Source organism: Vibrio sp. RE88 (genome assembly GCF_013113835.1).
Lineage (GTDB): Bacteria > Pseudomonadota > Gammaproteobacteria > Enterobacterales > Vibrionaceae > Vibrio.
Window position 1 is genome coordinate 689,000 of the sequence record NZ_VTYQ01000003.1, and the last position, 57,671, is coordinate 746,670.

54 protein-coding genes (2 of these 54 running past the window's edge) are annotated in these 57,671 nt (G+C 47.2%); 8 read left to right on the top strand and 46 right to left on the bottom strand.

The genetic code is table 11. From position 1 onward, the window contains the following. A protein-coding gene (gene znuB, locus F0265_RS09130) for a zinc ABC transporter permease subunit ZnuB (RefSeq protein ID WP_171748626.1) crosses the window boundary here: on the top strand, window positions 1-187 show its end. The gene continues 599 nt to the left of window position 1, outside the view; 187 of the gene's 786 nt are visible here — the last part of the coding sequence; the start codon falls outside the window, past its left edge; it ends in the stop codon at window positions 185-187. 115 nt (window positions 188-302) lie between these two features. Here znuB and purF read toward each other — a convergent pair whose 3' ends face one another. The 10 genes from purF to fabB all read right to left on the bottom strand — a co-directional run bounded on the left by purF (window position 303) and on the right by fabB (window position 15,438). Beyond that, window positions 303-1,817 (bottom strand): amidophosphoribosyltransferase, encoded by a 1,515-nt coding sequence (purF, locus tag F0265_RS09135; RefSeq protein WP_065740520.1) that lies wholly within the window; start codon window positions 1,815-1,817, stop codon window positions 303-305. A 33-nt stretch (window positions 1,818-1,850) separates the two neighbouring features. Further along, window positions 1,851-2,342 carry a CvpA family protein gene (locus F0265_RS09140; RefSeq protein WP_006959459.1) on the bottom strand — a complete coding sequence of 164 codons (492 nt, stop codon included), beginning with the start codon at window positions 2,340-2,342 and terminating at the stop codon, window positions 1,851-1,853. A 62-nt stretch (window positions 2,343-2,404) separates the two neighbouring features. Next, window positions 2,405-2,959 (bottom strand): SPOR domain-containing protein, encoded by a 555-nt coding sequence (locus F0265_RS09145; protein WP_095560715.1) that lies wholly within the window; start codon window positions 2,957-2,959, stop codon window positions 2,405-2,407. After that, window positions 2,960-4,225 (bottom strand): bifunctional tetrahydrofolate synthase/dihydrofolate synthase, encoded by a 1,266-nt coding sequence (gene folC, locus F0265_RS09150; protein WP_171748627.1) that lies wholly within the window; start codon window positions 4,223-4,225, stop codon window positions 2,960-2,962. 44 nt (window positions 4,226-4,269) lie between these two features. Beyond that, window positions 4,270-5,196: an acetyl-CoA carboxylase, carboxyltransferase subunit beta gene (accD, locus tag F0265_RS09155; protein ID WP_171748628.1), complete on the bottom strand. Its 927-nt coding sequence runs from the start codon at window positions 5,194-5,196 to the stop codon at window positions 4,270-4,272. Window positions 5,197-5,372: 176 nt separating this feature from the next. Beyond that, on the bottom strand, window positions 5,373-6,167 hold the full coding sequence (gene truA / locus F0265_RS09160; RefSeq protein WP_171748629.1) for a tRNA pseudouridine(38-40) synthase TruA: 795 nt from the start codon (window positions 6,165-6,167) through the stop codon (window positions 5,373-5,375). A gap of 92 nt (window positions 6,168-6,259) precedes the next feature. Next, window positions 6,260-11,650, bottom strand: coding sequence for a FimV/HubP family polar landmark protein (locus F0265_RS09165; protein ID WP_171748630.1), 5,391 nt, complete (start codon window positions 11,648-11,650; stop codon window positions 6,260-6,262). 201 nt (window positions 11,651-11,851) lie between these two features. Beyond that, complete coding sequence (locus tag F0265_RS09170) at window positions 11,852-12,865, bottom strand: aspartate-semialdehyde dehydrogenase (RefSeq protein ID WP_006959466.1); 1,014 nt, start codon at window positions 12,863-12,865, stop codon at window positions 11,852-11,854. Then, entirely contained in the window at window positions 12,862-13,995 is a 1,134-nt protein-coding gene (locus F0265_RS09175; RefSeq protein ID WP_171748631.1) for a 4-phosphoerythronate dehydrogenase, read from the bottom strand. The genes F0265_RS09170 and F0265_RS09175 overlap by 4 nt, the downstream gene beginning before the upstream one ends. A 231-nt stretch (window positions 13,996-14,226) precedes the next feature. Further along, window positions 14,227-15,438, bottom strand: coding sequence for a beta-ketoacyl-ACP synthase I (gene fabB, locus F0265_RS09180; protein ID WP_006959468.1), 1,212 nt, complete (start codon window positions 15,436-15,438; stop codon window positions 14,227-14,229). 128 nt (window positions 15,439-15,566) lie between these two features. Between fabB and mnmC the strand changes: the two genes are divergently transcribed. Next, window positions 15,567-17,585: a bifunctional tRNA (5-methylaminomethyl-2-thiouridine)(34)-methyltransferase MnmD/FAD-dependent 5-carboxymethylaminomethyl-2-thiouridine(34) oxidoreductase MnmC gene (mnmC, locus tag F0265_RS09185; RefSeq protein ID WP_171748775.1), complete on the top strand. Its 2,019-nt coding sequence runs from the start codon at window positions 15,567-15,569 to the stop codon at window positions 17,583-17,585. Window positions 17,586-17,656: 71 nt separating this feature from the next. Here mnmC and F0265_RS09190 read toward each other — a convergent pair whose 3' ends face one another. Together F0265_RS09190 and F0265_RS09195 are read right to left on the bottom strand one after the other, a co-directional pair. After that, complete coding sequence (locus tag F0265_RS09190; protein WP_171748632.1) at window positions 17,657-18,181, bottom strand: NAD(P)H-dependent oxidoreductase; 525 nt, start codon at window positions 18,179-18,181, stop codon at window positions 17,657-17,659. 138 nt (window positions 18,182-18,319) lie between these two features. After that, window positions 18,320-18,583, bottom strand: coding sequence for a YfcL family protein (locus F0265_RS09195; RefSeq protein WP_006959471.1), 264 nt, complete (start codon window positions 18,581-18,583; stop codon window positions 18,320-18,322). Between the two features lie 158 nt (window positions 18,584-18,741). Between F0265_RS09195 and F0265_RS09200 the strand changes: the two genes are divergently transcribed. Together F0265_RS09200 and F0265_RS09205 are read left to right on the top strand one after the other, a co-directional pair. Further along, window positions 18,742-20,880: an LruC domain-containing protein gene (locus F0265_RS09200; RefSeq protein WP_171748633.1), complete on the top strand. Its 2,139-nt coding sequence runs from the start codon at window positions 18,742-18,744 to the stop codon at window positions 20,878-20,880. A 13-nt stretch (window positions 20,881-20,893) separates the two neighbouring features. Further along, window positions 20,894-21,370 carry a hypothetical protein gene (locus F0265_RS09205; RefSeq protein ID WP_171748634.1) on the top strand — a complete coding sequence of 159 codons (477 nt, stop codon included), beginning with the start codon at window positions 20,894-20,896 and terminating at the stop codon, window positions 21,368-21,370. Window positions 21,371-21,404: 34 nt separating this feature from the next. On the opposite strand, the gene F0265_RS09210 is transcribed toward F0265_RS09205, so the two are convergent. Beyond that, window positions 21,405-21,935, bottom strand: a complete 531-nt coding sequence (locus F0265_RS09210; protein WP_171748635.1) for an elongation factor P hydroxylase — start codon at window positions 21,933-21,935, stop codon at window positions 21,405-21,407. Window positions 21,936-22,157: 222 nt separating this feature from the next. Here F0265_RS09210 and F0265_RS09215 point away from each other — a divergent pair, with 222 nt between their 5' ends. Both F0265_RS09215 and F0265_RS09220 read left to right on the top strand, forming a co-directional pair. Further along, window positions 22,158-22,781, top strand: a complete 624-nt coding sequence (locus F0265_RS09215; RefSeq protein ID WP_006959475.1) for a trimeric intracellular cation channel family protein — start codon at window positions 22,158-22,160, stop codon at window positions 22,779-22,781. A 430-nt stretch (window positions 22,782-23,211) separates the two neighbouring features. Further along, window positions 23,212-25,227 carry a DUF885 domain-containing protein gene (locus F0265_RS09220; protein ID WP_171748636.1) on the top strand — a complete coding sequence of 672 codons (2,016 nt, stop codon included), beginning with the start codon at window positions 23,212-23,214 and terminating at the stop codon, window positions 25,225-25,227. 38 nt (window positions 25,228-25,265) lie between these two features. On the opposite strand, the gene aroC is transcribed toward F0265_RS09220, so the two are convergent. Beyond that, complete coding sequence (gene aroC / locus F0265_RS09225; RefSeq protein WP_171341328.1) at window positions 25,266-26,351, bottom strand: chorismate synthase; 1,086 nt, start codon at window positions 26,349-26,351, stop codon at window positions 25,266-25,268. A gap of 186 nt (window positions 26,352-26,537) precedes the next feature. Continuing rightward, window positions 26,538-27,470, bottom strand: coding sequence for a 50S ribosomal protein L3 N(5)-glutamine methyltransferase (prmB, locus tag F0265_RS09230; RefSeq protein WP_019274562.1), 933 nt, complete (start codon window positions 27,468-27,470; stop codon window positions 26,538-26,540). Window positions 27,471-27,532: 62 nt separating this feature from the next. Here prmB and smrB point away from each other — a divergent pair, with 62 nt between their 5' ends. Next, on the top strand, window positions 27,533-28,063 hold the full coding sequence (smrB, locus tag F0265_RS09235) for an endonuclease SmrB (RefSeq protein WP_021457332.1): 531 nt from the start codon (window positions 27,533-27,535) through the stop codon (window positions 28,061-28,063). A 28-nt stretch (window positions 28,064-28,091) separates the two neighbouring features. Here smrB and flhB read toward each other — a convergent pair whose 3' ends face one another. The 23 genes from flhB to F0265_RS09350 all read right to left on the bottom strand — a co-directional run bounded on the left by flhB (window position 28,092) and on the right by F0265_RS09350 (window position 50,350). Next, entirely contained in the window at window positions 28,092-29,222 is a 1,131-nt protein-coding gene (gene flhB, locus F0265_RS09240) for a flagellar biosynthesis protein FlhB (protein ID WP_038513015.1), read from the bottom strand. A 9-nt stretch (window positions 29,223-29,231) separates the two neighbouring features. Continuing rightward, window positions 29,232-30,014: a flagellar biosynthetic protein FliR gene (gene fliR, locus F0265_RS09245; RefSeq protein ID WP_019274560.1), complete on the bottom strand. Its 783-nt coding sequence runs from the start codon at window positions 30,012-30,014 to the stop codon at window positions 29,232-29,234. An 11-nt stretch (window positions 30,015-30,025) separates the two neighbouring features. Continuing rightward, on the bottom strand, window positions 30,026-30,295 hold the full coding sequence (fliQ, locus tag F0265_RS09250; RefSeq protein ID WP_038513020.1) for a flagellar biosynthesis protein FliQ: 270 nt from the start codon (window positions 30,293-30,295) through the stop codon (window positions 30,026-30,028). A 12-nt stretch (window positions 30,296-30,307) separates the two neighbouring features. After that, a complete protein-coding gene (fliP, locus tag F0265_RS09255) occupies window positions 30,308-31,183 on the bottom strand; it encodes a flagellar type III secretion system pore protein FliP (RefSeq protein ID WP_171748637.1) in 876 nt (291 codons plus the stop codon). Further along, the gene (fliO, locus tag F0265_RS09260; RefSeq protein ID WP_006959496.1) at window positions 31,170-31,589 is read right to left on the bottom strand and encodes a flagellar biosynthetic protein FliO; all 420 of its coding nucleotides are present in this window, start codon (window positions 31,587-31,589) and stop codon (window positions 31,170-31,172) included. The genes fliP and fliO overlap by 14 nt, the downstream gene beginning before the upstream one ends. Before the next feature lie 3 nt (window positions 31,590-31,592). Further along, window positions 31,593-32,003, bottom strand: coding sequence for a flagellar motor switch protein FliN (gene fliN / locus F0265_RS09265; RefSeq protein ID WP_006959499.1), 411 nt, complete (start codon window positions 32,001-32,003; stop codon window positions 31,593-31,595). A 24-nt stretch (window positions 32,004-32,027) separates the two neighbouring features. Further along, window positions 32,028-33,083 carry a flagellar motor switch protein FliM gene (gene fliM / locus F0265_RS09270; RefSeq protein WP_171748638.1) on the bottom strand — a complete coding sequence of 352 codons (1,056 nt, stop codon included), beginning with the start codon at window positions 33,081-33,083 and terminating at the stop codon, window positions 32,028-32,030. 7 nt (window positions 33,084-33,090) lie between these two features. Beyond that, complete coding sequence (gene fliL / locus F0265_RS09275; RefSeq protein ID WP_171748639.1) at window positions 33,091-33,588, bottom strand: flagellar basal body-associated protein FliL; 498 nt, start codon at window positions 33,586-33,588, stop codon at window positions 33,091-33,093. A gap of 37 nt (window positions 33,589-33,625) precedes the next feature. After that, window positions 33,626-35,680: a flagellar hook-length control protein FliK gene (locus tag F0265_RS09280; protein WP_171748640.1), complete on the bottom strand. Its 2,055-nt coding sequence runs from the start codon at window positions 35,678-35,680 to the stop codon at window positions 33,626-33,628. Window positions 35,681-35,818: 138 nt separating this feature from the next. Next, entirely contained in the window at window positions 35,819-36,259 is a 441-nt protein-coding gene (fliJ, locus tag F0265_RS09285) for a flagellar export protein FliJ (RefSeq protein WP_171748641.1), read from the bottom strand. Window positions 36,260-36,262: 3 nt separating this feature from the next. Continuing rightward, on the bottom strand, window positions 36,263-37,588 hold the full coding sequence (gene fliI / locus F0265_RS09290; RefSeq protein ID WP_038513031.1) for a flagellar protein export ATPase FliI: 1,326 nt from the start codon (window positions 37,586-37,588) through the stop codon (window positions 36,263-36,265). Next, window positions 37,588-38,388 carry a flagellar assembly protein FliH gene (gene fliH / locus F0265_RS09295; RefSeq protein ID WP_171748642.1) on the bottom strand — a complete coding sequence of 267 codons (801 nt, stop codon included), beginning with the start codon at window positions 38,386-38,388 and terminating at the stop codon, window positions 37,588-37,590. The genes fliI and fliH overlap by 1 nt, the downstream gene beginning before the upstream one ends. 20 nt (window positions 38,389-38,408) lie before the next feature. Further along, on the bottom strand, window positions 38,409-39,467 hold the full coding sequence (fliG, locus tag F0265_RS09300; RefSeq protein ID WP_065740536.1) for a flagellar motor switch protein FliG: 1,059 nt from the start codon (window positions 39,465-39,467) through the stop codon (window positions 38,409-38,411). Continuing rightward, a complete protein-coding gene (gene fliF / locus F0265_RS09305; RefSeq protein ID WP_065740537.1) occupies window positions 39,460-41,208 on the bottom strand; it encodes a flagellar basal-body MS-ring/collar protein FliF in 1,749 nt (582 codons plus the stop codon). The genes fliG and fliF overlap by 8 nt, the downstream gene beginning before the upstream one ends. Before the next feature lie 16 nt (window positions 41,209-41,224). Then, entirely contained in the window at window positions 41,225-41,536 is a 312-nt protein-coding gene (gene fliE / locus F0265_RS09310) for a flagellar hook-basal body complex protein FliE (RefSeq protein WP_171748643.1), read from the bottom strand. 98 nt (window positions 41,537-41,634) lie between these two features. After that, window positions 41,635-43,035, bottom strand: coding sequence for a sigma-54 dependent transcriptional regulator (locus tag F0265_RS09315; RefSeq protein ID WP_171748644.1), 1,401 nt, complete (start codon window positions 43,033-43,035; stop codon window positions 41,635-41,637). Continuing rightward, window positions 43,035-44,096, bottom strand: coding sequence for an ATP-binding protein (locus tag F0265_RS09320; protein ID WP_065740540.1), 1,062 nt, complete (start codon window positions 44,094-44,096; stop codon window positions 43,035-43,037). Before F0265_RS09320 ends, F0265_RS09315 begins: the two co-directional genes overlap by 1 nt. Before the next feature lie 122 nt (window positions 44,097-44,218). Next, on the bottom strand, window positions 44,219-45,685 hold the full coding sequence (locus F0265_RS09325) for a sigma-54 dependent transcriptional regulator (RefSeq protein WP_171748645.1): 1,467 nt from the start codon (window positions 45,683-45,685) through the stop codon (window positions 44,219-44,221). Between the two features lie 257 nt (window positions 45,686-45,942). Next, window positions 45,943-46,353: a flagellar export chaperone FliS gene (gene fliS / locus F0265_RS09330; protein WP_019274549.1), complete on the bottom strand. Its 411-nt coding sequence runs from the start codon at window positions 46,351-46,353 to the stop codon at window positions 45,943-45,945. 11 nt (window positions 46,354-46,364) lie between these two features. Further along, window positions 46,365-46,688 carry a flagellar protein FliT gene (locus F0265_RS09335; RefSeq protein WP_171748646.1) on the bottom strand — a complete coding sequence of 108 codons (324 nt, stop codon included), beginning with the start codon at window positions 46,686-46,688 and terminating at the stop codon, window positions 46,365-46,367. Further along, window positions 46,672-48,696, bottom strand: a complete 2,025-nt coding sequence (fliD, locus tag F0265_RS09340; RefSeq protein WP_171748647.1) for a flagellar filament capping protein FliD — start codon at window positions 48,694-48,696, stop codon at window positions 46,672-46,674. Before fliD ends, F0265_RS09335 begins: the two co-directional genes overlap by 17 nt. A gap of 20 nt (window positions 48,697-48,716) precedes the next feature. After that, on the bottom strand, window positions 48,717-49,145 hold the full coding sequence (gene flaG, locus F0265_RS09345) for a flagellar protein FlaG (RefSeq protein WP_065740544.1): 429 nt from the start codon (window positions 49,143-49,145) through the stop codon (window positions 48,717-48,719). A 71-nt stretch (window positions 49,146-49,216) separates the two neighbouring features. Beyond that, window positions 49,217-50,350 (bottom strand): flagellin, encoded by a 1,134-nt coding sequence (locus F0265_RS09350; protein ID WP_171748648.1) that lies wholly within the window; start codon window positions 50,348-50,350, stop codon window positions 49,217-49,219. On the opposite strand from F0265_RS09350, the gene F0265_RS09355 reads away from it, so the two are divergent. Beyond that, window positions 50,331-50,597 (top strand): hypothetical protein, encoded by a 267-nt coding sequence (locus F0265_RS09355; RefSeq protein WP_171748649.1) that lies wholly within the window; start codon window positions 50,331-50,333, stop codon window positions 50,595-50,597. The genes F0265_RS09350 and F0265_RS09355 overlap by 20 nt on opposite strands. On the opposite strand, the gene F0265_RS09360 is transcribed toward F0265_RS09355, so the two are convergent. The 8 genes from F0265_RS09360 to nrfD form a co-directional block, all read right to left on the bottom strand. Further along, the gene (locus F0265_RS09360) at window positions 50,581-51,714 is read right to left on the bottom strand and encodes a flagellin (RefSeq protein ID WP_064488519.1); all 1,134 of its coding nucleotides are present in this window, start codon (window positions 51,712-51,714) and stop codon (window positions 50,581-50,583) included. The genes F0265_RS09355 and F0265_RS09360 overlap by 17 nt on opposite strands. Before the next feature lie 247 nt (window positions 51,715-51,961). Continuing rightward, complete coding sequence (locus tag F0265_RS09365) at window positions 51,962-53,095, bottom strand: flagellin (protein ID WP_006959528.1); 1,134 nt, start codon at window positions 53,093-53,095, stop codon at window positions 51,962-51,964. Window positions 53,096-53,239: 144 nt separating this feature from the next. Continuing rightward, window positions 53,240-54,142 (bottom strand): Dyp-type peroxidase, encoded by a 903-nt coding sequence (locus tag F0265_RS09370; protein WP_171748650.1) that lies wholly within the window; start codon window positions 54,140-54,142, stop codon window positions 53,240-53,242. 82 nt (window positions 54,143-54,224) lie between these two features. Beyond that, window positions 54,225-54,683: a DUF2919 family protein gene (locus F0265_RS09375; protein ID WP_171748651.1), complete on the bottom strand. Its 459-nt coding sequence runs from the start codon at window positions 54,681-54,683 to the stop codon at window positions 54,225-54,227. A gap of 81 nt (window positions 54,684-54,764) precedes the next feature. After that, the gene (locus F0265_RS09380; protein WP_171748652.1) at window positions 54,765-55,205 is read right to left on the bottom strand and encodes a cytochrome c-type biogenesis protein CcmH; all 441 of its coding nucleotides are present in this window, start codon (window positions 55,203-55,205) and stop codon (window positions 54,765-54,767) included. After that, window positions 55,202-55,738 carry a DsbE family thiol:disulfide interchange protein gene (locus tag F0265_RS09385; RefSeq protein WP_171748653.1) on the bottom strand — a complete coding sequence of 179 codons (537 nt, stop codon included), beginning with the start codon at window positions 55,736-55,738 and terminating at the stop codon, window positions 55,202-55,204. Before F0265_RS09385 ends, F0265_RS09380 begins: the two co-directional genes overlap by 4 nt. After that, the gene (gene nrfE / locus F0265_RS09390; RefSeq protein ID WP_171748654.1) at window positions 55,716-57,623 is read right to left on the bottom strand and encodes a heme lyase NrfEFG subunit NrfE; all 1,908 of its coding nucleotides are present in this window, start codon (window positions 57,621-57,623) and stop codon (window positions 55,716-55,718) included. The genes F0265_RS09385 and nrfE overlap by 23 nt, the downstream gene beginning before the upstream one ends. A gap of 2 nt (window positions 57,624-57,625) precedes the next feature. Next, window positions 57,626-57,671 carry the end of a cytochrome c nitrite reductase subunit NrfD gene (nrfD, locus tag F0265_RS09395; protein WP_064489008.1) on the bottom strand. It continues 926 nt past the right edge of the window, so only the last 46 of its 972 coding nucleotides appear in the window; its start codon lies off the right edge, out of view — the gene reads right to left on this strand; it ends in the stop codon at window positions 57,626-57,628.

Consider the following 57,671-nt stretch of genomic DNA (forward strand, 5'->3'; position numbering starts at 1 on the left):
GGCTACCGCGCGGCGATTCTCTAAAACGCCAGAGCAGATGGCCATAACTGCCTCTTTTATTGGTGCAGTCGCTGTGCTCTTAGGCCTTAGCCTCTCATGGCATTACGATACGCCAGCGGGGCCTTCAGTGGTCATCAGTGCCACCGCGATGTTTATGTTGTCACAGTTATACCGAGTAAAAGCGTAAGCGAGAAGCGAGAAGCGAGAAGCGAGAAGCGAGAAGCGAGAAGCGAGAAGCGAGAATGAAAAAGGGTTGGCGCAAATGCGTCAACCCTTTTTGTTACCTAAACGATAATCGTAGATTAGGCACCTTCATTGTGCAGTTCGAGGTTAGCCAGCTCTTGTTGAATATCGCGCTGTACTTTTGCATCATCACTACGTAATGACTCAAGGAAATCGAGGTACTTCTGGTCGATATCTCCAGTCACATACTCGCCATTAAAGACGGACGTTTCAAACTTAGTGATATCGGTGTTCCCCATGCCTACGGCTGCCACAAGATCATCCAATGTTTGGAAGATTAGCTCATCGGCACCGATTTGCTTACAAATCGCATCGTTATCGCGACCGTGTGCTATCAGCTCATTCGCGCTTGGCATATCAATGCCATAAACGTTCGGGAAACGAATTTCCGGTGCTGCAGAAACCATAAATACCTGTTTCGCGCCAGAGTCACGTGCCATTTCAATGATTTGCTCCGATGTGGTGCCACGAACGATTGAGTCGTCCACCAACAGAACATTTTTATCCTTGAACTCAGAGCGGATAGCATTGAGCTTACGGCGAACCGATTTCTTGCGTTGCTGCTGACCCGGCATGATAAACGTACGGCCCACATAACGGTTCTTAACGAATCCTTGACGGTATGGTTTATCAATAGCTTGAGCAATCTGCAGAGCAATATCGCATGACGTTTCAGGGATCGGGATAACCACATCGATATCTAGATGACTGTAGTCATCGCGAATGCGCTCGCCAAGCTTCTTGCCCATTTCGACACGTGCACTGTAAACAGAAATCTTATCAATGAAGGAATCTGGACGAGAGAAGTAAACAAACTCGAAGATACAAGGGTTTAAGGTAGGGTTGTCCGCACACTGTTTAGTGTGTAGCTGACCATCAAACGTTGCGTATATCGCCTCACCTGGCGCAACGTCACGGATGAAGTCAAAGCCAACGGCATCCAGCGCAACAGATTCAGAAGCCACCATGTATTCAACCGAATCCCCTACTTCACGCTTACCAAGACATAGAGGACGAATACCATTTGGGTCACGGAAAGCAATCATACCGTGACCTATGATCATTGCTGACACAGCGTAAGCACCGCGAATCGTACGATGAACATTAGTCACCGCACGAAATACATCTTCTGCGGCTACATTGCCTTTCACTGTGTCAATTTCGTGGGCAAGAACATTCAGTAATACTTCGGAGTCCGATGTGGTATTGACATGACGACGGTCTTTCTCAAACAATTTTTCACGAACTTCCGCTGCGTTGGTTAGGTTACCATTGTGAGCAAGCGTAATACCGAAAGGAGAATTAACATAGAAGGGTTGAGCTTCAGATGCGCTAGAACTACCCGCTGTTGGGTAGCGAACATGGCCAATACCGACCGTTCCCTGAAGGCGTTGCATGTGCTTTGCTTCAAACACATCTTTAACTAAACCGTTCGCCTTTCTCAGACGAAAACGATTGCTTTCTATGGTACAAATACCCGCGGCATCTTGGCCACGATGCTGCAACACAGTCAGTGCGTCATAGATAGACTGGTTTACAGGCGTTGTACCCACGATTCCAACAATACCACACATGTCCTAACCCTCGATTTGCGACAATGGCTGGCGCTATAACGCGCCAGATAAGAAACTCGATGTTGCTTGTAAGTGCTCGAAGAAAGGGGCAATGATACGGCTAAACTCCGGTACCAGTTGCGAACTTCTCCACCACTCTGAGTCTGGAAACGATGTAAACGCATCCATAAAAAATAGTGCAGCTGAAACAATCAGAACACCTCGTAAGCCACCAAAGACGACTCCTAGTACTCTGTCTGTTCCCGACAAGCCTGTTTTCTGTACTAATTGGGCGATAACGTAATTCACGATCGCACCCACAATCAGTGTCGAAACAAACAGGGCTGCTATCGCTGCTCCGTTTCGAAACATGTCGTCCTGAATATTGGAAAAGTATACCGCCAATTTTGCGTAATACTGGCTGGCGATAAAAAACGCCCCAAACCAAATAACCAGAGACAACGCTTCTTTTGCGAAGCCGCGAATTAAACTGATCACTGCCGACAGGCCGATCACACTTAAAATGACAATATCTAACGAATTCATCTGTTCTTACATCTTAAGTTGGCGCGCATTTTAACAGAAAAAACGCTGACGCAAACGTTTTCTTATGGATTTAGTGGCTTAAATTTGAGCAATCGACCTTTTGAGCCAGTAATTTTTTCCAACTCAGTCACTTGCCGCTCTAGCTTACTCTTGGACACATCTGGGCCAATGATTACACGAGTAAAACCATTTTCGAGTTTTGTGTGGGCTTGATAACCGCGTTTTTGTAGGTCTTTAACAACGTTTTTCGCGTTCTCTGCATTCTTCAACGCCATCAACTGAATAATCCAAGCACTGTCCTGATATTCATTGCGCTCAGGAACCTCTTTAACCGCGACAGGCAAAGGTTCATCATTCACCTTTTCAGCGGAAGCGGGAGCCTCAGGTTCTTGCACAACAACTTCAACTGGTGTTTCAGGGAGGCTTGCAGAATCATCAATGGGCTCCAAAACTTCGAAGCTTTCTACATCGCTATCAAGCTCCGGCTTAATTGGAATGCTGGCGATGTCTTCCTTGTAGTGCGTTTTTTTACCATCAAGGACATCAGGTAATACGATGACGCCGATCGCCACCAAAATGATGGTGCCGACCAGACGATTTTGAAACTTACTTGCCATTTACTCTCCTTGACTCTGCCAGTGTTCGAGCACTTCGCCAACCGTATGGAAAGAACCCACAACCAGAATGACATCTTCCTCTTCAGCCTTTGTCAACGCGGCTTTAAATGCGTCGACAGGGGCTTCGAAGCGATCATTACCATCAGGAAGATACTCACAAAGTTCCGCAGCACTTGCAGCTCTTGGCCCTTGTAATGACGCTGGGTACCAATGACTGGCAACCGGAGCCAATACCTCAAGCGTGGCCTTAATATCTTTGTCGTGTAGCATCGCGACCACAGCGTGGATTTTTTTACCCGAGTACTTCTGTTGAATGCGTTGTACCAAGTATTCAGCAGAATGCGGGTTGTGCGCCACGTCGAGGATGATTGTCGGCTCTGTATTCACCACCTGCATTCTGCCAGGTAGCTTCGCGCTATTGAGGCCTTTAACGATATTGATGTCTGACAAATCGAGATTTGCTGTCGCGAGCGCCATTAAAGCGGTCGCCGCATTTTGTAACGGTAAGCCAGGAATAGGAAGTGCTTCTAACTCGTACGGGCCATGCGTCCAACGCCAAGTATGTTCATCGACGACTTGATAGTCATACTGAATTTCCACTTGATACAATTCTGCACCAATATCATCAGCATGCGCCGCCACAGTAGCAGGCGCTTTGGGCTGACCACAGATTGCAGGCCTGCCACTTCGGTAGATGCCCGCTTTCTCATAGCCGATCACATTAATGTCATCACCGAGCCAGTCAACATGGTCGATAGCGAGGCTAGTAATCACTGAAACATCATGGTCTACAACATTAGTGGCATCCAATCGTCCCCCAAGCCCGACTTCTAGCAATACGACATCCACTTTTTCAGTTTGGAAAAGGCGTAGCGCTGCTAAAGTCCCATATTCAAAAAAGCTTAAGCTAATATCACCACGCTGCTTTTCAATAAAGTCAAACGCTTCGGTGTGCTTCTCATCAGTCAGATCTTGTCCATTAATACGGACACGTTCGTTATAGCGAATTAGGTGGGGGGAACTGTAAACACCAACGGAGTAGCCTGCATCAAGCAATATGGCTTCCATAAGTGCACAAGTAGAACCTTTACCATTGGTCCCCGCGACAGTAATTACGGTAGGAGCAGGTTTAACTAGGTTGGTTTTCTCGGCGACAGCCTGAACACGATCTAGACCGAGATCGATAGCAGAGGTATGTATGTTTGTTAAATAATCAAGCCACATCGTAAGAGGGGATGTGGCTTGAGGAATTTGGGTTTGACTCATCTAACTCTAACCAAGTAATTGTGGTTGTTTGTTAGTGTGTTACTTTACCCTTTTTCGTCCGCTTCTGGTACAGAATAAGCAGCTTCATTTTGTGAATCGTTCACAGAAACCACTAGAGGCGAAGGTTGGTTAGTCATTTTCGCAATCAGACTACCGACACGCTGACGCATTTCGCGGCGGTCAACGATCATATCGATAGCACCATGCTCAAGCAGGAACTCGCTGCGCTGGAAACCTTCTGGAAGATCTTCACGTACCGTCTGTTCGATAACACGGCGGCCAGCGAAACCGATCAATGCTTTAGGCTCACCAATATTGACATCACCTAACATTGCCAAACTTGCAGAAACACCACCCATCGTCGGATCGGTCATTACTGAAATAAACGGCAGACCTTTCTGAGACAAGCGCTCAAGTGCAGCACTGGTTTTCGCCATTTGCATCAGAGACATTAAAGCCTCTTGCATACGTGCACCACCACTTGCAGAGAAACAAACAAGGCCTGTGTTGTTCTCGATAGCCGCTTCTACAGCACGGACAAAACGAGCGCCAACTACAGAGCCCATTGAACCGCCCATGAAAGAGAATTCAAATGCACACGCAACGATAGGAAGGCCCAATAGCTCACCTTTCATCACAATAAGGGCATCTTTCTCTCCGCTGCTCTTTTGTGCAGCTGAGATACGGTCTTTGTATTTCTTTGAATCTTTAAACTTAAGCTTGTCTTGTGGCTCAAGCTCGTCCGCAAGTTCTACGCGGTTATTTTCATCCAAAAATGTTTCCAGACGACGACGCGCCTTCATACGCATGTGATGATCACATTTTGGACATACTTCTAGGTTACGCTCTAGTTCAGCGTGATAAAGCACCTGTTCACAAGATGTACACTTGGTCCATACACCTTCAGGGATGGACGCTTTACGTGAACTAACAATGTTGCTTTTTTCTAAAATCTTTTCAAGCCAACTCATGGAAGACCTTTTTCTCTCATCGCCTCCGCACTTTGCGAAGGACAAAAATTCTGAATTTACGCGAGAGGATTAAAGCATATAAAATGCCAAGTGTAGACAAAAAACTGGTTGTACCTATTTCTTACACTAATGTCTCACGCCCTAAAGAACTGATTAGTTGGACAATTTATCACGAATTAGTTCAAATTGTCTGGCAAAAATAGTGGCCCAATTGGCACTCTTGGCAATTCAAATTCTGCTGGATAATCAACATCAACCAGATAGAGGCCTGCTGCCTTCGCCGTTGCACCCGCAAGCTTGCGATCTTTCACTTCGAGCAACCACTTTATCCATTCAGGTTTCTGCTCCCCACGGCCTACACAGATAAGGCTTCCGGTAATATTACGCACCATATGATGAACAAAGGCATTCGCCTTGATATCAATCACTACGTATTGTCCGTGACGAGTCACATCCAAATGCATAATGTTACGCCAAGGGCTACGGGACTGGCAGTGTACCGCTCTGAACGACGTGAAGTCGTTCTCACCTAACAAATATTGACCAGCTTGGTGCATCTTCTCTGCATCTAACTCACCGTGATAGTGGCTAACGCCGGAGGACATAATACCTGGTCGTAACGCGCTATTGAAAATGATGTATCGATAGCGACGTGCTGTAGCGGAAAAACGAGCGTGAAACTCTTCAGGTACCTCTTTTGCCCAACGAACCGCAATATCACTCGGAAGATTGGCATTGACACCCATTGTCCACGCAACCATTTTTCGGCTGGCGGTGGTGTCAAAATGGACCACTTGACCCGTTCCATGAACGCCCGCATCAGTGCGCCCTGCACACTGTACTTCTACAGGATGGTTTGCAACGATACTTAACGCACGCTCAAGTTTCTCTTGCACGCTTTTCACTTCTTTTTGTCGCTGCCAACCAAAGTAATGAGTACCGTTATACTCAATACCTAACGCAATTCTCATCAGGGTGTTCTCATCGAAAATGGGGCGGGAAGTATAAACATTTTTGTCCAAAAAGATAAGGGGGCTCAACGCCCCCTATATGGATTACTCATTCATCGACCGTTGATCGCATCGATTAAGTTTTTCGCTTCTCGGCGGATCTCGTCGCTACCATCCACAATGGCTTCTTCAAGCAACTTAATTGCGCCTTGGGCATCATTCATTTCAATGTAGATTTTGGCTAAATCGAGTTTGCCAGACGCCTCTGAATTGTTGTCAACATCGACATCTCCGGTATCCCCGATGACGTCTGGGAAGTCACTTAAACCGACATCAAGCTTCAACTCTTCTTCTTCAAAGCTTTGCTGCTCTTCTTTTTCAACTTCAGCCATCAGCTCATCGATGGTACGGAACTCGCCTTCTTGCGGATTGAAATCTCCTAGCTCTTCTTGGTCTTCCCAGTTTTCATCTAAGATTTGAGCTTGTTCAGGGCGATTACCATCATCCCAGACACCTTGTTGGTCTTCCGGAATATCATCCGTAATTTGAGCTTGTTGTTCAGGGGATAAGCTAAAGCCGTTCCAGTCTTCTCCCCCCACTTCCAGCATGGCGTCAATATCCATGCCTGCACTATCAGAAGTGACTGAGTCGACAGGTTTGTCAAAGTCAAAGCTAGCCGTTTGTTCTGGTTCACTTTCAGAAAGCAATTCATTAAACGTTGCTTCATTGAATGCGTGATGCGCCAATTCTTCAGCTTCATCAGAACGATCCATAGCCTCAGATGGAATTTCTTCAAGAGATGGTAATTCGAGCTCATCAAGTTTGAAGTCAACATCATCAGAGCCACTATCGAACGCCTCAGCTAGCGCATCTTGCTCATCAAATTCAGGTAAATCTCGCTCATTGAGTTCAAGAGAATCCTCTTGTTGAACAGTATTTGCTTCGGGCTCTGGTTCAGCAACTGCGTCCGCCAACGTCCCTTGTTCGACGTAGCCTGGAATGTCTAAATCATCCAACTCTAGCGAGCCCTTTGGCTCGGAAGGAGAAGCTTCGAGTTCTGGCTCTTCGGCAACTTCGGCTAGCGCATCTTCTTCGCTGTATTCTGGAAGATCTAAATCGTCTAGGGCTAATGACTCTTCAGGCTCAGCGACAGGTGCTTCAAGCTCAGGCTCTTCAGCAACATCCGCTAGTGCGTCTTCTTCGCTGTATTCTGGAAGATCTAAATCATCCAGTTCTAACGATTCTTCTGGCTCAGCGACAGGGGCTTCAAGCTCCGGCTCTTCAGCAACATCCGCTAATGCATCTTCTTCGCTGTATTCTGGAAGTTCTAAATCATCCAGCTCTAGCGACTCTTCAGATTCAGCGACAGGGGCTTCAAGCTCTGACTCTTCGGCAATATCCGCTAACGCGTCTTCTTCGCTGTATTCTGGAAGCTCTATGTCATCCAGTTCTAACGACTCTTCAGACTCAGCGACAGGCGCTTCAAGTTCAGGTTCTTCAGCAACATCGGCCAGCGCATCGTCTTCGTTGTATTCTGGAAGTTCTAAGTCATCCAGCTCTAGCGACTCTTCAGACTCAGCGATAGGTGCTTCAAGCTCTGGCTCTTCGGCAACATCCGCCAGCGCATCTTCTTCGCTGTATTGGGCTAATGACTCTTGTGGCTCAGCGACAGGCGCTTCAAGCTCGGGCTCTTCGGCAACATCGGCCAGCGCATCTTCTTCGCTGTATTCTGGAAGATCTAAATCATCCAGCGCTAACGACTCTTCAGATTCAGCAACAGGTACTTCAGGTTCAGCGGCAGGTGCTTCAAGCTCAGGCTCTTCAGCAACATCCGCGAGTGCATCGTCTTCGCTGTATTCTGGAAGATCTAAATCATCCAGTTCTAACGATTCTTCAGGTTCAGCAACAGGCGCTTCAAGCTCTAGCTCTTCGGCAACGTCCGCTAGTGCGTCTTCTTCGCTGTATTCTGGAAGTTCTATATCATCCAGTTCTAACGATTCTTCAGATTCAACAACAGGTGCTTCAAGTTCTGGCTCTTCGGCAACGTCTGCTAGTGCATCTTCTTCGCTGTATTCTGGAAGATCTAAATCGTCTAGGGCTAACGACTCTTCAGGTTCAGCGACAAGTGCTTCAAGTTCTGGCTCTTCGGCAACGTCTGCTAGTGCATCTTCTTCGCTGTACTCTGGAAGCTCTATGTCATCCAGTTCCAATGAATCTTCTGACTCAGCAACAGGCGCTTCAAGCTCCGGCTCTTCTGCAACATCCGCTAGTGCGTCTTCTTCGCTGTATTCTGGAAGTTCTATATCATCCAGTTCTAATGATTCTTCAGATTCAACAGCAGGAGCTTCAAGCTCCGGCTCTTCGGCAACATCGGCCAGCGCATCTTCTTCGCTGTATTCTGGAAGATCTAAATCATCCAGCGCTAGCGACTCTTCTGACTCAGCGGCAGGTGCTTCAAGCTCTGGCTCTTCAGCAGCAGGCGTATCAGCCATGAGATCATCAGATATTGCTTCGGACGCTTCATCTTCAATCAGCCAATCATCATCTTCCGGAACCCCAAATTCATTTGGAATAGCTTCAGGCATTGGGGCCGCTGATTGTTCTATTGCTGGTTCTGGAGTCTCTGGAGTCTCTGGAGTCTCTGGAGTCTCTGGAGTCTCTGGAGTCTCTGGAGTCTCTGGAGTCTCTGGAGTCTCTGGAGTCTCTCCAGATGGTGTGTCCGTTTGCTCCTGCTGAGCAAGTAAATCTTCCTCAACAGGCGCATTTTCTTCAGCAGCAACGGCTGTACTCTCATCTAACTGCGTTGAAGAAGTAACCGGAACTTCATGACTCTCTTCCAATTCAGAACTTGGGTTTTCGACTTCATCAATAGCAGACGTCAACCAATCATCTTCATCTTCGTGCTCGGACTCCGAGCCCGTAGCTTCCGGCTCATCGAGTTCAAGTGGTTCTACATCGCTTGAAAGAGCATCCTGATTTTCGTCCTCAGCCAAATCAAACTCAGACTCTTCGGCTAATTCAGGGTTTTCCACCTCATCAATCGCTGAAGTCAGCCAATCATCCTCTTCTGGCTCTGGCTCTGGCTCTGGCTCTGGCTCTGGCTCTGGCTCTGGCTCTGGCTCTGGCTCTGGCTCTGGCTCTGGCTCTGGCTCTGCAAAGTTTGAATCATCTTCAGGTTGCGGTGCAACAGCTTCCTCAGATACTGCTTCACTTAAATCGGGTTCATCCAAATCAAGCTCATCGAGCAATGGATCACCTTCGGGCGCAGCACTCAACATGTCATCGATAAAATCTTCACTGGAGAATTTATCTGTACCAGCAATGTCATCCAAAGACTCAACAGCGTCAGCAAGCGCAACATCTTGGTTCAACTCATTACTCAGAGTGAGATCTTCATTCTCTTCCTCTACCGATTCATCGCTCTGCTTTTCAATCTCTAGCAACTCTTCAAACAGGTCGGTGCCTTCATCACCGAGTTCTTCAGTAACTTGCTGTTGTTGCTCAGATTGTGTCTCGAATAAATCATCCAGTAACTCTGTACTATCTTCAAGTGAGCTTACATCTTGGGTATGATCATCAGACAAAAACTCATCAAGTGTTTCGGTTGACTCTGCATCAAGCTCATTGCTGTCATCGGTGATCAGTTCATCGAAGACATTATCATCGCTAAGATCGAGATCGTCGCTTAAGAAGTCATCTAGCGCCTTATCTGAACTAGGATCTGTCTCCTCACCATCATCAATCAGCTCATCGAGTAAGTCTGTACTGTTTTCACTGACTTCTGGTGTTGGCTCTTCCACCATTTCATCCAGAAGCGCAGTCTCATCAAGTGCTTCAGCTTCAAGCTTTTCTAGGTCTGCCTGAGCTTCCACTTGAGCAAAGAGGTCATCAATTTCGCTATCTGACGCTAGACTAGGCTCATCTGTATCGGTGCTCCCAGCATCATCATCACTCAGATCAAAGCCACCATCAGCCTCATCAAGCAACGAGTCAAAGTCCAGATCGTCACTCGTATCATCAGTGTCACTTTCATTGAACAAGTCGTCTAACAGTGACTGATCCAACTCATCGGTGCCAAGATCTTCCGAGTCTCCATCTGATGCCAGCAGTGAGTCTAGCTCGTCTTGAGAAATCTCATCGTCATCATCTGATAAATCAAATTCACCTTCTGGTGACTCATCCTCAATAACAACTTCATCCAGGGCTCGCTCCATTTCTTCAAGGCCCAGTGCTTTATCTTCGCTATTCACACTGATGCCATTGGAGCTCATATCCATATCGGCAAGCGCTTCGTCTAGCTCGCCATCGTCCCCGATGCCAGCGAATGGGTCTTCGCCATCTTCACCTTCAAGATTGAAATCGAGATCGTTATCTTCTAAGTCGGCAAAGACATCTACTTCGCCATCTTCTTTACCTTCATCTAAACCAGAATCATCCGAGAACAACTCTTCTTCATCGTCGGTTGATTCACCAAACAAGTCATCATCAAGCAGTAAATCATCATCCACTTCTTCATTAAGAGAATCCGGAGTGATTGGCGCAACAGGTTCAGCGGTTTGTTCGGTCGCGGTTTGTGCTTCTGAGTCTTCTTTCTTACGGCGACCCAACAACATCATGATCAGCAAGCCAATCAGCAAGCCTGGGATGATAGCCAGCGCAGCGACAAGCCAAGTATTAGAGAGCAGTTCATCGAGCGGAGAGGGTTGCATTTTCTGCTCTTCGGCAAGTCGCAGACGTTCCGCTTCGAGTAATTTTTCTACCTCATTGCGAATGCGAGACTCATCACCCAGCTCATCTTTCAGCACATCCACTTCGGACTGAACATCAGCCAACATCAAGCGCAACTTATGATTTTTCTCTTCCAGAGCCATCAACTCGCCTTCTGAACTTTCGAGTTGTTTCTCCAAAGTCGAAACTTGCGCTTTTTGCTCTTGCTTGGCTATTTTTGCTAAATCCGCATTTGGCTGCATTGCCGGTTTGGTATCATCCATCATTGGCTTTTCAGCGTCAGATGGTTTCATTTCTTCAGGTTGTTGCTGAGGCGAGGTTTGCGGGGTTGGGCGAGAAACCGCAGGAATATCCGTCAAGCGTGCTTGATGGGCCGCCATAACATTGACAGCTTCTTGTGTCGAAACACTTTGAACTTGAGCCAACGAAGGAATTCGTAGTGTACTGCCTGGAATAAGCTCGTGGATGTTTTGATTTTCAAACGCTTGAGGGTTGAGCTGATACACAGCAAGTAACGTTTGTTGTACAGAAACGCTAGCTGATGGACGCAAACGGCTGGCAATAGCCCAAAGTGTTTCTTGAGAAGTAGTTGGTCCATAAAAGCGAGAAGGCTCGTTGTTACGCAGATCTTGGGGGACAAAATCAGAATATTGCGGCGATGCCTGGATCTCGCCGTCAGGTCCCTTAAGGCGAATAGTTTCTGCACTAACAATCGATGTCTGAGTCACGGCTACTAATGCAACAGGCAGCAGCAGACGCTTAAAAATTCGAAGCATAGAAGGCTCAGCTATGTGCTCAATAAATTTTAATGTAATGATCTGTTAAATATATCGGATAAACACGCTAAAACTATAGGTGCATAGCTAAAAAATGTGTGGCTGCCGCCATATTCGCACTAATCTCACACTAAATTTAGGAATCTGATTAAAAAAGCCTCACACGATGGTGAGGCTTTGCTATAAGTGTTAATAATACGCTCAGTAGTAATCGCGAATCAGAACTTCTGCAATCTGAACCGCATTGGTTGCTGCGCCTTTGCGAACGTTATCTGCTACAACCCACAAGTTGATACCACTATGGTGGCTGATATCGTTGCGAATACGACCAACCATCACGTGATCTTTACCACCCGCATCACGAACCTGTGTCGGGAAATCTTCACCATGGAACACTTCAACACCCTCGGTCTGCTCTAATAAATTAGCCACTTCATGAGCATCAATAGGTGCACGAGTTTCGATATGAAGTGCTTCCGCATGACCATAGAAAACAGGCACTCTCACACAAGTCGGGTTAACCGTGATTGACGAGTCATTAAAGATTTTCTGCGTTTCCCACACCATTTTCATCTCTTCTTTGGTGTAGCCATTTTCCATAAACTGGTCAATTTGCGGCAGACAGTTAAAAGCAATTTGCTGTGAGAATTGCTCATTTTCAGCCGGCATGCCATTAAGCAGCTTAGCAGTTTGGCCTGCCAACTCATCAATACCGGATTTACCAGCGCCAGAAACGGATTGGTAAGTCGAGACATTAATACGATCAATACCCACGGCATCATGAATCGGCTTAAGTGCTACCAACATTTGAATCGTCGAGCAGTTCGGGTTAGCAATGATGTTGCGGTTACGGAACTCGGCAATCGCTTCAGGGTTAACCTCAGGCACAACCAAAGGAATGTCATACTCATAACGGAAGTTAGAGGTATTATCGATGACAATCACCCCTTCATCGGCGGCGATTGGCGCCCACTTAGCCGATAGTTCTCCTCCAGCGGAAAACAGGCCGATGTGTACCTGAGACCAATCAAAGTTCTCTACGTTTTCGACTTTGATGGTTTTGCCGTTAAAACGGTAAGTCTTGCCTTCACTGCGTTCACTGGCTAGCAGAAAAAGGTCACCAACAGGAAACTTACGTTCCTGAAGTACTTCGAGAATTGTTTCACCGACTGCGCCGGTCGCACCTAAAATGGCAACGTTATATTGCTGGCTCATTGACTTACCTCAATTTGAAAACCTAATTTCGCTAGTGGTTGCAGGTTAGCCTCTGCATTTCCTCTTAGCGTGACTGCACTATATTCACGGCGATCCCAGTAATTCTTACGCATCAAGTCAAACGCACCAGGCTGACTGATTTCACGACGGAACAATGCATCGTCTTTACGCACATCATAGACAAGTTGCGTCAGATTGTGCAGCGTAGCTTCTTCCCAAGCTCTGTCCAATACTAACTCAGGCACCGGTGCTGTTGGCAGAAGTTCACTGGCATGTGCGCGTAAATCGTTATTCAGAAACTCGCAGAAACTATTAAAAATCATCGTTGTCCCGCGTGCTTTCCCCTCTAAACCATAACCGGCGACGTGAGGGGTTGCGAATGCTAGCAGAGGCAGAAGCTCCATATCAACCTCTGGCTCGAATTCGAACACATCCAATGCAGCAATAAAACCATCTTGTTTTCTCAAACGAGCTTTCAAAGCGGCGTTGTCAACGACTGGCCCGCGCGCCGCATTGATTAAAATTTGATCACCACGTAACTTATTCAACACAGCTTCATTGATTAGATGATGGGTCGGAAAGTCACCATCACGGGTGATTGGAGTGTGAGTAGTAATGATATCCGCTTGCTTAAGCAATACATCTAACGGGGTGAAATGACGTTCATCTCCCGCCGCTTGCTTCGGTGGATCGTTGATAAGCACCTTAATACCAATGCCTTCCAAACATTGCTGCAGGTAACTACCCACCTGACCTGCGCCAATGATTCCAACGGTTTTATCAAATACTGAAAAGCCTTGTTGCTGCGCAAGTACCATCATGACACTGAACGCGTACTCTGCTACACCGACTTTGTTGCATCCAGGTGCCGCCGTGAAAAAGATGCCTTTCTCTTTGAGTAACGCCTGATCAACATGATCCATACCAGCGGTTGCTGTTCCAACAAACTTAAGCCGATTTGCTTTAGAAATCAGCTCGGCATTTACTTTGGTAACAGAGCGAATCATCAACGCATCTACATCGACTAAGTCATCGGCGTTCAGAGTACGTCCGGATTTTAAAACAACCTCGCCCAGCTGGCTAAAAAGCTGCTCAGCATAAGGCATATTTTCATCAATTAGGATTTTCATGGCTTAAGAGATTTGATTTGGGAATTGCAGTGATTGTGCAGAAAAGCGCTGTCTCTGTCGAGCACTAGCGGCAGAAAGAAAAATGCCCGGCATAAGCCGGGCAAAGTTCCAGAACAAAAGGATCCCGACCCGCTCTCCATGGGTCAGAGTCTGCGTCTGTTCAACTACGTTTTGTATCAAAGCGTAGTCAAGCTCTGGAAACCTGTGCACTGGGAAACCCCAGCCGTTCAGTTAGCCTTGGTATTTTTTGATAACCAATGTTGCGTTTGTACCACCAAAACCAAAGCTGTTTGACATTACTGTCGTTAATTCTGCATCACGTGTTTCTGTCACGATGTCTAGGCCTTGAGCCGCTTCATCCAGATTCTCAACGTTCACGCTTGGGGCGATGAAGTTGTTGTCTAACATCAGCGTCGAGTAAATCGCTTCATGTACGCCAGCCGCACCAAGAGCGTGACCTGTCATCGCTTTTGTCGCAGAAATTGCTGGGCTGTTGTCACCAAACAGTTCTTGAATAGCGCCTAGCTCTTTTACGTCACCAACTGGTGTTGATGTACCGTGCGTGTTCACATAGTCAATTGCGTCTACGTCTTGCATCGCCATCTTCATACAACGCACTGCGCCTTCACCTGATGGAGCAACCATGTCGTAGCCATCAGACGTCGCGCCGTAGCCGACGATCTCACCGTAGATTTTCGCGCCACGAGCCAGAGCGTGTTCTAGCTCTTCGATAACCAGCATGCCGCCGCCACCAGAGATAACGAAACCATCACGATCTGCATCGTAAGTACGAGAAGCTTTATCTGGCGTTTCGTTGTACTTAGTAGATAGTGCGCCCATAGCGTCAAACATCATAGTTTGAGACCAATCTAGCTCTTCACCACCACCAGCGAATACGATGTCTTGTTTACCAAGCTGGATAAGCTCCATTGCATGGCCAACACAGTGTGCAGAAGTAGCACACGCTGAACTCATTGAGTAGTTTACGCCACGGATTTTAAATGGCGTTGCAAGACACGCAGAAACCGTAGAAGACATAGTACGAGGAACCATGTAAGGACCCACTCGCTTCACGCCTTTCGCACGCATCGTATCTACCGCCAACGCTTGGTTTAGTGCAGAAGCACCACCAGAACCTGCTACGATACCGGTACGGTCATTAGAAACCTGTTCTTCAGTCAGGCCAGCATCTTCGATTGCCTGCTGCATTGATAGGTATGCATACGCAGCCGCATCACCCATAAAGCGCATCTGTTTACGGTCAATATGCTCTGATGGGTTGATTTTCAGATCACCCCAAACCTGTGAACGTAGACCTTGTTCTTTAAACTGCTCAGAGGCAGTAATGCCAGATTTACCTGCTTTTAGAGACGCTAAAACTTCTTCGACGTTGTTACCGATACTTGAAACAATACCCATACCGGTGATTACGACTCGTTTCATTATGACATTCCTATAATTCAAAAATCTGCTAGATGATAACTAAGTTACCTGTGAAAAGTGGTCAGCTTTCCCAGAAAACCGTACAATCGCCACAACTTTATCGTCTTCATCACAAAAATTCAGACATTATGACCTCAATTACCAATGCTCAGCTGGGCTGGAACGATGCCGGAACCCCAGTATCAGATCAGTTTGATGACGTTTATTTTTCCAACGTAAACGGCCTTGAAGAGACCCGCTACGTCTTTCTTCATCAAAATCATCTGCCACAAAGATGGCAAGATTATGACCAGCGTCGTTTTGTCATCGGAGAAACAGGCTTTGGTACTGGTCTGAATTTCCTCGCAGTTTGGCAATGGTTTGAAGAATTTAGGCGTCAAAACCCGGATGCGCCACTAAAAGAACTGCATTTTGTGAGTTTCGAAAAGTACCCTTTGAGTAAAGATGACCTGATTAAAGCTCACCAAGCTTGGCCGGAACTGGCTGAATACGCAAGAAAATTACAGCAATATTATCCAATTGCCGTTCCAGAGTGCCACCGAATTGTCCTTGAAGACGGCGCGATAACCCTAGACCTATGGTTTGGTGATATAAAAGATTGCATGCCAAAAGTCCCTGTTGGTGAACAAGGGTTGATTGATGCATGGTTTCTTGATGGTTTTGCTCCGAGCAAGAATCCTGAAATGTGGAATCAAGAACTGTTCGATGGCATGGCCAAACTCGCTAAGCAAGATTGTACCTGTGCCACTTTCACTGCGGCGGGCTTCGTGCGACGTGGGTTGATTGAAGCCGGTTTCGAAATGAAGAAAGTCAAAGGCTTTGGCACCAAACGAGACATGATTGCTGGACACTTAGCCCAACGAAAGCCTCACACTAACCACAAGCCTTGGTTCCATCGCGATCGTAGTGGTTCGATTCAGTCCGTAGCGATTATTGGCGGCGGCATTGCCAGTGCCACTTTAGCAAAAACACTCATTCGCCGAGGGGTAAAAGTAACCCTATATTGCCAGGATTCAGAAGCTGCACAAGGGGCGTCGGGCAATCGTCAGGGTGCAGTCTACCCATTACTGAATGGTTTGCACACAGGTGTCTCTCGCGTGTTTGCTCCGGCCTTTTTGTTTGCTCGACAGTTTATTGAACAAGCGGCTCAATCGATTAAATTTGACCATGACTGGTGTGGCGTGACTCAACTAATGTGGGATGAAAAGTCACAAGCCAAGCTGGAACGCATGTTGAGTGGCAATTTTGATAGTGGCCTTATCCGCCAACTGAGTGGTGAGCAAACCAACCAGATGCTTGGCTTGCCGGTTGATATGAGCAGCGTGCATTACCCACTAGGCGGATGGCTGTGCCCGGCTCAGCTCACTCAAGGGTTGATTGAACATGTAGCCCAAAGCCCATTATTTGAAGTGCATTATCAAACTAAGATAGACGATATGCGTTGGGATGAAGCACACGCTAGCTGGACATTAAGCAGCGGTGACAAAACCTTCACTCACGATACTGTTGTGGTCGCCAATGGTCATCAGTTCAGTGAATTACCTCAGACGAAAGACGTCCCTCTTGGTCAGGTTAAAGGTCAGGTGAGCCATATTCCGACCAACAGTGAGCTCAGCAAACTCAAAACGGTGCTTTGCTACGACGGCTATATGACGCCAGTAAACCCGAATAACGGATTTCATTGCATTGGTGCGAGCTACGACAGAGAGAATCTGAATCGTGAGTTTGACCCCGTCGCCCAACAAGGTAACGGAGACAAGCTACGTAAATGTGTCCCAGAACAAAGCTGGCCCCACCAAGTCGATACCTCAGATAACCAATCGCGTCAGGGTATTCGTTGTGTGAGCCGAGACCACTTGCCATTTATTGGCAGTGTCGGAGATTTAGACAAAACCAAGCAGGTTTATCACAATCTGCAAACCACCAAACTGGCAGACGCAGAAAAAGCACCATCCTACCCTAACCTGTTTTGTATGCTTGGTCTGGGATCGCGCGGTTTAAGCTCGGCGCCTCTTTTAGCGGAAACCTTAGCTTCACAGATATGTGGTGACCCTTTGCCGCTGCCAGTGGACGTATTGGAAGAGCTTCATCCAAGCCGTATGTGGGTGAGAAAATTGCGAAAGGGCAAAGCCATTACTGAACAGTAACGTTTGGTTGCAGGGCTTCTATCATGCTCACGCTCCTTCACCACAATCTCTCTTGGGAAGGAGCGTCTTGTCTAACTCAGCGCTAAGACCGCAGCATTGACTCGCTCAGCCACTTCCTGACTTTTAAACGAGCCGGACTCCAAATCAAAATTGTCGTAAAAGCTTGGGATAGACACAGAAGCTTTCACTTCAGCGCCAAAGTATGGTGCTGAGCCTGTTGCAGCAGCTAAAACATTAGATGCACCACCGGGACCAGGTGATGTTGAAAGGTAAACAGCGGGTTTATTGGCAAATACGTTACGCTCAATGCGTGTCGCCCAATCAAACAGGTTTTTATACGCAGCGGGGTAAGAGCCATTGTGCTCGGCGAAAGAAATAATCAACGCATCGGCCTGAGCAAGGTCCGCCAAAAACGCTTTCGCTCCCTCAGCCTGACCAATTTCCTTTTCTTTATCTTCACTAAACAGCGGAACATCGTAGCTGTTGAGATCCAAAATAGTCACATCTGCTCCTTCAACTAGATGAGCAGCATAAGTTACTAACGTTTTGTTGATAGACGTTGAGCTGGTTGAAGCTCCAAAAGCGACGATTTTCATAATTCTGTCTCCTTGACTCTCTCCTTACTATGTAAAGAAGAGCATATCCAGCGAACAGAAAACCAACAACCATAAAATAGTTAAGGGCTTGTTCGAAAATTTCGAACAAGCCCTTAACTTAAAAAATATCAGGAGAAATTAAGCTTGGTTGACTAGCTCAAGCCAAAGGTCATTGACGATAGTGCGATCGGCAGGGCTCAATTCAGAACGTGCGTCATCCAGACTGCCTTGAATACGTACTTTCAGTTCTTCTATATCATTGACGCCTTCTTCTTCACACGAAGCAGCAGATAGAGAAATATGTCCACGTAGGTACCCACCAGCAAACAACTCGTCATCAGATGCGGTCTCAATACGCGCATCAATCATTTCTAGCAGCTTCTCTTCAAATTCAATAATCATAATGCTCTATTGCCCGGGTCAGTTTGATTCTCAAAAAGAATGCAGAGCTTCTCACATTGAGAAAATTAACGCAAACCCTAGTTATATCAAGGGCTGACAGCATGGCACGCGCTGTGCACTTCCTCAACTATTCAACGAAGTTCAGCGAGGAAGGACCCATGAAAAGAAAACAAATGGCTTTAAACATATCGGTGGTAGCAACTGCTTTGTTCCAAGCATCATTCACCTTTGCAGAGACACCATTCACCTCGTGTCCGACTCAAGCATTTTTGATTCAGAATCCAACAGGCACGCCAGTCGCCTACGGTGTCAACATCGACGTCGGTAGCTACGTCACACTGGATTCCAATTTAGATACTGCAAAGCTAAATGGTGTGGGTTATAGCAAACATGACGACTTCATTTACGGCTGGGACTATGGCACAGCCTCACTTTCTCGCATTGATTCCACCTTTACAAAAACGTTGCTCAATGTCAGCAAGCCATCTGGTGCCCCTACTTCTATCTACGTTGGTGACGTATCTCTTGATGAGAATGCCTGGTACGGCTACAGGCCTAATTACGGGCTCTACAAAATTGATTTAGATACTCTTGTCATGGAGCTTTCATCACCGCCTAGCCAATTCGGCAATCCTGTAATATACGATTTGGCCTTTCATCCTGACAACAGCCTGGCTTATTCCATCGATTCAAATGGTTACCTTTGGGAGATTGATGTCAACGCTGGCACTTCCAATCGACTGAACCAACTGTTAGATAAAAATGTACTCGGATATCGCTTTACTTTTGGTGCGGTCTATTTCGATGTCGATGGTAATTTCTACGCCAGCAACAACAGCAATGGGTATGTCTTCAAAGTAACTATCAATGGAAACAGCTCCAGCGCAGAATTTTTTGCTTATGGCCCTTCCAGTAATTCCAACGATGGTGCTCGCTGTGCTCTCGCTCCAGTCGAACCCAGTGAATACACCGATTTCGGCGATGCACCAGACAGTTACAAAACGACTTTCGCCTCTTCTGGTGCGCGTCATGGTATGTCAGATCTTAAGTTAGGTTCTGTTATTGATGGAGAGACCGACGGTAGCCCATATCCGCTCAGTGATGATACTTCAGATGGTTCGGACGATGATGACGGTATCCAATTCCCTGTTCCAATTCAGGTGGGACAAACCAGTAAAATCATCGCAACGGCTGCAGGCACATCTGACAGTTCAGTGCTCAATGCCTGGATTGATTTCGACCGAGATGGTGAGTTTGAGTCTAACGAAATCATCATCAGCGACCAATCGATGAGCGATAGCACTGGTGACATCTTCTTCACTGTTCCTACTTGGGCTGTCACCGGAGAGACTTGGGCTCGATTCAGAATTTCCAACACATCGGGCATTGGTCCAAGCGGCGGTGTTCCCGCAGGTGAGGTGGAAGACTACCTGGTCGACATCACGGAGAGCGGTGTAGTAACCGAACTATACCCCAGCGGTGGTGGTTACACTTCTTTCGCCTATGAGGATCAATATCCAAAAAGCGGCGACTATGACATGAACGATGTCCTGATGAACGTTAAATACACAGAGTACCAGCTCAACGACCAAGTCATTCGTATGAAAATTGAAGGTAAGGTCGCCGCTCTCGGCGGTGACTACCACTCAGGTTTTGCTATTCGATTACCTAATGTGGCAAAAGAAGACGTTAAATCAGACTCAGTACAACTTTACGTGAACAACGAGCTGCAAACCGCGACCGTACTCGAAACAGACACTGTTGACGCGGTATTCATCATTCATGAAGACTTGTGGGATATTACTGAGCCTGGTGAAGCTGAAGAGTGCACTATGTTCCGAACTCAAGAAAACTGCGGAACGAGTTATCGTCCAAGCTGGATCCTAACCTTCTCGTTTGAGAATGCAGTCGACACATCAACCATGCCAGAGTTCCCGTATGACCCATTTATATTTGCGGCACCTGGTCATTATTACGGTGATATCGGTTATCAGTTGACAGGCGGGTTCCCAGGACGAGGTTTAGAAATTCACCTCAAAAACCAATCCCCGACCAGTAAGTTTGACACGCGATACAAGTCTTACGGTGTCGATGCATCAAGTGGTGATACCCACTACCACGATGACAAAGGTCTACCTTGGGGTATAGAGATCCCTACAACCTGGCAGCATCCATACGAACAGGTCAATATTTTAGAGGCTTACACCAAATTTGACGATTATGCCGAAGACGCCACAGGTCAAACTGAACCTACCTGGTACGAGACTTCTGTTGACGGCAAAATTTATATCGACTAAAGGAGAAACAATTATGTGGAATATCAAACTGACGCACTTATTTGCAATGGTAATACTTGTTTCTCTCTCCGGCTGTGGTGGCGGCGGAGGTAGTGAAGGAGGCTCTTCAGGTTCATCTACGGGCTCTTCAGCCGCTGCAGCATCAACCGATGAAGATTCCAACACTTTGGCCGATGTGCGTATCGATTATGACAATAATCTTGCTTCGGTGTATCAGGTCGACATAGATGTCAGCCTACCTCACCTTTCAGCCTCTCAGGTTTACATCTCCGTCTGTGATAATGCTGGGGGAAACGTGGAGTCTGTTGACTATGACAAGTGCCTGTTGAAAGCTGCGTTGCAATCCGGAACAGGCAATTATCAGCTACGAGTACCTAATCATTGCGAATCATTGATTGCAGTAGTTTCCGTCATGGAACCCAACACTGCACCATTGGTCTATACACTCAATCACAACAATCAAGCCGAAACGACTTGGCTCATTCAGTAACGAAAAGCAAACCAGCCGCATACTGCGGCTGGTTTTACATTACTTCAAACATGGAATAATCCAGAGCAGGCTGCTGATAAAAAGACCGTAATGCATATGAAAGCATACGAACACGCAGTGGCATACCCTGCTCAAATATCTTACCGACTTCCGTATGAACTTTGTGCATAAAGGCTAAACGATCAGGTTCAAAGTCTCCGTTTAAGTTGTCACAGCTCACTGTAAACGGAAAACCTGCACTAAGAGAGAAGATCCACTCATAAGCCTGAGGGCGAATTTCAACTTTCTCAAACTCAGCCTGAACCGCTTCAGTGCGTCCATCCGGTTCGTACCAATAGCCGAAATCCTCTAATAAGCGACGCTCTGGTCCTGCGACACACCAATGCGCGATTTCGTGAAGTGCTGACGCATAGAAACCACGAGCAAAAATAATCCGGTGATTAGGCTGACTGTCATCCGCTGGCAGGTAAATAGGCTCGTCGCCCCCTAACTCCAAACGCGTATTATATTCACTTAGAAAAGTGGCGTTAAAAATGTTGATCAGGTCCTGATATTTGTGGTTCATGGGGATAAAATCATGGTTTAAATTACAGCGCTCGGCATTCTCGCATTTTTGATCCCAATTGCAAATCCCTACACCAACTACTGACATTAGAAATAATTATGCGAAAGCCCCCTTCACATTCATAAAATCTCATTCGTCACAGATCACATTTCCCACTAAACTGCCTTTTATTGGTTACAGAATGGCAGATTTTCCAATCCGCACGTCACGTAGGACGAAACAATGTTATTGAGCATTTTATATATCATTGGCATCACAGCTGAGGCCATGACCGGCGCACTCAGTGCAGGTCGAAGAAAAATGGATTGGTTTGGGGTTATGCTCGTTGCGAGTGCAACAGCAATTGGCGGTGGAACAGTGCGCGATATCCTCCTTGGCCACTACCCGCTCGGTTGGGTAGAGAACCCACAATTTCTCGCGATCACCTGCATTGCAGGCGTGCTAACCACTGGGTTGGCAAAATGGATCATCAAGTTTAAAGGGTTGTTTATTCGCCTCGATGCACTGGGCCTGATTGTTTTTAGTATCATTGGCACTAAAGTCGCGTTGGCGATGGGCCATCATGCAATGATCTGTATGGTAGCGGCACTGGTAACAGGCGTTTTTGGTGGGCTATTGCGTGACTTAATCTGCCGTCAAACACCGCTTGTCTTGCACGAAGAGTTATACGCGTCTGTCGCCCTGATTGCTTCAGGCCTTTACCTAGCGTTACTGGAGTTTGGTATTAATGATGTCACCGCGACCATCTCAACTCTAGTCGTTGGCTACATGCTGCGCATGGCTGCGGTTCGCTTTAAATGGCGTCTGCCTTCATTCCACCTTGAAACTGAAGGTTCTCTCCACTAATTCACAACGCCCCATTCTAGGGGCGTTTTATTCTCTAACTTGTCGCCTAGCTATGAATAATATTCGCTCAAATATTTACCGCTAAGAATCATTTGTGAGCCAACTTGGATTTACCACCAAAACCTGCCATCGAAGCGCGATTGTGCGATGAAAGTACATTCAAGTATTCTGCAAATCTCTTCATTGGTTTAATAACGCCTCTTCAAAACGACGTACTTGCTCACCAATCGCTAACATATTGATGCAACTTTCAATTATGAGTGCGTGACGGGTTAATTATCCGTTAATTTGTCCTGTGACCTTTTGCACAAACACAGCAGACGACTTATTTTACTCTGGTCGCCCGCAAGGAAGAGTCCGAATTCACTATCGTTAATCTCTCTCCATTCTTTTCCTTGCCGTCACTTAAAATAAGCTGAAAGGTCTGAAGATGAGAAACAAACAACGTATTACCCTATCGGCAATAACGCTAGCCGTCATCTTGGCTGGCTGTAGTTCCACGCCAAAAACAAATGATGCTTCCACCCAGCTGACGGCACTACTCGACAGCTACCAACATGAATCACAATCTCTGGATAGCACTCACTTTGGTATCGTCAATGATCAGATAGCTGCCGCACGTCAGTCTTTGGATCGTATCTATCTCGACAAGCTTCTTGAAATAGAAAGAAGCGCTTTAACCGATGAAGAAAAGGTCTACTACGATACGTTCCGCTTTGACCGCACCATTGCGATTCGCGGCGCAAGCTTCGCCAACACACGTTTTGGCAACTTCGATGTCCCAGTCACGCATTTTTACAACTACATTCAGTGGAATGCCGAAGAAGCGGGCGCTGCTATTGATACAGATTCCGACAGTGAACAAACGTACCAAGAACAACTAACCATGCTCAAAGAGTACACCTCTTGGGTCAGGGGCTTACACAGCCAATATCAGCAAGCCACACAGCAAGGTATTCAACTACCCGCCATTCTTGCTGAACGCCTATATCAAAACAGCGTGGACACGATTAGCTACAATAATTTTGCCATGCTCAAGGTAGGATTAAACGACTTAAAAACTCAGTCAGGGTATACGCCAACTTTTATCAATCAATACACGCAGGAAGTTGAGAAAGCACAGCGGGCAACCCAAGAGCTGTTGGCGTATCTGCATAATCAGTACGTTAAGATCGCTCGCGGTGAAGGGCAGCTCACCGACAAGAATATTGGCTGGGGTGATTTACCCAATGGGCAGAGCTGGTATCAGTGGCACCTAGACCGAAACAGCACCACCGGAAAGTCAGCCGCCGAGCTACACCAGATGGGTGAACAACTAGTCGCCGAAGCTAAAGCGGAGATGATTCGCGTGGCAAAAGTGGTGGTTGCTAAGCGCGGTTCCATCGTGGAAGCGGCGTATCGAGACCCAGCAACAGGTGACGTTTCACCTCGGACGTTTGAACTCGCGACGGACTCAGGTCAGATCAATCTCGGCGAGTTTTTTAAATACCTCAACAGCGAGCAATTCTTTTATGGCCGAGATGGTCTACAAACAACAAACAAGGAATACGCAGCAGTCTGCAGTAGCGCGTCCTCTCCTTCTGCCTGCCAAAACGCGCTGACGGACTACTATGTGTTTAAAGACAATGCCAACGATGTCGTCGCCAGCTATTTTAAACCTATCAAAACCGACTACTCCATAGAGCCAACCCCTGCTGAAAGCGAGATGTATGATGGTGTGGCCTCCTACGATGACAATGTGTTCACTCTCAACACCAACCCAGATTACAGTCTGCAAAAATGGAATGTCTCGACCTTGCTGTTACATGAAGCGGCGCCTGGTCATCATTTCCAAAACGCGTACGCGCAGGAATACCCACCTGCGAATCTGCCCGATTATATGCAGGATATCTGGTACACCGCTTATGGCGAAGGTTGGGCGCTCTATACCGAATGGCTTGGTATTGAAATGGGCATTTATGGAGAGCTCAACGCGCAGAATCAGCCGACGTTTGTTAACGGCAAAGGCATGTGCACTTCCGACACTGACTATAGCCAGTTCCAAGGAGGAATCTATACAGATGAGCAGGAATGTAATGCTCTACAGTACTTTGGCAGTCTAAACGAAGCACAACTGAGGAATATGCGATTAGCGGTCGATACCGGCATTCACGCCAACGGCTGGAGTATTCAGCAGGCACGCGATTATATGCACGCCAATTCCGCGCTCGGCGAAGGTGACATAGAATCTGAAAGCTTCCGTTACGCCGCCTATGTCGGTCAGGCGGTGTCTTATAAGTCCGGTTATCTGGTTATCCGAGAATTGCTTGAAAAGGCTCAACAAGCGCTAGGAGATAAGTTTGAATACGTTGAATTCCACAACCAACTGCTACGCTACGGGCAACAACCGATGGAAGTGATGAAGAACAACATCAATAACTGGATTTCTACAAAACAACAGGCCTAAATGAAAAACGGCTTCCTTGTGGAAGCCGTTTCTATTCACTAAATCTGAGGTGTTTCTGTCGTCACACCTTGATTCTGACCACGATGGCGAAGTAAGTGATCCATCACTACAATTGCCAGCATGGCTTCTGCAATAGGCACTGCACGAATACCAACACATGGGTCATGACGACCTTTGGTGATCAGCTGAGTAGGTTCGCCTTCTCTGGTGATGGTTTCACCCGGGACGGTGATACTAGACGTCGGCTTTAGGGCAATGTTCGCAACAATATCCTGACCAGTCGAGATACCACCTAAAATGCCACCAGCATGGTTACTACCGAAACCGTCTGGAGACAAAGTATCACGGTGCTCGCTGCCCTTTTGGCTAACAACATCAAATCCATCGCCGATTTCAACACCTTTCACCGCGTTGATACTCATCAGCGCATGAGCGATATCAGCATCCAGACGGTCAAATACAGGTTCGCCTAAACCAACAGGTACATTGGTTGCGACAACCTGTAGTTTGGCACCAATCGAGTCGCCTTGCTTTTTAAGATCGCGAATCAGTTGATCTAACGCATCAACTTTATCGACATCTGGGCAGAAAAACGCGTTATTTTCAATCTCATCCCAATCCACTTTCTCAATCGACACATCACCCATTTGAGATAGGTAAGCGCGGATTTCGATACCAAACTCTTGCTTCAGGTATTTCTTAGCGATAGCACCCGCAGCTACACGCATAGCGGTTTCACGTGCAGAGGAGCGGCCTCCCCCACGGTAATCACGCACACCGTATTTCTGGTGGTAGGTATAGTCAGCGTGACCTGGACGGAACTTGTCTTTGATTTCCGAATAATCTTTTGAGCGTTGATCTGTGTTTTCAATCAACAGACCAATCGAAGTACCTGTGGTTTTACCTTCGAATACGCCAGACAGAATCTTCACTTCATCTGGTTCGCGACGTTGAGTGGTATAACGAGAAGTACCCGGACGACGACGATCAAGATCCGTCTGAATATCCGCTTCAGTTACTTCCAGCCCTGGAGGGCACCCGTCGACGATACATCCTAGTGCGATACCGTGACTTTCTCCGAATGTCGTCACTCGGAAATGCTGTCCGATACTGTTTCCTGCCATTACTTCCTCAAATTTCTTCAGCTCTGTAAACAAAGCTGTACATTACAATTGTTCGTAAATTCATAGTGGCGTTATTGCGATTTGATGTAAAGCCCTAAAGCCGATCTATTTTGCTTTTCTTTACCAATAAAAAACGCCGGACAGGGCTGTCCGGCGTTTTATCAAATCAAGCGAGCTGAATGATACTCAGTCTTTATAGATTGAGAACTCTTCCGCATGTTGCAGCATCTGTTCACGCGTCAGCATGAATACACCATGGCCACCATTTTCAAACTCAAGCCAAGTGAACGGGATATGTGGATATTGTTCCATCATATGAACCATAGAGTTACCCACCTCACAGATAAGAATACCATTATCCGTTAGGTAATCTGGCGCATTAGCCAGAATACGACGCACCAGTTTCAGACCATCCGTACCCGCAGCGAGGCCAAGTTCAGGCTCATGAGTAAACTCATCAGGCAGACTGTTCATGTCTTCTTGATCCACATACGGTGGGTTAGACACAATCAGGTTGTACTTCTCTTTTGGCAGATCACGGAACAGATCCGAGCGAATCGGGAATACCTGCTGCTCCATACCATGGTCCTGAACATTCTGTTCGGCCACCTGCAGTGCATCTGTCGAGATATCAATGGCATCAACTTCTGCATCCGGGAAAGCATGTGCACAGGCTATCGCGATACAGCCACTCCCGGTACACAGATCCATGATGCGTGTTGGCTCTTCGATTAGCCAAGGTTGGAACTCGGCCTGAATCAGCTCACCAATTGGAGAACGAGGCACTAGAACACGTTCATCGACAAAAAACTCTAAGCCACAGAACCAAGCACGGTTGGTCAGGTATGCGGTTGGAGTACGCTCATTGATTCGTTTCACAACGCGCTCAACAATGCGCAGGCGCTCACTGCTGGTTAAACGAGAATTTAATACATGCGGAGGCACGTCAATTGGCAAGTACAACGTTGGCAGGATCAGCTGAACGGCTTCATCCCATGCGTTATCAGTGCCGTGACCATAAAATAGGTTTGCGGCGTTGAAACGACTCACAGTCCAACGAATCATATCCTGAAGCGTGTGTAACTCTGATACCGCTTCTTCTACAAAAATCTTATCCAAAATTGCCTCCGAAAAGCGCTACAATACTGCCAATAGCATTTTATTTATGTATCTATGACCCAATGAGCAAAAAAGACACCGAAATTGATGATGATTTCGCCCTTTTCAGGGATGCAGTACAAGGCGTAAAAAAGTTGCGACAGGATACCATAGTCCAGCAGCCAAAAAAAAATACTAAGCAAAAAGAAATCAAACGTAGCGCGCGTGAAGCCAGCGATACAGAGTTTTATTTTTCTGATGAGTTCGTGCCACTTCTCAATGAAGACGGCCCGACTCGCTATGCCCGCGATGACGTTTCTCAATATGAAGTGAAACGCCTTCGCCGTGGTGTGTATGTCCCAGATGTATTTTTAGATATGCACGGCATGACGCAAAATGAAGCCAAGCGCGAACTCGGCTCGATGATCGCATACTGCATCAAAAATGAGATTTCGTGTGCGTGTGTTCAACACGGCATTGGTAAGCATATTCTCAAGCAGAAAACGCCGCTTTGGTTGGCGCAGCACCCTGATGTCATGGCGTTTCACCAAGCACCATTAGAGTTTGGCGGTGACGGCGCTTTGCTGGTTCTGCTGTCGATCCCAGAAAAATAGAAATGCACTCACAAATAGAAGACAGTTTCTATTGCCTTAAGTCTGGTGGGATCGGTAGATCTGACGCTTTAAAGTGAGGACGCTGTCCACCACGTTTACGGTACTGCTTAAGCTGGAACACATAAGCCAGCACCTGTGCCACCGCCGTAAACAGCCCATCAGGAATCTCTTGCTCTAGCTCCGTGGAGTGATACAACGCACGTGCAAGCGGAGGGGCAGGAATAACATAAATGTCGTGCTCACGAGCGATTTCTCGTATTTTTAGCGCCATGTGATCGGTACCTTTCGCCACCACAATCGGCGCTTTATCAGTATCCTGTTTATAGCGCAGAGCCACAGAGAAGTGCTCCGGGTTAGTGACAATGACATCGGCTTGGGGGACTTCTGACATCATTCGACGTTGAGCGGCTTCACGTTGCAACATACGGATCCGCCCTTTGACTTCAGGCTTACCTTCCGTCTCCTTGTACTCGTCTTTGACTTCCTGTTTGGTCATCTTCAATTGATTGGCGTGCTGCCAGATCTGGAAAGGGATATCGATCGCGACAACAATCAGCAACGAACAACTGATCAACAGTACAAAGTTAAGCAAGATATCTAACGCGTGGAAAATGTTCTGCGGATAGACATCCATACTCAACTGAAACAGATCTTCCTGCGCGGCATCGATCAAATAGAAAGCAACACCAGACACTAACGTCACTTTCAGAATCGACTTAAGCAGTTCAACCCAGCTTTGCAGACCTACCATGCGTTTCAGGCCGCTGAGTGGGTTCATTTTCGACCATTTGGGCATCGCGGCTTCAACTGAGAAGCTAATACCGCCAATCCCTGCTGCGCCGATTAAAGCGGCAATGAACAAGACAACAAGAATCAACAGCAACGGGCCAAGTAAATTGCCCATCGAGCCAAGAGCAATATCAAACAACTTTGGCAGGTCAAAAATTTCGTCACGAGAGAGGTCGAACAGACGCCCCATGAGCGTATATAAAGCACGTGCAAGTGACTCGCCAAACCACATCAGGGCAATGGCGCCAATCACAAGCACAGATACCGACGCTAATTCTTTTGACCTTGCAACCTGCCCTTTTTCACGAGCCTGTTGCAAGCGCCTGGGCGTGGCGTCTTCGGTGCGTTCTTGACCGTCTGATTCTGCCAACTCAGCCCCCTAACAATTTAAGCGTATGAAGCTGCAAACTTGCTGCTCCCCTTGCAACCAGAATAGCTCATAGTGGCTGAAGAGCCCGGCGATAATGTACCAACAGAGTAACAAACCGACGATCAGAGCAAACGCAAAACCCAAAGAGAAGATATTCAGCTGTGGTGCCGCACGGGTCATAACGCCGAACGATAAGTTAATCGTCAACAGCGCAATAATCCCAGACAAAGACATACTCAGTGCGACTTTAAACATGATCCCTAGCCAAAGAGCTAATTCCCTAAAATCGACAGTGTTCAACGACCCGCTACCAATAGGTAGCGACTTGAAGCTCATCACCACCAGCATGATCATTTTCAAGTGACCATCGGTCGCGAGGAAAAACATCGTAGCAAGGAACATAAAAAGCTGACCTAGCAATGGCGTATTCTGACCATTGGCAGGGTCGACCATGGAAGCAAAACCCAAACTCGCTTGCATACCCAGGATCTGGCCGAGAATGACGAAGGTCTGAATCATGAACTGAGTGATGGTGCCCATCGCGACACCAATGATGATCTGCTCTAAAAGGGTCATGAACCCTTGGAAAGAGAGCAACTCTATGGTGTCGGGCACAGCAGGAATAACTGGCATCACAGCAAATGTGATTGCCAAACCAAGGTAGAGTCTGACACGAGTAGAAACAAAACGAGCCCCTGTCACCGACATGACCATTAACATGGCAGCGATTCGGGTATAGGGCCAGAAGTAGTTGGCTATCCAGTCGAGTATCAGGCTCGTTGGGTACTCCACGTGATACCGCCTTAGTAGAGAACCTGAGGCAGGCGCTCAACAATTGAGAAAAAGTACTCCATCAACATCTGTGTCATCCAATGGGCGAACAACATCAACGCCAGTAAAGTCACTACTAGACGAGGTAAGAAGCTCAACGTCTGTTCGTTAATCGAGGTGGCAGCCTGAAAAATCGCAACAATCAAACCAATGAGTAGGCTGGGGATGATAATGGCACATACCATAATCAGCACCATCCACAGTGCACCTCTGAATAACTCAACAAATACTTCAGGCGTCATGCTTTCCTCCCGCTACAAGGCAAAGCTGCCGGCTAGAGTCGACAGAATCAGGTTCCAACCATCAACAAGGACAAACAGCATCAATTTGAATGGTAGAGAAACGATCATAGGAGAAAGCATCATCATACCCATTGCCATCAGAACCGAGGCGACCACCAAGTCGATAATCAAAAACGGTAAGAAGAGCATAAAGCCTATCTGGAAAGCGGTTTTCAATTCAGACGTAATAAATGCTGGGATCAACACCGCCATTGAAACATCTTCCGGTGCTGTTGCATCCGAGCCAGAAATATTAACAAAGGTTTCCAGATCTTTGACTCGCGTTTGCTTGAGCATAAAATCTTTCATCGGCACCTGAGCAACATCAAAGGCTTGGCGCGCCGTAATTTGCTCGTTGATATAAGGCTGAATCGCCTTGTCATTAATTTCGTTCAATACTGGCGACATGATGAAGAAGGTCAGGAAAATCGCGATGCCTATGATGACCTGATTGGATGGCGTTTGTTGCAGACCCATCGCCTGACGAAGAATCGACATCACCACTACAATACGCGTAAAAGACGTCATCAAAATAACCATGGCGGGCAAGAAACCCAACATGGTCATTAACGCTAGAATCTGTAAGTTAACCGAATAATCTTCACTGCCATCTGGGTTAGTGGTCATAGTGAACGCAGGAATGCCTCCCCCACCACCAGTAAAGCTGCCGGTTGAAATGGTTCGTGCCGCGCCCTGCTCTTTTTCCATGGCAGACACGGTGACCGATTGCGATGGAGCAGCATTGTCAGGAATAGGCGTTGCAATGCTTTCCTCAGCAGATGAAATTGCCGAAAAAAAGCTCAGGCATAGAGTCAGTATCAGTGAAGCGAATCGACTAGTGTTTATCATTCTTTTTCAATAGCTGAGTCAATTGAGTGGCAAAAGGACTGCCCGCCAATGCAGATTTGTTCAGCTCCTCCTGAGTCAAAGGGGTATCCAATTTGGAAATCAGTTGTATCGACTGTGCGGTCACTCCAACTAAAAACTGCTCTTCACCCGCCTGCACGATCATGATTCGCTCACGAGTGCCGACTGGAATCTGGCGCACGATATTCAGCCCACTTTGGTTAATCATCGCTGGCACACGCATGCGTTTCAGCAACCAAGCCAAAAAGAGAATGAACGCCACAACGAACAAGAGCGACCCAAACGTGGTCGCCCAATCTAACTGATTACTTGTCGCAGTTTCAGCCCAAACAGCAGGAGAGAGAAGTGTCAGGACACACAGTAACGCTCCTTTTAACTGTTGTCTCATAACCTACCTTAGCTTCTTAATTCGCTCAGTCTGGCTTATTACGTCAGTCAGACGGATACCAAACTTGTCGTTGACCACCACCACTTCACCGTGTGCAATCAAGGTACCGTTAACCAAAACGTCCAATGACTCACCAGCCAAGCGTTCCAGTTCTACAACTGAACCCTGGTTGAGTTGCAATAAGTTACGGATACTAATTTGTGAACGGCCGACTTCCATAGAAATCGTTACCGGAATGTCCAGAATCGTATCAAGTTTACGGCGTTCGTCTTCCGAAATAGGCGACCCGGTGTCTTGCAACTCATCAAGTTGAGCGGCCATAACCTCATCTACATCTACCTCTGGCGCATCAGGGTCTTCGCCTAATGCCGCAGCCCATTCGTCCGCCAGTTTTTGATCGTCGCTCGGTTCCATACCTGTTACCTATTTACTTTTGTATTAATCTTCAATTTCACCGTCATCTTCTTCTAATTCAGAGATGACGTCTTTACCCAAGAAGGCTATATCTGTCTTCACCACATCTGGGCGTTTAATTTTCTCAGACACCTGAACCGCAAGCTGCTCACCAGAACGTCCCATCTTCACACGGAAAGTAGGCAGCTCTTCAACAAACATAGTGGCATTTTCAGGCATAGTGATTGGAATAATGTCGCCCGGTTGAAGCTCCATTAAGTCCCTCAATGAGATGTCTTGCTCCAGCAAGTTAACTCGGAAGTTAACCGGAACATCCATAATTTCTTCGCGAAGCGCCGTACTCCAACGAACGTCGGTTTCCATTTTATCTGACTGGACACCCGCATCCAGAAGCTCGCGAATAGGTTCAACCATGGAGTAAGGCATCACCACGTGGAAATCACCGCCACCACCATCGACTTCGATATGGAAAGAGCTGACAACAATCACTTCCGTCGGGCTGACGATGTTCGCCATACTCGGGTTTACTTCAGAATCGAGGTATTCAAACTCGACTCCCATCACTGGCGACCATGCTTCTTTGTAATCTTCAAAAACGATTTTAAGCAGCAGTTGAACAATTCGACGCTCGGTAGGCGTAAACTCACGACCTTCGATACGCGCATGGAAGCGGCCGTCACCACCGAAAAAGTTTTCCACCAAGATAAACACCAAACGTGCTTCCATGGTGATCAAGGCTGTCCCTTTCAGTGGTCTAAAGCGCACCATGTTTAGACTAGTGGGTACGTACAACGTGTTTTGGTACTCACCAAACTTCATCATTTGTACGCCATTTATCGACACTTCGGCGGTTTTTCGCAGCATATTGAATAAGCTGATACGCATGTGACGCGCAAAACGCTCATTGATCAACTCCAGTGTCGGCATTCGACCACGAACAATGCGGTCCTGAGAAGAGAAGTCAAAGTCTACCGCGCTGGCATCCGTCGCAGCGGCACCGCCTTCTTCTTCTACCTCATCAACATCGTCGACACCGTGGAGTAGCGCATCAATCTCGTCTTGGCTTAATAGATCGGTCACTCTTCACCTACTGTATTACAAAATCGGTAAACAACACTCGCTCAATCACAGGCTGTCCTACCGCACGAGTCAGACTCGCTTTAATATCTTCTGTTGCTTTATCACGAAGCTCAACACGGCCATTGACGCTGCGAAGTTGGTCAACGGTTGCTGATGCGAATGTGCCCAGTAACGAGCTTTCAATCAGTGGTGAGTGATAACGTGCAAGGTTTTCATTGTCAGTACCGCGCACCATTAGCTGCACTTTTATCTGAACTAAACGATCTTTTTTGTCGCCAGTCACATTGAACAAAAACGGCTGCGCAATATTGACGTAAGAGACAGGCTCAGTAGAGACCACCATTTCTTGTTGAGCGGTTTCTTCCATCTGTTCTGGTTCGCTCGATCCCATAAGGAAAAACGCAGCACCGCCACCGCCGACTAACAAAACAACAACAGCGATGATGATAATTAACAGCTTGCTTTTACCTTTGGGTGCTTCTGCTTCTAATTCTTCGTCTGCCATATCCGATCTTTCTCTATTTTTCTTACTTTTCTACAGTTTAAGCGTAATAACTAATTCCATCACGCTTTGTTGCGACATTCAAATCAAGATTGACGTCTGGTTCAAGGTTTTCTTCACCCGAGAAGGCTTGATTGCCGTTACCTTGACCATTTCCCGGACCATTTCCAGCCGCATAGCGGTTTTGTTGCTGGCCAGAAGATTGCTGCTGAACTGAAGAGTCACCCAATTGGACCCCTTGCTGAGCTAACATTTCTCGCAAGCGCGGCATCGATTGTTCGATGACATCTCTCGCTTGCTGGTTGGCGACTGTAAAGTGCACGGTAGCGCCATCACCGGTCATATTCATCCGGATTTGTAGTCGCCCTAACTCCGGTGGGTCAAGACGAATATCGATATTCTTCAGGTTCTTCGACATCATCATCTGCACACGTTCAGCAACTTGCTCACCTGCAATCTCACGATTCAGCTGCATTGGTGCTTGCGCGGCTGCTTGTTCGGCACGTAACTGATTCTGTACCGTCAAACCTTGTTGACCTGCTGCCTGAGAAAGCTGCTGTGCAAAGCCCGCTTCATGGCCCTGACCCTGCTTGCCTTCTGTTGCGGCTAATTTGCCCAATGTTCCCGCCGCTTTTGCCCCCATTACCGCTTTTAGCATCGCTTGCTCACTCACGGCTGGACTAGCGACCGCTTGTTGAAGCTGACTTGCCGCCAATTCGTTGGGTAATGGCATAGCCGTGGCCTGCTGAGCCGCTTGAAGATTGTTTTGAGCAGCGCTAACCGTTGCTGCTGAAGAGCTGTGCAGTGCCTGCTGTACAGACTGAGCCAAATGGGCTTGCTGTGCCTTAGGTTTGACATCCGGCTGAATCTGCAACTCCTCTGCCCCTGCTTCTGCGGAAGAAACAGCCCATGGTATGGCTGCCGCCCCAGCGACCACACCTGCTGCAACGGTAGGCTCAACAATGCTGTCTGAGGTTGCATCACTAGCCGCCTGCAGAGTTTGAGTTGCTTTAGCTTGAACCGGTTTTTCCGCTGTCGCTTTCAAGGGTTGAACTGTCTCCCCTCCTTTTGTCGCGGCTAATTGAGTTTGAGCTTCAGCTTTCGCGGCTTCCACAACCTGTTCAATTTCTTTGTCTGTTAAGCCTTGGGCTTTAAGCTCTTGCTTTAGAAGTTCAATCTCAGGGCTGGTCATCTCCGTTTTGCTATCGGCTAATTGAGTTAGGCCCGCTGCTGCCCCCACGCCGCCTACAACCGCAACATGCTCTGGTTGAATTTTGCTTGTTGTTGACGCCAACGCTGCTTCTTGCTCACTATCGCGCTCAATAAAGCGCTTGGCGTTTTCAGGAATGACGACTTGGTCTTCACTCACTTGCTGTTTTAGCGAAGCAGACTCAGACGCTATTTTGCTCTGTTCAAGAGGTATAGCGCCTTCTTTAGTCGTGTTCGACTGGTTGTTAGCCTTCAGATTGGTTTCTGCGTCAACATCGGCCTTAGCGGTACTCTTCAGTGCTTCCTCACCAATTTTCTCTACTTTCAGCGGATTAGCCGGTTTTTCTCCCTCGGCCACTAATTGAGATTTCTGTGGCAACTCGTTGCCGTCTTTGGGTTGCAGGGCCTTATTGGCCTCATTCAATCGCCCGAGCAGTTCTTCATTCTCTGAAATGATCTTCTCTGCATCTCCATCAGCTTTAACCGATACCTTGCCTTCTGCCGAAGATTCAAGGTCAGTCGCGATACTTTGCTTTGGCGTGCTGTCGTCAGATTTTAATAGTTCATCAGCCGCAGCACCGTCTGTATCTGCTGCCACGACTTTTCCAGATTCAGCAACTTCATCACCATCGCCGCTGATTTCTTCATCGCCACTAACCTCTTGTTCTAGAAGCGCTTTAGTACTTTCTTCTCCTTCCGTCACTTGCTCAGCTTTCGCAGAGTCTGACTCTGACACTTTTTCCTCGCCAGAGTCTCCCTTGATTAAAGCCGCCAGTTTGGAGAAAAAACCTTCAGACTGCTGAGCTTCGTCCCCAGCTTCGACTGATGGAGACGCGGAGCTCGACGTTTTAGGCGTATCGGAAACCGGAGTTAGATTCACATTCATAAATAGATCACTCACGCATAATTGAGAGAACAGTCACGGCCAATCATTCGAACAGCAAGTAGCGGCAACCTGTTAGTTAACGAGAAAATCTGCAAGAAGTGCGCCAATCAACGGGGGGAAAACGCGATAAATGTGATATCAGTTCGAAGTACGGCGGGAATATTGGAGGGTAGAAAACTCATCCATTTGTTTTTGCTCACGAATATTCTGTAAGCGTTCTTTTTCTGTCTGCTTTTTCTCAATCAGCCACTCGTAAGAGCGACGTTGCTTACGACATTCCAGCCAGTTTTGCTCACAGCTTTCTACTTGTGATTTGAAATGCTCTTCAGCCTGTTTCTGCTTGGCCAAGGTTTCATCTAAGGTCGTGAGGAAGCGGTTCAGGTGAGAATATTGGCTAGCGGTTAGCCCTTGTTTGCCTCGTTCAACCAATTGATTACAGTAATCTAGACGATAGTTTTCTATCTGCTCTAGCTGCTGATAATAACCATCTAATTCAACTCGCGCTTGACTGAGTGCAAGTACCGCTTGGTTCTCTCGCTCCTGAGCCTGACTTAATAGAAAATCCAGCGCATTATCCATAAATTACGAATCTCCCTGCAGAAGATTACGCAGCATATTGACGCACATGTCGTATGGAACAGTCTCTTTCATGGCCTGCTGTAGGTAACCATCCAGTCGAGGTTTTAAAGTAAACGCACTGTCGATTGCTGGGTCAGATCCCGGCTTATAAGCGCCAATCGATACCAGATCCTGATTTTTACGACAAACAGACAGCACCTGACGTACCGCTTTGGACATCAGTATCTGCTCTTCCGAAGTAATCTGTGGCATGACACGGCTGACCGACTTCTCCACATCAATGGCAGGATAATGACCTGCATCAGCCATTTCACGCGATAGCACAATATGACCGTCCAGAATTGCTCGCGATGCATCTGCAATTGGGTCTTGGAGATCGTCCCCTTCCGTCAACACGGTAAAGAATGCCGTGATAGACCCTTGATCCTGACCGCCATTCCCCGCTCGCTCCACCAAGGCTGGTAACTTGGCAAATACTGAAGGTGGGTAACCTTTGGTTGCAGGCGGCTCGCCTACAGATAGGGCAATTTCACGCTGAGCCTGCGCAAATCGTGTCAAAGAGTCCATCAACAGCAGTACATCTAACCCTTGGTCACGGAAGTATTCCGCAATTGTCAGTGCGGTCTGACAGCCTTTAAGGCGCATCAGTGGTGAAGAGTCAGCAGGCGCCGCCACGACAACCGAACGTTGGCGGCCATCTACTCCAAGAATTTCTTCGATAAACTCTTTTACTTCACGTCCACGTTCACCAATTAGGCCTACCACCACCACTTGCGCGGTCGTTCCTCGAGTCATCATGCCCAACGTAACCGACTTACCCACACCTGAACCCGCAAACAGACCAATACGCTGACCTTTGCCGACCGTCAAAAGTCCGTTGATGGCTTTGATGCCAACATCGAGAGGCTCAGAAATAGGTTTACGCGCAAGAGGGTTAATGGGATCGGCGTTGAAGGCTGCTCGCTTCTCAGTATACAAAGGGCCAAGGCCGTCTAACGGATTACCAACGCCATCAATAACACGCCCAAGAAGTTCCATACCCACAGGTAAACCAGCTTCACTCGTCAAGGGCGTCACTTTAGCACCAGGTAACACACCCGTGATTTGCTCACTGGGCATCAAGTAGAGATTATCACCAGAGAAACCCACCACCTCTGCTTCCATCTCACCATGCATGGTTTCGACTTTGCACAGACTGCCGATAGGAGCGCGGCATCCGGTGGCTTCAAGAGTTAATCCAACAACCCTAACCAGCTTCCCCGAAGCAACGGGGCGACAGGTTAACCCTTGCGTTTGGTACTGAGAAAGGCGTTCAGCCAGCGCCAACATTACTCACCACCTTGGTGGCGATTTACCCCACAAAAGCTCTGTAATACATTGCGTATTCTGTCTTCAAGGCGGTAGTTAACACTCGACTCACCGGCTTCGATCTGCACATCCCCGCGATTCAGTGCAGGCTCTGCCGTCAGGGTCCAGTTACGAAATTCTAATTCCTCTTGCCCATAAGCAGAGCGAATGATTTCAACATCTTCCGGATGCAGTTTGAGTGTAATGGAATGGCCTGATACTGGCAGAGATTCAACGGATTGTTTGATGGTATCCAAGACAACCTGAGGGTTGGTTTGAACTTCGACATGGACGACTTCTTTAACCAAAGTCAGCACCATATCGACTAATTGCTTTTCAACCTGAGCGTTCATCAGCTCAAGAGGTTGGGCAAACTGATTTGCCAGCCCAACAAATGTCTGGACTTGCTGCTGAATGAATTCTTGCCCCGCTTCGATGCCTTCTGCTTTACCCGCTTCCAGCCCTTCTTGATGACCTTCTTGCTGACCTTGCTCTTTGCCTTTGTCGTAACCTTGTTTAAAACCAGCCTCTTGACCTTGATGCAGGCCATCCTGATAGGCCTGCTGTTTGATAAGCTCGATTTCTTCTTCAGTCAGCTCTTTAGGGGCTTCTTCTTCAGGCTCGGACAAGGTCGGCATCCAGCCTGGGTCGTAATTCATCGCCGTTTCTTTTGCGTGCTTGTGAGTGTCAGACGTATAATCCGGCATCCCCCAACGCTCAGGCTTCTGAATTTGTTCATCATTATCTAAGCGCAAAAAACCACGCTTTCTTTCCCCAGACATAGAAACCTTAACCCTTTACTTTACAAGAATTCGTCGGCACCGCCGCCTAGCATAATCTCACCTGAATCGGCCATACGACGAGCCACTGCCAATACTTCTTTCTGTGCGGCTTCCACATCCGACACTTTGATTGGCGGCATCGCTTCAAGGTCATCACGCATCATCTCAGCGGCACGTTTAGACATGTTCTTGAAGATCTTCTCACGGAGAGGATCATCGGCACCTTTAAGTGCACGTTGCAACGCATCCTGTGGAACATCACGCAGCAATTTCTGAATACCTTGGTCGTCGACTTCGATAAGGTTTTCGAAGACAAACATAAGATCCTGAATCTGCGTTGCCATGTCTTCGTCCTGATCGCGAATCTGCTCCATCAGGATACCTTCGACATTGTTGTCCATGTAGTTCATGATTTCCGCAGCTGCCTTCAGGCCGCCAATTTTGGCTGCTTGTGCACCCGCTTGACCTGCGAACTGTTTCTCCATGATTTCATTCAACTCAGCCAGTGCTGATGGCTGCACTTCTTCTAAGTTCGCTATCCGCATCATCAAATCGAGACGGTCACGTTCGGCAAACTGAGATAAGATTTCTGCAGACTGATCCGGTTCGAGGTAGGACAAAACAATGGTTTGAATCTGAGGGTGCTCGTTGATAATAATGCTGGCAACCTGGCGCGGATCCATCCACTTGAGTGAATCGAGACCCTTCGAGCCAGTACCAAGCAAAATTTGGTCAACGAGGTTGTTGGCTTTATCTTCACCAAGGGCCGCAACCAGTGCATTACGCATAAAGTCTTCGCTGCCCATACCAATATTGGTGTATTTCTGAATGTCTTCCAGAAAAGCACGGTGTACCGCACCGACTTTCTCCTGGCTTAGGTCAGCAGCACGTGCCATAGCACTACCAACGCGTTGTACTTGTTTCGGTTCTAAGTGACGAATGATTCCCGCAGCGTCTTCTTCGTTCAAACTGAGTAGAAGGATCGCCGCGCGCTCTTCGCCCGGAATAGTTTCTATGTCCACGGTGTTCTCTACAACTTCGCCACCGCCTTCTCCCTGTGGTACGACTTCGTTAGGCATCTTCCATCCAGTTCTTCACTACTTGTGCCGCCAGCTCAGGCTCGTTAGCAACCAGCGCTCGAACTGCTTTCAGCACATCTTCATCCTTATGGAGGTTAGGCAAATCAATGCTTGAGCCAAACTCAAACAGCTCACCGCCATCCATATCTCCACCAATTAGGCTGGTTTCACCATCAGCACCAATTGGCAACCCATCTGGTCCGTATAGTTGATCATCGTCGTCATCCGAAGCTGGGTTGAGCAGTTTCTTCATCGCTGGGCGAACCAGAACCAATACCACGACGATGATAACCAACGCACTTGCAAACCAACGTACCCAGTCGTTGAAATTCGGATGCTCCCAAATCGGCACATCTGTAAGCACTTCAACTTCAGGCTCAGCGAACTGCATACTCAGTACGTTGAGTAAATCACCACGGCTTTCACTGAAACCAACCGCACCAATTAATACCTGACGAATAGACTGCAGCTCTGCATCCGACAGTGGCTGATACGTGGTTTCACCAGTATCTGGATTGACCGACGCGCGATTCTTGATCGCAACAGCCACCGTTTGGCGGTTGACTATCCCAGACTGGCGACGCTCATGACTGATGGTGGTATCCAGCTCGAAGTTACGCGTCGCTTCTTTGTGCACCGAACCCTGCCCCATTAAGGAGCCATCTTTCATCTGTGCCACATCCTGAGGGATAGAAGCATCAGCAGGAGGCTGGTTACTTAGCGCACCCGGCACTCCAGCAACGACGTTACCATTATTATAGTCTTCCAAAGTGTATTCACTTCGCGTCGAAGGGGTATTGGGGTCAAAACTTTTACGGGTTTGTTCAATCGCGCTGAAATCAAGCTGAATATCGACCTGAGCGGTATAGTTCCCAAAGCCAAGAATAGGGATCAGGACAGAGTCGATTTTGTCTCGTAGGGCTTGTTCTTGTTTCCGCTCTAGCTCATGTTCTTTACGGCGCGCCGCTGAAGCAGGATCTTGAGAGCCAGAGCTAAGTAGTCGACCATGCTGATCTGTTACGGTAATTCGAGTCGGTTTCATTCCCGGAACAGCACTGGCAACCATGTCAACGACAGAGTCAACTTCTTCTTGCTTAAGTGACGTACCAGTGCGCAGGGTAAGGAAAACAGAAGCAGACGCTTCTTGATTGTGGCGGACAAAAACACTTTGTTTCGGTAATGCCAGCAGTACGCGAGCTTTGCGCACTTGCTTCATCTCTTCAATGGCTTTGGCCAACTGGCGCTCACGGCTCAGTTTGAGGCGTTCTTGCTCTAAACGCTGAGATACGCCAAAACCCATATCTTGCATTAAGATTTCATCACCAGCTTGTCTTTCATTGTTTAAGCCAGCACGAACCATATTCAGTTTGAGCGAGTTGTAGTCACTGGCGGGGACAGAGATGGTGTTCCCCTCCAGTTTGTATTCCACTTTTTCTTGATCGAGATAGTCTAAGACCGGAATAAGTTCTTCGGTATCATAAGCACCAAGTGGACGCATTTCAGGTTCACGAACCCAGAAAAACAACATCACAATCAGCGCGACACAAATCGAAATGGAGAGAACGAGGACAACCTGACGCAGGAGATCTAAATCACCGACTGCCATGTCAAATTTGGACGTGCTTTGTTCATCCAAGTCCGGATTTTGAACATCAGTATCCATATCTGATGTTGCTACCATTGCGGTGTCAGGACCACCATCCGAAACCGCAAGATCCGTTGATTGATTTTGTTCTGCCACAGACTATACCTATCACTTAAACTGGCATGTTCATCAATTCTTTGTACGCTTCAACGAGCTTATTACGTACTTGAATCGTTGCCTCAAACGCAACGCTTGATTTGTTTCGGGCAATCATGACATCAGACAACGACACATTTTCATCACCGCGATCAAATCGCATTTGCATGTCACTGGAAGTTTTTGACAGTCCATTCACGTTATTGATGGCATTGTTCAGCAAGTCACCAAAATCGGCACCAACTTTATGACCAGTCGCCGCAGGTTTCGTGTTCCCTGCTTCGAACATCATTGCTTGCATTTCGCCTTGAAAACCATCAATTTTCATTGAATACCTCGGACGTCAACTCTTTGACTACAATTCTTGTTGTAAATATGACGCTGCAATCTACATGCCATATCAATTTTAGCGTCGAAAATAGCACGTTAGTTTGGAATATCAATCCCCGCATCACGCATTTTTGCCAACTTGTAGCGTAAGGTGCGTGGGCTGATACCTAATTTTTCGGCCATCTCCTTACGACGACCGTTACATTCGGTTAAAGTCTCAAGAATAATGGCGTATTCCTGTTCACGAAGTTCACCGCCTAAACCTGCACTGGTCGCGAATGCGTTATCCGGTTCGGCGATTGGTTTAATGTTTGGAGCTGTGATTTCTCCGGTCTCAACAACTTGTTGCAAACTGCCCGCATCCTGCCAGTCCAACCCCTCCAATAAAATATGGTCACTCGACACATTACCATTTTCACTGAGGATTAATGCTCGTTGCACGACGTTGTCTAACTCACGAACATTCCCCGGCCATGAATACGCCAGCAATTTATTCATCGCACTTGCAGACAATATCGGCACAGGCAGGCCGAGCTTTTTACAATGACGCTCAATCAAATGATTGGCTAGAGGCTCAATATCACCTTTGCGGTCACACAGCGCTGGCCATGCTAATGGGAAAACGTTCAAGCGATAGTACAAATCTTCACGGAAGTTACCTTCCTGAACATAGAGCTTTAAGTCACGGTTACTGGTGGCTAATACACGAACATCCAGTTTGATGCTCTTCCGGCTACCCAATCGCTCAACTTCACGCTCTTGCAAGACACGAAGCAGCTTCGCCTGAAGATTCAGATCCATCTCACTGATTTCATCGAGAAGAATCGTCCCGCCCTGAGCCTGCTCAAATTTGCCAGGACACGCTTGAACAGCACCCGTAAAGGCACCTTTCTCGTAGCCAAACAAAGTCGCTTCCAGCATGTTGTCAGGAATCGCGGCACAGTTAATCGCAACAAAAGGCCCGTCTTTTCGATTCGATGCATTGTGGATGTAGCGAGACATCACTTCCTTACCCGAGCCACTTGGGCCAAGCACCATGACGCTAGCGTCGGTTTTTGCCACTTTATCAGCCATAGCAAGCAACTTAAGGCTCTTCTCATCCGCCACCACAGCGTCACCGTTATCGTCGGATTTCACCGGAGCATAACGACTGACCATATTCAATAAGACTTCAGGCGCAAACGGCTTAGCCATATAATCTATCGCACCATCTTTCATGGCAGAGACAGCATCTTCGATGTTGGCATACGCCGTCATTAACAATACTGGCAAATTAGGCCAATGCTGTTTGATGTTACGCAGTAGTGCAAGACCACCCATACCGGCCATCTGAACATCAGAAACGACAATATCAACTGAGTGAGCTTTGAGTTTAACTAATGCATCTTCCGCGCTGTCCGCTTCCAACCACTCATATCCGGCTAACGCCAAGGTATCGACTAAGGCTTCGCGTAGACCTTCATCATCTTCTACGATTAGTACTTTGCTTTGTGCCATTATCCTTCTCCAGTCATTACATCGTGGTTAGCTTGCGGAGCACGATCAAGAGGAATACAGATGGTGAAACAAGCACCATCACCTTCCTCAGAAATCAATTCCAACCTTCCATCATGAGCACGGCATACCATCTGGACAACGGCTAATCCAAGCCCTGTTCCCTGTGATCGTGTCGTAAAGAAAGGTTCCATAATTTGGTTGTGCAGTTCTTTTGGAACGCCCGGGCCGCTATCTTGAACGGAAATCTTCAGCTCATTGTTTACCGGGCGGAAAAAGACATCGACTTGTGATTGTTTGCCCGCAATTTGAATTGCGTTCATCACCAAGTTGCTCAGTGCTGATGCCACCGCGTTCGCATTGCCTAGCAGTTGCGTTTCTTCCTGCTCAACTTCAAGGTGATAATCAATCTGATTGTTTTTCAGTGCGGTTTCCACCATAGGAGAAAACTCACTCACCAATTCAGCAATCGTGAAGGGTTTCACCACCTTGTTGTCGCCCCCTTTGGCGAACAACAACATATCATTGACTTGCTTTTCCAAGTCATGCAGGCGATCCATTAATTTATTCTGAAATCGGTCTTTCGTAGCTGGCGGTAGGTTCGGAGCCGCCAGGTTTGACGCATAAAGCATCGCACTGGACAAAGGCGTTCTTACCTGATGCGCCAACGACGCCACCATACGACCCAACGAGGACAAACGCTGTAGATCACTGATGCGAGATTGCAGCAAACGCGTCTCTGTCAGGTCAGTAATCAAAATCAGCTGACCTGTTGTGGACGCTGAAATCGCCAAGCGTACTTTGCGGCCGTTGCGCAGAGATATTTCATGACCGTCATCTTCGCGCGGAGCAAATGCTTGCTGAATCACTTCAAACCATTTCTGCCCAATAAGCGGCATCTCTAACAAACGTTGCGCTTCTGGGTTCGCTTCATGAACAACACCCTGGGTATCGAGCAGAATCACGCCTGCTGGCATAACGTCCAATACCTGCTTATATCGTTCAACTTGTTCTTCGAGTGTTCCGAGTGGTTGCTGATTCATGATCGCCTGAGCTGATTGCATGTCGTATTTCTGCCTTAAAAACTACAATAGCCTGAAATGCAAGAAGCACGCCAGGCTATTTCGTATATTTTTCAAGATCTTAATGTGAAGTCGATATTTTGACAGCGTCGAAAATACCCAATTTATCGCTGCACATTGTATTTTCGCATCTTCTCAACCAGAGTTGTTCGACGCATTCCAAGCATGTCAGCGGCACGGGCAACCACTCCGCCCTGAGCCTCTAACGCTTGGTTTATCATGTTGACTTCCAATTCGGCTAGCATCTCTTTAAGGTTAACACCTTCAGGCGGTAACTCTTGGGGTGCATTGGAGTTTTCATGCAGGCCGTCGGCCTCATCAAGGCTGAAATCTTCCGCAAAAATGTCCTGCAGCACGTCACGCTCCTGTTCTTCAACAGAAGCAAACACATTGTGCTCTGGCTGAAACTCAGGGATATCGCTGTAACGGTACTTAGTTGGCAGGTGATTGACGTCGACCAAGCTGTTTGGATAAAGAATGATCATTCGCTCAACAAGGTTCGCCAGTTCACGAACATTACCCGGCCAATTGTGCTCCATCAGTGAGTTGATCGCTCGCGGCGTAAAGCAGATTGGCTGAGCGCCTTCTGCTTCCATTCGCGTCATCAACTCTTGCAATAGCAACGGAGTATCTTCAATGCGATCACGCAGTGCAGGCATCTCGATTGGGAACACATTGAGACGGTAGTATAAGTCTTCGCGGAAAGACTCATCATCAATCATGGTTTCCAGATTACGGTGAGTCGCAGCAATCACGCGAACATTGACACGAATAGTGGTGTTACCGCCTACGCGCTCAAAACAGCGTTCTTGCAACACACGCAACAGTTTAACCTGCATTGGCATCGGCATATCACCGATTTCATCGAGGAATAATGTACCGCCTTCTGCCAGTTCGAATCGTCCTTTACGAGAAGTAATTGCTCCAGTAAAAGCCCCTTTCTCGTGGCCAAACAGTTCGCTTTCGAGCAGGTCAGGAGGAATAGCACCACAGTTGATTGGTACAAATGGCCCGTTTCGACGTGCAGAATGGTAATGAATATTACGAGCAACGACTTCTTTGCCTGTTCCCGACTCACCAAGAATAAGAACATTCGCTTCGGTAGCGGAGACTTGTTCAATCAGATGGCGAACTTCTTTAATACCGATACTTTGCCCAACTAGGCTGCGGAACAAGGTGTTTTTTCGTGAAGAAGAAACAACGTTGACGCCTTTGCGACCAAGGAAGTCTTTGCAATGACGAAGCGCTTCACTTAATTGAGGGTAATTTAAAGGATATTCCAGTTCACCAACATAATTGGTCATTTCTTCAACTGGATAAGAATGTGTTCCCGCGATAAGTAAAGGAATATGGTTAGCTTGGGAGAGTTGTGTACTCAGCTGAGTTGAGAAGTTTTGGCTCTGAAGCGAACCCACAATGCAGCCAGCCCAAACATCCGACCAGTTAACGTCGCTCAGTTGTGCGGAACTGATCGCCTCACATTGTTCTCCGACAAATTCTAATATATTACTCAGATTGATGCGTGCTTGAGCATCATCTTCAATTACGAGCAGCTTTGCTAAACCTTGCATAGGTGAGAATTATTGCCTTTATCTTGAAACGTTGTGGCTGTTATTTCTGTTTCTAACAACTAACCTAACTATAGAACAGGATTAGTGATAGACAATTTATAAACTTCAGCAACAAAATAAGCCACTAGGCTACTAAGTGGCTTCTATTCTATTTGATAAAAAAATAAAGGCAACCAAGCAATTAGGCGATGTGACGTTTGCCCAAAAGCTTTTTATGCAAGATATTTCAATACAACAGTATAAATTTAACTTATATCTTAAATTCCTACATCAGTCGCGGTCAGATTGTGATATTCAGGTGGGATTTGCTCCCATGCTGATTTAATCTCGCGAATAATATCAATCACGTCATCGATAGGTTGAGGATCATTCTTGTGATTTGCCTCAGTAATTTGGGTAATCATAAACTCGTACAACTGATCCAGGTTCTGGGCAATGTCACCGCCATCGTCCATCGATAGGCAGCTGCGTAAGCTAATGATGATGTCTAGAGCTTTACCCAGTCTCTCACCCTTAACAGGAATATTGCCCTGCTCCATTGCCGCTTTACCCTGAATCAAGCGCTCGATAGCACCCGCCATCAGCATTTGAACAATTTTATGCGGGGAGGCAGCACTGAGCTGGCTATCTACCGATACCTTCTTGTAAGCCTGTAATGAACCACGCATAACAATCCTCTTTATATAAATTTCTTGTACTGCTGCACCGATTTATTGCCGTAGCGGTACTTTTGCAAACTACTGCCAAGTTCAGCGGTTTTCTTCTGCATCAACTCAACAGTCAACTGAGTGCGCTCAATGGCACTCTGCCATTCTGGTAACTGCGCTAACTCTTGGTGCTCATTAATAGTACTGATCAAGGTTAGCAATAACTGTTCCCTTTTATCGACCAACTCAAGGATTTCTTCAGTATTAATGTCAGCTGCTGAAAGATTACTAGTAATACCGTGATCAAGATCACCAAGAAATGAGACCTGTGCCAAAAAATCATCCGCCAAGTGCATTCATCATACCTGCTAGCTGAGACTGCATTTTGCTTGTTGCGTCCTGCATCGCCGTAAATTTGGCGTGTGTACGTTTTTCTAGGCTATCCATGCGGCGATCTAGAGATGCCTGATCATCATCAAGGCGGTAATTTTGTTCCACCATGCTGCGCTCACGCGTACGAATAGAGCCGGTAACACCTGTAATACCCTGAATCGCATCTTCAACTTTTTTCGCAAACCCTTGGTTACCGCCAAAGAAATCTTCTAACTTGTTGAAGTTGTTATTGAGCTGGCGGTCCAACATGTCATAGTTGATTTCCAGTGTTCCCTGACGTGTCGTTGTAATACCGAATTCAGTCAGCGTTTTGAGATCTTCAGGAGCAGGTTCAACTCGTGATGAAAACACCGACTTCAGTCTTGAGTCTGCACTTCGAACCACACTGTCACCCGCCAGAGGACCTGCGGCTCCGGTGCGGGGATCCACACCGGAAAGTTCTTGAGATACCTGATAGAACTGGTTGTATGCCGAAACAAACTGCTCGATATCGTCTCGTACGCCCTGACGGTCATATTCGATATCAATCTCTGACGGTGTTTTGCCGCGCTCAGAACGGCCTTTTAAGGTCAGGTCTACGCCTTCAATGGCATCTTCAATGATGTTGTTATCACTGGAAAGCTGAGCAACACCATCAAGCAATACTTTCGAATCCTGTGCCGCTTGTACTTGGCTCATTCCGCGATAAGCGTCAAATGATTCCTGCGCCGATTTCAGGTCAGCCTGCGCCTGATCAATTCGTTCCAGATATTCCCGTTCTTCTTTCGGCAACTTGGCACGTTCAAGCTCTTTGGCTTGCTCAGGGGTCAGTTCGCCAGCCAGAACGCGCGATTGAAGTGATGCTCTTTCCTGAGCCAGTTTGTCTTCCAACGCAGCCTGTTTCGCATCTAACGCGGCCTGCGCTTCTTTTGGTGTTACATATGAGTCCGTCAGAGTACCCGAAGCCGTGACACTCCAACCGGGAACATCAGAGGCTTTTTCCAGCGCTTTGGCATCAAGCTGAGGCTCTGGCTCCCAATACGAGTCAAGTAATGTACCGGACGCGGTCGCGGTCCAGCCAGGAATACGCTCTTCTGGTTTCAAGTATTTATTAGCTTCGGCACCGGCCGCAGCCGCGGCTGCAGCGGCGGCATCTGAAAGCTCATTACCGGCACTTGCGTCTTTTGCCGCATTGGCATCGGCAGCAATTGCCGCTTGTTTAGACGTATCGGCAATCTCCTGATCGACAACCTTTGCCGCCTCAATGTTTTGCTCTGCAATGCGATCGGCAACGGCTTGTTCTTCAGCAGTGAGTGGTTTGAGAAGATCTTGCGCAGCCGCACGAGCTTGCTCAAGATCTTTAACGCGCTGTTCAAGTGTTTTGTATTCGAGTCTTTTGAGAAGATTATCCGGTGCGGATTCCACACTCAATTTGAGTGCGTTTTGTTCACCTGAATTACTTGAAGCAACGATAAGACGTGGGCCTTCGACATCATTGATGACCGATGCACGAACGCCGGGGTTGGTTTTACTGCCATTGATACCGCGAACAATATCAACCAGCTTTGAATTTTCCTGAACGTCAACGGTGAATTTTTTTTCACCGAGAGAAATCTGCAGCTTACCCGGGCCAAATTTCGCATCTTCTGGTAATACGTCAGACGCAATTTTATGACTCTGGGCAAGCTGCAACACATCGATAGCATATCTACCAGCGATAGCTTCAGTGGTTGCCGTCGCGGATACAACGGTATCATCCGTAGATTCTACCTTTCTTGCGGCGAAAGCTTTCTCTTGACGAAAGCTCGCCATCAAGTTTTTCATCGTATCCAACGACTCTCTGAGCCGACCGTAGGCACTGATACTGGAATCAATTTTGCCACGCTCATTGTCGATTCGTTGCTGCTTAGGTACGCGCTCCGAATCAACAATTTTGCTGACCATGGCATTGATATCCATGCCAGAATTCATCCCTACAGGGCCAAAGCTCATTCAATCACCTCAAAATACGATCATACCGTCTGGTTCAACAACCCCGATGAATACCGGGCTGTTTGATCCCTCAGGCGTCGCAGTATTTCTAACATTTCCTCATCGGGTATCTGACGAATTATATCGCCAGTATCCGCTTCATAAATGGTCACTACATCTCTTCCCGACTCTTCATCGACCCGAAAAGATAGGCCAGTGTTGATGGACGCAATGAACTCGTTCATTTGCTGTACCATACGTTGCCGCTCTTCCCTGTTAAGCTTTTCACGTTGTTGAGACGCTTCTATCGCTTGATTAACAGCTTCAGCAGCTTGTTCTCTCACTTCGGCTGTAGAAACCTGTTCTTTCCGCGAGGAAACTTGCTGTGCACCATCATATTTTGAAGCAACTTTAGTGCCACTTTCTGAGCCGTAAGGCTGGACGTTCGATGTGTAGGATGGTATTTCCATAACAATCTCCCTTCCACCTTATAGGTTGGTAATCCTATTACCTACCAATAAGCTCGTTCCGAACCTATCGATTAACCTAATAAGCTAAGAGCTGCTGATGGTGATTGTTTTGCCTGCGCCAGTACTGAAGTACTTGCCTGCTGCAAAATCTGCGACTTAGTCATCTGAGTCGTTTCTTTCGCATAGTCAGTGTCTCGGATACGGCTACGAGACGCGTTAACGTTCTCGTTGATGTTGTCCAAGTTGCTGATCGCATGGCTAAAACGGTTCTGGAATGCACCCAATTCCGCACGCTGACTGTCTACCGTTTTCAGAGCACCGTCGATAACGGAAACCGCCATCTGTGAGCCTGCGACAGTAGATACATCAACGTCGGAAACCGTTCTATTCTCAGCGGCACCAAAACCAATATCACCGCCTAACGCCCCACCAATAGTGACATCTGTCGCTACTTTGTTATTCGCTGCGAACAGCTGTAATTTGCCTTCGTCACCGACCGACGCTTTCACGTCTTCGCTTTGACCATTGATATAGGTCGCAAGCTGCTCGATATCGTCACCAACCTTAGCATTTATGGTTAACTGTTTAGCTTCTCCATGTACATCAGTATAGTCCAGAGTAAGGTCAGTTGAACCCTGAGAGACGGTCCAATCGTTATCTTTACCCTGTTGCGCGATGTATGCTTTACCACCCATTCCAGAAGTATCTGAGCGCATATTGCCCATAGTGAGCATCACTGCCTCGCCCGAGCTCGCACCGATCTGGAATGACTGACTACCAAACGTACCGTTAAGCAGTTTGTTACCACCAAATGAGGTGGTTTCTGCAATACGGTTTAATTCGTCGTTGAGTGCGGTAACCTCTTCCTGAATCGCGATTCGCTCCGAACGTGAGTTCGAACCATTAGACGATTGCAGTGACAGGTCACGCATACGTTGAAGGATATTGGTTGTCTCATTCATTGCACCTTCAGCAGTCTGTGCAATGGAGATACCATCGTTTGCGTTTTTCACCGCCATGTCTAAACCACGACTTTGCGATGTTAAACGGTTGGAAATTTGAAGGCCTGCAGCGTCATCACGAGCACTGTTTATTTTGTAACCCGATGATAGACGCTCCATCGATCTCTGCATGCCGTCAGCAGCACCATTAAGGTATCGCTGAGCAGTCATCGCAGACACATTGGTGTTTACGTTAATTGCCATATTGATCTCCTTAGGCATTAAGGGTGATGCACCTCAGCGTCTCTCACCTCACTTTGGTGCATCTCATTTCTCTCAGTCTTTTAACGGCGGAGGAAATATATCCTTTAGAAAAAATTTTAAAAAAATTTCTGTGATTGGAGTCAATAAGCCACAAATTCTTTTTAAATCAAAGAATTATAAAAACAAAAAAAATCCAGCCGAAGCTGGATTTTTTCTTAAGAGAATCAGTTTTAGCCGAGTAAGCTAAGCGCTGAGTTTGGCGCTTGTTTCGCCTGAGCAAGAATAGAACTTGAAGCTTGAGAAAGAATTTGCGCTTTAGTCAGTGCCGTTGTTTCTTTCGCGAAGTCGGTGTCTTTGATTCGGCTCTTCGACGCATTCACATTCTCGTTGATGTTATCTAAGTTGTTAACTGCATGGTTGAAACGGTTCTGGAATGCACCCAGCTCAGCACGGTGGCTATCTACATATTTAAGAGCTGAGTCGATGATGGCAACCGATTCTTGAGAACCGCCTACTGAAGTAACATCAATAGTATCAACAGTAACGGCTTGACCTTGACCCATACTCAATTCACCCGCAAGACCACCACCAAAGCTAACTGCGCCTTCAACTTTGTCAGTACCTGCGAATACTTGTAATTGACCTTCTTCATCGACAGACGCTTTGACCATATCAGTCTGACCATTGATGTATGTCGCTAACTCTTCAATATCGTCGCCTTCTTTTGCATTGATATTAATGGTTTGCTGCTGGCCGTCTGTATCAGTCAGTGTGATAGCCAAGTCGCTTGCACCAGCCTGCACTGTCCAATCTTTATCTTTGCCGTTTGCTGCTTGGTAGCTTGTGCCACCCATGCCAACATTATCTGAGCGCATGTTGTTCAATGTCAGCATTACCGCTTCACCATTGTCTGCACCAATTTGGAAAGATTTCGTCGCGTAGGTACCGTTTAGTAGTTTGTTACCACCGAAAGAAGTGGTTTCAGCAATACGGTTCAGTTCGTCGTTTAGTGCTGTCACTTCTTCCTGAATCGCAACACGCTCTGATTTAGAGTTAGAGCCGTTAGCTGATTGTAGCGATAGGTCACGCATACGTTGCAGGATATTGGTCGTCTCATTCATCGCACCTTCAGCAGTTTGTGCGATAGAAATACCGTCATTCGCGTTACGTACTGCAACATCTAGACCGCGGCTTTGCACATTCAAACGGTTAGAGATCTGTAGACCTGCTGCGTCATCTTTTGCGCTATTAATCTTGAAGCCAGAAGATAGACGTTCCATTGAAGATTGCTGTGCATTGTTAGCGCCGTTTAGGTAACGCTGTGCTGTCATTGCTGCTACGTTAGTATTTACATTCACTGCCATGGTGATTTCTCCGTTTGATTTTCCGATGTAACCGGTTTCCGACGTCTCGGAAAACCAAAGTAGTTCTCTCAAAGTTACTTTTATTAACGGCTCAATTTCGAGAACCTTGAGTATTTTTTTAAGTTTTTTTGAAAAAAAATGCTTTTGGAGGAGAAAAGTTGACCAAATACGAAAAAACTTAAAAAAACGCAATTTTTCGCTAAAGCTTTAATTCACTCAGTCGATAATATTTTCTTTTTTTTGATAATTAACCCAATAAGGTTAGGGCTAGATTTGGCTGTTGTTTAGCCTGTGCCAGGATTGATGTGCTAACTTGCTGTAAAATCTGTTGCTTAAGCATTTGGGTGGTTTCTTTGGCGTAGTCGGTGTCTTTTATACGGCTATTCGACGCGGCCAAGTTTTCGTTGATGTTGCCTAGGTTGTTAATCGCATGATTAAAGCGATTTTGCATCGCCCCTAGTTCAGCACGATGGCCATCAACATACTTAAGCGCGGTGTCTATTACAGATACCGCTCGCTGTGCGCCGCCAACTTTAGAAATGTCCAGATTATCAACCGCTTCATAACCAGCTAGCCCCATTTGCAGTTCACCTGCAAGGCTGCCAGAAAAGGAAATAGTACCGGATGTCTCTTTGCCTGCCATAAAGACTTGCAGCTGCCCATCTTCATTTACTGAGGCCGAGACTTTATCCGTTTGACCGTTGATATAAGTGGCTAACTCTTCGATGTCATCACCGGCCTTAGCCTCAATCTGAATCGATTCTTGCTGCCCCTCGGCATTAGTGTATTCCATCACCAACGTCTGGCTGCCCTGAGAAACCTGCCAGTTATTGTCCGCTTTTCCAGCGGCGATATAACTGAAGCCGCCCATCTCTATACTATCGGAGCGCATGTTCTTCAGAGATACCTGAACCGCTTCACCGGAACTACCACCAATTTGGAAAGAAGAACTGGCAAATGAGCCATTGAGCAATTTTCGACCACCAAAAGAGGTAGTTTCGGCGATTCTATTCAATTCATCATTCAAAGCCGCCATTTCTTCCTGTAATGCATCTCTTTCTGCTCGACTGTTCGAGCCATTTGCCGATTGTAATGAAAGATCACGCATGCGCTGGAGAAGGTTGGTTGTCTCGTTCATCGCACCTTCGGCTGTCTGCATGATGGATATGCCGTCGTTCGCATTGCGCATTGCGACATCCAAACCACGCATCTGAGACTCAAGTCGATTCGAGATCTGCAAACCTGCGGCATCGTCTTTGGCACTATTAATACGATTCCCTGAAGATAGCCTCTCCAGTGATTGATTCAGCATGTCCGTCGCATTCGTAAGATAACGCTGCGCCGTCATTGCTGATACGTTGGTATTAACAGTGATTGCCATAACGATAGATAGTGTTTCCTCAACAGGGTTATTTGTTATATCGGCCTGAGGAGATTTTCTTTAGTCTTTTTACACAAAAAACCGAGCGCGTTGGCTCGGTTTATAATCGGTATAGTGTGCAGGCTTTAGTTTGCTTTCATTGATTTACTTAAGCTTTAACCCGTTTAGCATCTCTACAGACGGAGCAAAGAAGTATGCACCTGTCACAGCTTTCGTAAAGCGCAATAACTGGTCTGTTTTACCGTCGGTCGCGCCATACATGCTTTCCAGCATGGCTTTGAAATTGTGTAACGTGTTGCAATAGGCAATAAACAGCAGACCATGCTCACCCGACACACTGCCATAAGGTAAGCTATGGCGAACAATCTTTAGGCCTTTACCTTCTTCTTTAATGTCTACACGACCAACGTGAGACGCAGCTGGCACATTATCTAACTCAATCGAATCCGGTTTAGTCCGCCCGATGACTTTTTCTTGAGCAGACACATTCAGTCGATTCCAAGAAGGCAGGTCATGAACAAAACGCTGCACCATAACGTAACTGCCACCAGCCAACTCTCCTTGAGGAATAATTGCTACTTCATGGCGCTGACTATCTTTCGGGTTTTCTGTCCCATCGACAAAATCCGTCATGTCTCGAGAGTCGAGATAGCGATAACCATAGGTTTCATCAACCACCACCACGTTGTCTGACGCTTGGGCAAAGAATGTGCGCAGCAGATAAAAGTGCAAATCATGACGATTCGAATGGCAATGGATAAGCACATCCACATCAGAACTCGGCGCTATGGTGCTGCCTTCTCCAAGCTGCGGGAAGTCAATCAGTTCATCTGGCATCGCGGCGTCACACTTTGACCAGAATGATTTGCTGAACGCTACGGAAAGAGTCAGTTCAGCTCCAGGCTGTTGCTGATTAAGTTCTTCAACAAGTGATGGTAGAGCCTGTAGCTGTTCCAGTACGGCAGCATGTTCCTGTGTCACCTTAAGCAGCGTGTATTGAGCGAAAGGTCCTGCTTCAGGAAGGATGGCACTTTGAGGGATTGTCATTTTTATGTCCTCACATTTACATATTTGCTCAGTGTATTGTGTTCTGTTTTAAGAGTATTGATAGCGATCATCACCCGTTACGTCAATCGGATGGCGGCGCAGAAAAACAATCGCGTACGCTGCGACTCTTATAGATATAAAGCATAAACCACAGCAGAAATAGCAAGGTGGCGGCATTCGCCCAGCGGAAAGCGCCATGTTCTAGGTATACGTGATAAAGAGTTTGAACAAACTGGCCGCCAATCACCAGCATGGTAATCGTTTTACCCCAACTGACTAAATGGCTTATCCACTTTCGTTCCGGGCTGCGCAAGCTGATCATCCACATTAACGCGATGCTAGGCAGCCCCATCGCCAAACCCAGATACAACATTGAATGATCGGGGTAGACAATATTTAGGATCTTAGCGCCGCTTTCTCGGCTCGCACCGGCGACAACAAAAACCACCCACGCTTTGGCGAGAAACAGCCAACCAAGCCAAAGCCATTTGGGGGCTTTGAGAAAACCATGTTTATCGTATTGTTCTAAAGCGTATCGCACTGATAGGTAACTGCGGTTGAGAAGTTAAACTCCACTCTATACCAATTGAGGTATTTTTCTATCAGATATTACCTATAAAACTCATCCGATATTGTTAGAGTTCGCTCGCACCCGCCTTACTGATAAAGCAATAAACATCAGAAGTAATAAGATCGGCACGAACCAAAGCAGAGCATTGCGGACGGTAAACTCAGGCTGATATAACACAAATTCGCCGTAGCGCGCCGTCATGAACTCCTTCACTTCCTGCTCACTCTGTCCTTGATTGATCTTGCTGAAAACAATCAGACGCAAATCTTTTGCTATTGGAGAGTTGGATTCGATCAGGTTTTGATTTTGACACTGCGGACAACGCAGGGACTTAGCCAAACGTAGCGCTTTTTCGTGTAACTCTGGAGAGGTAAACTCAAACAGCTCAACTTGGGATATTTGCTGTTCTGAAACCGCAACAAATAGCTCTTCATCAACCGCGTAACTACTCTGAACAAACAGCAACAGGATCAGGCAATAAAGCGCTCTCATCGACTCTTCTCCTCGGTAAAGAAGCGGGCAAATTGCTTCTGCCAGATACTAGGGTTGAGCAGCCCTGAGTGTTTATACACAATTTCCCCAGCCTGATTGATAAGATATGTCTCGGGGGTGCCAACCACACCCAGATCGATAGATAACTCCCCTTGAGGATCGTAGATCACCGTTTGATAAGGGTCACCCAATTGAGCCAGATACTGGTTTGCAGCCTTTGCTTGGTCTCTATAGTTAAGCCCGATCACAGCAATGCCTTGCTCACTCAATTGATTAAGAAATTCATGTTCCGCGCGGCAAATACTGCACCACGACGCCCAGACATTAACCAGTTGATACTCCGACTGGAATAACGCCTTAGCCTGAACCCGTTCATTCCCAGCCAGTAACTCAACCTCGTTCACTGGAAATTCTCGAACAGCGTGACTGCCTGAGTTGGAAGTGCCTTCATTCAGTGCCGCCCCGAGGATTAGGATAAACACTACCAGCGAGACGCAAAGGATGAAGAATTTAGACTTTTTGGACGACATCATATTCTGCTCTCACTATTCTCGGCGAAAGTTTGGTGATAAGAGGCAAAAATGCAGCAAATGTCGCTAATAATCCACCACCCCAGATCCACCAAATGTATGCTTTGTACTGAATTTTAACTGCATAGCTGTGCCCATCGACCTTGGCAGCAAGTGTCACATAATAATCTCCAAGCCAAGTCGTGTGAATCGCAGGCTCACTCATATTCATGACTCGGACGGGGTAATGGCGACGCTCAGGTTTGAGCTCAAACGCTCGACCTTCAGCATCAGTAAAACGCAGCTGTGCTTGCTCTGCCGAGAAGTTTTTACCTACACGCCACTCCGTTTTCAGATATTCAACTTGCCAATCGCGAAACTCTGCTGACATTCCAGGCCCAAGTTTGCGGGTTAGCGGAGATGAGTGCTCCGCATTCATAACACACCCTATCGCGCCAATAGCCAACCCGATATGAGCCAAGAGCATAAAATTGAGCTTACCCAAACGGATAGCCCACCACAGATGGCTAAACACTACCCAGCACGCCAGCCCCCAAATCAACATTGCTGCGGATGACCACGTTTCCATTTGCCCAAAATACAACATTGCACCGGCTAAGAAAGAGAAGACAAAAAACACGACCATCCGTTGCCATGAGTTCACCAACCCTGATTGCCATTTCAGGAAGGGAGCCCAGCCCATTGCCATTAGCGCCAGAGCCGATAAAGGTAGAAGCAATGTATTAAAATAGGGTGCGCCAACCGATATTGTTCCCAGTTGCAGCAACTCATAAACCATGGGGTAAAAAGTACCAAGGAAAACAGTAAACGTGGCGATCACCAGCAGGCCTATCGAGAGAAGCACCAGATAAGATCGGCTGATAATAGCCGTCAACTTTTGGCTGCGTATGGTCTCACCTCGGTCAATTAAAAGGGCAAAAGAGGCGAACAAGGTAACAGCCAAAATACCAAGAAGCGCAATGCCTTTTCCCGGGTCGACCGCAAAGGCATGCACCGAGGTCAGTACTCCCGAGCGGACGATAAAGGTACCGAGAATACTAAGGCTGAATGTCACCAAAGCTAAGATCAACGTCCAGACCATCAACTGCTGATGGCGCCTAGAGGCCACCATACTATGCAGCAAAGCTGTCCCCGTCAGCCAAGGCAACAATGATGCATTCTCAACTGGATCCCAGAACCACCATCCTCCCCAGCCTAACTCGTTGTAGGCCCACCATGAACCGACCAGTATCCCAAGCGTCAGAAATGCCCACGCAGATATCGCCCAAGGTTTACATAGTATGACCCATTGGTTGTCATACGGTTTTTGCATTAACGCCGCCAACGCAAACGCCAGTACAGTGGAATAACCTATGTAGCCAAGGTACAACAGCGGAGGATGAAAAATCAGCCCCACGTCCTGAAGCATAGGGTTGAGATCGCGCCCCTGAGTTAACAAGGTTTGCGCGTAAACAAACGGGTTTGAAGCGAGTAAGGTAAACCACGAAAACGCCGCAATAAACAAGGTCATGATCCACAGAACATGTCCGATATATCGCCCATTAGAATGACGAATAAATGAAATCAAACCTGCCCACAAGTTAAGTGTAAACACCCAAAACAGCATGGAGCCTTGATGACCTCCCCACACAGCGGCCAGCTTGAAGAATGGTGGTAGCGCAATATTAGAGTGAGTGGCAACGTACTCGAATTCAAATCGGTCAGAGGCAAACAAAATCGCCAGAATAATCAGGCTCAACGAAGCCATTGCTGCGTTGAGCCTGACAGGCCATATCAGGGAAAACGGTGCACTTTGTTCAGAATAGTGCTGCCACGCCCAAACTGAAGCACAAACTGAACTCGAAACAGCAACCCATATCAGAGCAAAATGTCCTGTCTCTCCCCACATGCTTACACCACCGTCATCTGACCGGCGTAGAGAATAAAGGTACGTAAC

Coding starts and splice junctions, on each gene's coding strand:
- fliJ (WP_171748641.1), bottom strand. CDS start 36,259: ATGGATAATGCGCTGGATTTTCTATTAAGTCAGGCTCAGGAGCGAGAG.
- fliI (WP_038513031.1), bottom strand. CDS start 37,588: ATGTTGGCGCTGGCTGAACGCCTTTCTCAGTACCAAACGCAAGGGTTA.
- F0265_RS09335 (WP_171748646.1), bottom strand. CDS start 46,688: ATGCACTTGGCGGATGATTTTTTGGCACAGGTCTCATTTCTTGGTGAT.
- F0265_RS09140 (WP_006959459.1), bottom strand. CDS start 2,342: ATGAATTCGTTAGATATTGTCATTTTAAGTGTGATCGGCCTGTCGGCA.
- F0265_RS09365 (WP_006959528.1), bottom strand. CDS start 53,095: ATGGCAATCACTGTTAATACCAACGTATCAGCAATGACGGCGCAGCGT.
- fliP (WP_171748637.1), bottom strand. CDS start 31,183: ATGATAAACACTAGTCGATTCGCTTCACTGATACTGACTCTATGCCTG.
- F0265_RS09315 (WP_171748644.1), bottom strand. CDS start 43,035: ATGGCACAAAGCAAAGTACTAATCGTAGAAGATGATGAAGGTCTACGC.
- F0265_RS09210 (WP_171748635.1), bottom strand. CDS start 21,935: ATGAACCACAAATATCAGGACCTGATCAACATTTTTAACGCCACTTTT.
- flaG (WP_065740544.1), bottom strand. CDS start 49,145: ATGGAAATACCATCCTACACATCGAACGTCCAGCCTTACGGCTCAGAA.
- mnmC (WP_171748775.1), top strand. CDS start 15,567: ATGACCTCAATTACCAATGCTCAGCTGGGCTGGAACGATGCCGGAACC.
- F0265_RS09195 (WP_006959471.1), bottom strand. CDS start 18,583: ATGATTATTGAATTTGAAGAGAAGCTGCTAGAAATGATTGATGCGCGT.
- fliE (WP_171748643.1), bottom strand. CDS start 41,536: ATGAAAATTGATGGTTTTCAAGGCGAAATGCAAGCAATGATGTTCGAA.
- accD (WP_171748628.1), bottom strand. CDS start 5,196: ATGAGTTGGCTTGAAAAGATTTTAGAAAAAAGCAACATTGTTAGTTCA.
- F0265_RS09360 (WP_064488519.1), bottom strand. CDS start 51,714: ATGGCAGTGAATGTAAATACTAACGTAGCAGCAATGACAGCACAGCGT.
- fliL (WP_171748639.1), bottom strand. CDS start 33,588: ATGGCAGACGAAGAATTAGAAGCAGAAGCACCCAAAGGTAAAAGCAAG.
- F0265_RS09325 (WP_171748645.1), bottom strand. CDS start 45,685: ATGCAAGGTTTAGCAAAGCTGCTCGTAATTGAAGATGATGCTCAAGCA.
- fliS (WP_019274549.1), bottom strand. CDS start 46,353: ATGCGTGGTTCATTACAGGCTTACAAGAAGGTATCGGTAGATAGCCAG.
- F0265_RS09370 (WP_171748650.1), bottom strand. CDS start 54,142: ATGACAATCCCTCAAAGTGCCATCCTTCCTGAAGCAGGACCTTTCGCT.
- F0265_RS09350 (WP_171748648.1), bottom strand. CDS start 50,350: ATGGCAATTAACGTAAACACCAATGTGTCTGCGATGACTGCTCAGCGA.
- F0265_RS09205 (WP_171748634.1), top strand. CDS start 20,894: ATGTGGAATATCAAACTGACGCACTTATTTGCAATGGTAATACTTGTT.
- fliN (WP_006959499.1), bottom strand. CDS start 32,003: ATGGAACCGAGCGACGATCAAAAACTGGCGGACGAATGGGCTGCGGCA.
- F0265_RS09280 (WP_171748640.1), bottom strand. CDS start 35,680: ATGAATGTGAATCTAACTCCGGTTTCCGATACGCCTAAAACGTCGAGC.
- nrfE (WP_171748654.1), bottom strand. CDS start 57,623: ATGTGGGGAGAGACAGGACATTTTGCTCTGATATGGGTTGCTGTTTCG.
- F0265_RS09200 (WP_171748633.1), top strand. CDS start 18,742: ATGAAAAGAAAACAAATGGCTTTAAACATATCGGTGGTAGCAACTGCT.
- folC (WP_171748627.1), bottom strand. CDS start 4,225: ATGAGTCAAACCCAAATTCCTCAAGCCACATCCCCTCTTACGATGTGG.
- F0265_RS09220 (WP_171748636.1), top strand. CDS start 23,212: ATGAGAAACAAACAACGTATTACCCTATCGGCAATAACGCTAGCCGTC.
- F0265_RS09380 (WP_171748652.1), bottom strand. CDS start 55,205: ATGAGAGCGCTTTATTGCCTGATCCTGTTGCTGTTTGTTCAGAGTAGT.
- F0265_RS09165 (WP_171748630.1), bottom strand. CDS start 11,650: ATGCTTCGAATTTTTAAGCGTCTGCTGCTGCCTGTTGCATTAGTAGCC.
- F0265_RS09385 (WP_171748653.1), bottom strand. CDS start 55,738: ATGATGTCGTCCAAAAAGTCTAAATTCTTCATCCTTTGCGTCTCGCTG.
- fliH (WP_171748642.1), bottom strand. CDS start 38,388: ATGTCTGGGGAAAGAAAGCGTGGTTTTTTGCGCTTAGATAATGATGAA.
- purF (WP_065740520.1), bottom strand. CDS start 1,817: ATGTGTGGTATTGTTGGAATCGTGGGTACAACGCCTGTAAACCAGTCT.
- fliD (WP_171748647.1), bottom strand. CDS start 48,696: ATGAGCTTTGGCCCTGTAGGGATGAATTCTGGCATGGATATCAATGCC.
- F0265_RS09145 (WP_095560715.1), bottom strand. CDS start 2,959: ATGGCAAGTAAGTTTCAAAATCGTCTGGTCGGCACCATCATTTTGGTG.
- fliQ (WP_038513020.1), bottom strand. CDS start 30,295: ATGACGCCTGAAGTATTTGTTGAGTTATTCAGAGGTGCACTGTGGATG.
- fabB (WP_006959468.1), bottom strand. CDS start 15,438: ATGAAACGAGTCGTAATCACCGGTATGGGTATTGTTTCAAGTATCGGT.
- F0265_RS09320 (WP_065740540.1), bottom strand. CDS start 44,096: ATGCAATCAGCTCAGGCGATCATGAATCAGCAACCACTCGGAACACTC.
- fliO (WP_006959496.1), bottom strand. CDS start 31,589: ATGAGACAACAGTTAAAAGGAGCGTTACTGTGTGTCCTGACACTTCTC.
- F0265_RS09190 (WP_171748632.1), bottom strand. CDS start 18,181: ATGAAAATCGTCGCTTTTGGAGCTTCAACCAGCTCAACGTCTATCAAC.
- smrB (WP_021457332.1), top strand. CDS start 27,533: ATGAGCAAAAAAGACACCGAAATTGATGATGATTTCGCCCTTTTCAGG.
- fliG (WP_065740536.1), bottom strand. CDS start 39,467: ATGCCTAACGAAGTCGTACCACAGGGAGAAGGCGGTGGCGAAGTTGTA.
- truA (WP_171748629.1), bottom strand. CDS start 6,167: ATGAGAATTGCGTTAGGTATTGAGTATAACGGTACTCATTACTTTGGT.
- F0265_RS09215 (WP_006959475.1), top strand. CDS start 22,158: ATGTTATTGAGCATTTTATATATCATTGGCATCACAGCTGAGGCCATG.
- F0265_RS09175 (WP_171748631.1), bottom strand. CDS start 13,995: ATGAAAATCCTAATTGATGAAAATATGCCTTATGCTGAGCAGCTTTTT.
- F0265_RS09170 (WP_006959466.1), bottom strand. CDS start 12,865: ATGAGCCAGCAATATAACGTTGCCATTTTAGGTGCGACCGGCGCAGTC.
- aroC (WP_171341328.1), bottom strand. CDS start 26,351: ATGGCAGGAAACAGTATCGGACAGCATTTCCGAGTGACGACATTCGGA.